Annotated in this window: 45 protein-coding genes and 1 riboswitch (2 of these 46 running past the window's edge); of the genes, 23 read left to right on the top strand and 22 right to left on the bottom strand. The window is 65.0% G+C overall.

Translation table 11 applies throughout. The annotated features are described in order from the left end of the window. The 3 genes from ACT53M_RS11345 to ACT53M_RS11335 all read right to left on the bottom strand — a co-directional run. Positions 1 to 1,269, bottom strand: partial view of an O-antigen ligase family protein gene (locus ACT53M_RS11345; RefSeq protein WP_476233457.1) — the 5' portion only. It extends 363 nt beyond the left edge of the window; 1,269 of the gene's 1,632 nt are visible here — the first part of the coding sequence; the start codon lies at positions 1,267 to 1,269; its stop codon lies off the left edge, out of view. Positions 1,270 to 1,279: 10 nt separating this feature from the next. Continuing rightward, complete coding sequence (locus ACT53M_RS11340; protein ID WP_476233455.1) at positions 1,280 to 2,518, bottom strand: lipopolysaccharide biosynthesis protein; 1,239 nt, start codon at positions 2,516 to 2,518, stop codon at positions 1,280 to 1,282. 122 nt (positions 2,519 to 2,640) lie between these two features. Next, entirely contained in the window at positions 2,641 to 4,659 is a 2,019-nt protein-coding gene (locus ACT53M_RS11335; RefSeq protein WP_476233453.1) for a right-handed parallel beta-helix repeat-containing protein, read from the bottom strand. A gap of 205 nt (positions 4,660 to 4,864) precedes the next feature. On the opposite strand from ACT53M_RS11335, the gene ACT53M_RS11330 reads away from it, so the two are divergent. Beyond that, positions 4,865 to 5,812 (top strand): glycosyltransferase family 2 protein, encoded by a 948-nt coding sequence (locus ACT53M_RS11330; protein WP_476233452.1) that lies wholly within the window; start codon positions 4,865 to 4,867, stop codon positions 5,810 to 5,812. A 49-nt stretch (positions 5,813 to 5,861) separates the two neighbouring features. Here the strand turns inward: ACT53M_RS11330 and ACT53M_RS11325 are convergent, their stop codons facing one another. Further along, the gene (locus tag ACT53M_RS11325) at positions 5,862 to 6,785 is read right to left on the bottom strand and encodes an EpsD family peptidyl-prolyl cis-trans isomerase (protein ID WP_476233450.1); all 924 of its coding nucleotides are present in this window, start codon (positions 6,783 to 6,785) and stop codon (positions 5,862 to 5,864) included. Between the two features lie 176 nt (positions 6,786 to 6,961). Here ACT53M_RS11325 and welK point away from each other — a divergent pair, with 176 nt between their 5' ends. Together welK and ACT53M_RS11315 are read left to right on the top strand one after the other, a co-directional pair. Beyond that, positions 6,962 to 7,969: a beta-1,4-glucuronosyltransferase WelK gene (welK, locus tag ACT53M_RS11320; RefSeq protein ID WP_476233448.1), complete on the top strand. Its 1,008-nt coding sequence runs from the start codon at positions 6,962 to 6,964 to the stop codon at positions 7,967 to 7,969. Beyond that, a complete protein-coding gene (locus ACT53M_RS11315) occupies positions 7,966 to 8,832 on the top strand; it encodes a glycosyltransferase family 2 protein (RefSeq protein WP_476233446.1) in 867 nt (288 codons plus the stop codon). Before welK ends, ACT53M_RS11315 begins: the two co-directional genes overlap by 4 nt. On the opposite strand, the gene ACT53M_RS11310 is transcribed toward ACT53M_RS11315, so the two are convergent. Both ACT53M_RS11310 and ACT53M_RS11305 read right to left on the bottom strand, forming a co-directional pair. Further along, complete coding sequence (locus ACT53M_RS11310) at positions 8,815 to 10,200, bottom strand: ATP-binding protein (protein ID WP_476233445.1); 1,386 nt, start codon at positions 10,198 to 10,200, stop codon at positions 8,815 to 8,817. The genes ACT53M_RS11315 and ACT53M_RS11310 overlap by 18 nt on opposite strands. A gap of 94 nt (positions 10,201 to 10,294) precedes the next feature. Then, the gene (locus ACT53M_RS11305; RefSeq protein ID WP_476233444.1) at positions 10,295 to 10,546 is read right to left on the bottom strand and encodes an XrtV sorting system accessory protein; all 252 of its coding nucleotides are present in this window, start codon (positions 10,544 to 10,546) and stop codon (positions 10,295 to 10,297) included. A gap of 284 nt (positions 10,547 to 10,830) precedes the next feature. On the opposite strand from ACT53M_RS11305, the gene ACT53M_RS11300 reads away from it, so the two are divergent. From ACT53M_RS11300 to ACT53M_RS11270, 7 genes are read left to right on the top strand one after another with little or no spacing between them, the layout of a single operon-like run. After that, the gene (locus ACT53M_RS11300) at positions 10,831 to 12,081 is read left to right on the top strand and encodes an outer membrane beta-barrel protein (protein ID WP_476233442.1); all 1,251 of its coding nucleotides are present in this window, start codon (positions 10,831 to 10,833) and stop codon (positions 12,079 to 12,081) included. Further along, positions 12,078 to 13,001, top strand: a complete 924-nt coding sequence (locus ACT53M_RS11295; protein ID WP_476233440.1) for a polysaccharide biosynthesis/export family protein — start codon at positions 12,078 to 12,080, stop codon at positions 12,999 to 13,001. The genes ACT53M_RS11300 and ACT53M_RS11295 overlap by 4 nt, the downstream gene beginning before the upstream one ends. Positions 13,002 to 13,027: 26 nt before the next feature. Continuing rightward, positions 13,028 to 14,380, top strand: a complete 1,353-nt coding sequence (locus tag ACT53M_RS11290; protein WP_476233439.1) for a Wzz/FepE/Etk N-terminal domain-containing protein — start codon at positions 13,028 to 13,030, stop codon at positions 14,378 to 14,380. After that, on the top strand, positions 14,380 to 15,090 hold the full coding sequence (locus tag ACT53M_RS11285; protein WP_476233437.1) for a CpsD/CapB family tyrosine-protein kinase: 711 nt from the start codon (positions 14,380 to 14,382) through the stop codon (positions 15,088 to 15,090). The genes ACT53M_RS11290 and ACT53M_RS11285 overlap by 1 nt, the downstream gene beginning before the upstream one ends. After that, complete coding sequence (gene xrtV / locus ACT53M_RS11280) at positions 15,080 to 15,982, top strand: exosortase V (RefSeq protein ID WP_476233436.1); 903 nt, start codon at positions 15,080 to 15,082, stop codon at positions 15,980 to 15,982. Before ACT53M_RS11285 ends, xrtV begins: the two co-directional genes overlap by 11 nt. Continuing rightward, positions 15,966 to 16,676 (top strand): exosortase-associated protein EpsI, V-type, encoded by a 711-nt coding sequence (epsI, locus tag ACT53M_RS11275; RefSeq protein ID WP_476233434.1) that lies wholly within the window; start codon positions 15,966 to 15,968, stop codon positions 16,674 to 16,676. Before xrtV ends, epsI begins: the two co-directional genes overlap by 17 nt. A 39-nt stretch (positions 16,677 to 16,715) precedes the next feature. Then, positions 16,716 to 17,420 carry an FkbM family methyltransferase gene (locus ACT53M_RS11270; protein ID WP_476233433.1) on the top strand — a complete coding sequence of 235 codons (705 nt, stop codon included), beginning with the start codon at positions 16,716 to 16,718 and terminating at the stop codon, positions 17,418 to 17,420. Positions 17,421 to 17,571: 151 nt separating this feature from the next. Here the strand turns inward: ACT53M_RS11270 and ACT53M_RS11265 are convergent, their stop codons facing one another. Next, entirely contained in the window at positions 17,572 to 18,966 is a 1,395-nt protein-coding gene (locus tag ACT53M_RS11265; protein WP_476233432.1) for an HlyD family type I secretion periplasmic adaptor subunit, read from the bottom strand. Further along, on the bottom strand, positions 18,963 to 21,149 hold the full coding sequence (locus tag ACT53M_RS11260; RefSeq protein ID WP_476233430.1) for a type I secretion system permease/ATPase: 2,187 nt from the start codon (positions 21,147 to 21,149) through the stop codon (positions 18,963 to 18,965). Before ACT53M_RS11260 ends, ACT53M_RS11265 begins: the two co-directional genes overlap by 4 nt. Before the next feature lie 655 nt (positions 21,150 to 21,804). On the opposite strand from ACT53M_RS11260, the gene ACT53M_RS11255 reads away from it, so the two are divergent. The 7 genes from ACT53M_RS11255 to ACT53M_RS11225 all read left to right on the top strand — a co-directional run bounded on the left by ACT53M_RS11255 (position 21,805) and on the right by ACT53M_RS11225 (position 29,313). Continuing rightward, on the top strand, positions 21,805 to 23,223 hold the full coding sequence (locus ACT53M_RS11255) for an exopolysaccharide biosynthesis polyprenyl glycosylphosphotransferase (RefSeq protein ID WP_476233428.1): 1,419 nt from the start codon (positions 21,805 to 21,807) through the stop codon (positions 23,221 to 23,223). A 60-nt stretch (positions 23,224 to 23,283) separates the two neighbouring features. Next, positions 23,284 to 24,162: a glucose-1-phosphate thymidylyltransferase RfbA gene (gene rfbA / locus ACT53M_RS11250; protein WP_476233426.1), complete on the top strand. Its 879-nt coding sequence runs from the start codon at positions 23,284 to 23,286 to the stop codon at positions 24,160 to 24,162. Continuing rightward, positions 24,159 to 24,725, top strand: coding sequence for a dTDP-4-dehydrorhamnose 3,5-epimerase (gene rfbC, locus ACT53M_RS11245; RefSeq protein ID WP_476233424.1), 567 nt, complete (start codon positions 24,159 to 24,161; stop codon positions 24,723 to 24,725). Before rfbA ends, rfbC begins: the two co-directional genes overlap by 4 nt. Before the next feature lie 3 nt (positions 24,726 to 24,728). Beyond that, entirely contained in the window at positions 24,729 to 25,787 is a 1,059-nt protein-coding gene (gene rfbB / locus ACT53M_RS11240; protein WP_476233422.1) for a dTDP-glucose 4,6-dehydratase, read from the top strand. Then, entirely contained in the window at positions 25,787 to 26,677 is an 891-nt protein-coding gene (rfbD, locus tag ACT53M_RS11235) for a dTDP-4-dehydrorhamnose reductase (protein WP_476233420.1), read from the top strand. The genes rfbB and rfbD overlap by 1 nt, the downstream gene beginning before the upstream one ends. Positions 26,678 to 26,768: 91 nt before the next feature. Then, positions 26,769 to 28,319, top strand: coding sequence for an alpha-N-arabinofuranosidase (locus ACT53M_RS11230; RefSeq protein ID WP_476233417.1), 1,551 nt, complete (start codon positions 26,769 to 26,771; stop codon positions 28,317 to 28,319). Positions 28,320 to 28,404: 85 nt separating this feature from the next. Beyond that, a complete protein-coding gene (locus ACT53M_RS11225; RefSeq protein WP_476233416.1) occupies positions 28,405 to 29,313 on the top strand; it encodes a DMT family transporter in 909 nt (302 codons plus the stop codon). Here ACT53M_RS11225 and ACT53M_RS11220 read toward each other — a convergent pair. The 7 genes from ACT53M_RS11220 to gcvT form a co-directional block, all read right to left on the bottom strand. Next, complete coding sequence (locus ACT53M_RS11220; RefSeq protein ID WP_476233414.1) at positions 29,288 to 29,917, bottom strand: DUF938 domain-containing protein; 630 nt, start codon at positions 29,915 to 29,917, stop codon at positions 29,288 to 29,290. The genes ACT53M_RS11225 and ACT53M_RS11220 overlap by 26 nt on opposite strands. Next, the gene (locus ACT53M_RS11215) at positions 29,914 to 30,417 is read right to left on the bottom strand and encodes a CcdC protein domain-containing protein (RefSeq protein ID WP_476233413.1); all 504 of its coding nucleotides are present in this window, start codon (positions 30,415 to 30,417) and stop codon (positions 29,914 to 29,916) included. The genes ACT53M_RS11220 and ACT53M_RS11215 overlap by 4 nt, the downstream gene beginning before the upstream one ends. Before the next feature lie 183 nt (positions 30,418 to 30,600). Next, on the bottom strand, positions 30,601 to 32,946 hold the full coding sequence (locus ACT53M_RS11210) for a S9 family peptidase (protein WP_476233412.1): 2,346 nt from the start codon (positions 32,944 to 32,946) through the stop codon (positions 30,601 to 30,603). Positions 32,947 to 33,261: 315 nt separating this feature from the next. Continuing rightward, positions 33,262 to 34,833: an aminomethyl-transferring glycine dehydrogenase subunit GcvPB gene (gene gcvPB / locus ACT53M_RS11205; protein WP_476233411.1), complete on the bottom strand. Its 1,572-nt coding sequence runs from the start codon at positions 34,831 to 34,833 to the stop codon at positions 33,262 to 33,264. Next, entirely contained in the window at positions 34,830 to 36,188 is a 1,359-nt protein-coding gene (gcvPA, locus tag ACT53M_RS11200; RefSeq protein WP_476233410.1) for an aminomethyl-transferring glycine dehydrogenase subunit GcvPA, read from the bottom strand. Before gcvPA ends, gcvPB begins: the two co-directional genes overlap by 4 nt. Before the next feature lie 136 nt (positions 36,189 to 36,324). Next, on the bottom strand, positions 36,325 to 36,696 hold the full coding sequence (gene gcvH, locus ACT53M_RS11195) for a glycine cleavage system protein GcvH (protein ID WP_476233408.1): 372 nt from the start codon (positions 36,694 to 36,696) through the stop codon (positions 36,325 to 36,327). A 1-nt stretch (position 36,697) separates the two neighbouring features. Then, positions 36,698 to 37,861 carry a glycine cleavage system aminomethyltransferase GcvT gene (gene gcvT / locus ACT53M_RS11190; protein ID WP_476233407.1) on the bottom strand — a complete coding sequence of 388 codons (1,164 nt, stop codon included), beginning with the start codon at positions 37,859 to 37,861 and terminating at the stop codon, positions 36,698 to 36,700. Between the two features lie 162 nt (positions 37,862 to 38,023). Continuing rightward, positions 38,024 to 38,114, bottom strand: a riboswitch (glycine riboswitch). A gap of 419 nt (positions 38,115 to 38,533) precedes the next feature. Between gcvT and rplJ the strand changes: the two genes are divergently transcribed. Further along, positions 38,534 to 39,049, top strand: a complete 516-nt coding sequence (rplJ, locus tag ACT53M_RS11185; RefSeq protein WP_476228875.1) for a 50S ribosomal protein L10 — start codon at positions 38,534 to 38,536, stop codon at positions 39,047 to 39,049. Positions 39,050 to 39,109: 60 nt separating this feature from the next. After that, a complete protein-coding gene (rplL, locus tag ACT53M_RS11180; protein WP_476228874.1) occupies positions 39,110 to 39,490 on the top strand; it encodes a 50S ribosomal protein L7/L12 in 381 nt (126 codons plus the stop codon). A gap of 73 nt (positions 39,491 to 39,563) precedes the next feature. Here the strand turns inward: rplL and ACT53M_RS11175 are convergent, their stop codons facing one another. The 7 genes from ACT53M_RS11175 to ACT53M_RS11145 all read right to left on the bottom strand — a co-directional run bounded on the left by ACT53M_RS11175 (position 39,564) and on the right by ACT53M_RS11145 (position 48,395). Beyond that, positions 39,564 to 40,571, bottom strand: coding sequence for a hypothetical protein (locus ACT53M_RS11175; RefSeq protein ID WP_476233406.1), 1,008 nt, complete (start codon positions 40,569 to 40,571; stop codon positions 39,564 to 39,566). Positions 40,572 to 40,724: 153 nt separating this feature from the next. Next, positions 40,725 to 41,225: a hypothetical protein gene (locus ACT53M_RS11170; RefSeq protein ID WP_476233404.1), complete on the bottom strand. Its 501-nt coding sequence runs from the start codon at positions 41,223 to 41,225 to the stop codon at positions 40,725 to 40,727. 141 nt (positions 41,226 to 41,366) lie between these two features. Further along, positions 41,367 to 41,930, bottom strand: coding sequence for a hypothetical protein (locus tag ACT53M_RS11165; protein WP_476233402.1), 564 nt, complete (start codon positions 41,928 to 41,930; stop codon positions 41,367 to 41,369). A 227-nt stretch (positions 41,931 to 42,157) separates the two neighbouring features. After that, the gene (locus tag ACT53M_RS11160; RefSeq protein ID WP_476233400.1) at positions 42,158 to 42,985 is read right to left on the bottom strand and encodes an energy transducer TonB family protein; all 828 of its coding nucleotides are present in this window, start codon (positions 42,983 to 42,985) and stop codon (positions 42,158 to 42,160) included. 135 nt (positions 42,986 to 43,120) lie between these two features. Continuing rightward, positions 43,121 to 43,984, bottom strand: a complete 864-nt coding sequence (locus ACT53M_RS11155) for an energy transducer TonB (RefSeq protein ID WP_476233399.1) — start codon at positions 43,982 to 43,984, stop codon at positions 43,121 to 43,123. A gap of 66 nt (positions 43,985 to 44,050) precedes the next feature. After that, complete coding sequence (locus ACT53M_RS11150) at positions 44,051 to 45,970, bottom strand: CocE/NonD family hydrolase (RefSeq protein ID WP_476233397.1); 1,920 nt, start codon at positions 45,968 to 45,970, stop codon at positions 44,051 to 44,053. Between the two features lie 127 nt (positions 45,971 to 46,097). After that, positions 46,098 to 48,395, bottom strand: a complete 2,298-nt coding sequence (locus tag ACT53M_RS11145; protein ID WP_476233395.1) for a TonB-dependent receptor — start codon at positions 48,393 to 48,395, stop codon at positions 46,098 to 46,100. A 201-nt stretch (positions 48,396 to 48,596) separates the two neighbouring features. Here ACT53M_RS11145 and ACT53M_RS11140 point away from each other — a divergent pair, with 201 nt between their 5' ends. The 4 genes from ACT53M_RS11140 to rpoC form a co-directional block, all read left to right on the top strand. Beyond that, a complete protein-coding gene (locus ACT53M_RS11140; protein ID WP_476233394.1) occupies positions 48,597 to 49,607 on the top strand; it encodes a hypothetical protein in 1,011 nt (336 codons plus the stop codon). Beyond that, positions 49,604 to 50,332, top strand: a complete 729-nt coding sequence (locus ACT53M_RS11135) for an ATP-binding cassette domain-containing protein (RefSeq protein ID WP_476233393.1) — start codon at positions 49,604 to 49,606, stop codon at positions 50,330 to 50,332. The genes ACT53M_RS11140 and ACT53M_RS11135 overlap by 4 nt, the downstream gene beginning before the upstream one ends. Before the next feature lie 265 nt (positions 50,333 to 50,597). Continuing rightward, positions 50,598 to 54,749, top strand: a complete 4,152-nt coding sequence (gene rpoB / locus ACT53M_RS11130) for a DNA-directed RNA polymerase subunit beta (RefSeq protein WP_476233392.1) — start codon at positions 50,598 to 50,600, stop codon at positions 54,747 to 54,749. 211 nt (positions 54,750 to 54,960) lie between these two features. After that, positions 54,961 to 57,671 carry the 5' portion of a DNA-directed RNA polymerase subunit beta' gene (gene rpoC, locus ACT53M_RS11125; RefSeq protein ID WP_476233391.1) on the top strand. 1,573 nt of this gene lie beyond the right edge of the window, so the window shows 2,711 of its 4,284 coding nt (coding positions 1-2,711); its start codon is at positions 54,961 to 54,963; the stop codon falls past the right edge of the window.

Genomic DNA, 57,671 nt, shown 5'->3' with positions numbered 1-57,671 from the left:
GCGGCGGGCGACGGCGGGCACCGCCATATGGAATTGCTGCGTCCGCGCTTCGTTGCTCTGCTGGGCGGCGCCGCCACCGAACACGCGCATCCGCAACCCGTCGACCGACATGATCAGGATGAAAAGCGCCGTGATGATCGCCGGGTACATCAGCGTGATCGCCGGACCGATCAGTCCGCCGGGCGCCGAGCGCCAGCGCCGGATGCCCCACAGCAGCAGATAAGCGATATGCGCGACGATGAAGCCGACCATGCTGAGCCGTGCGCCGCTGAAAAACGCAGAAACCAGCAGCACCAGATCGGCGACTGCCCACAGCCCGAGCCTCCAAACCGATCGGGCATTGGCCAGCTTGTGCAGGATCAGCGGCGCGACCAGTGCCAGGAACTCCCCATAGGAAAGCGGCGATGTGAAAGTCGTGACCACGCGGTAGCGGTCGCGGAAATGCGGGCGCAGGATCTGCTGCACCGTCTCGTCCTGGATCTGCAGGAAGCTGGGGATATGGTCGGCCCAGAGGACATGCTCGGCGCGATATTCGAACGCTCCGACGACCATCAGGATCGCTGCGATCCACAGCAACAGGTTCACCCAGCGCCCCGATCCGCGCGGATTTTTCGCGAAATGCCAGGTGCTGAGAAAGAACATGCCGATCCAGGTGATCAGGATGTCGACGAAGCGGTTAATCGTCTCGCCGAGCGACGTGGAGGTGAAGGTGGAGATGGCGATCACCGCCATGAAGCCGAGCACCATCCGCGCAAGCCAGGGCGAGCTGCGCAGGATTTCCGCCACCTCCTGCCGGAACTTGCGCGAAATCGACGTGCAGACCAGCAGCAGCAGGATCGTCGACGCGCCGATCAGCCGCCGCAGCGATATCCAGGGCAGTCCGCCGACGGAAAAGGCAAGGTAATTGGGCCAGAGCAGCATCACCGCGGTGAAGACGATGAACATCCGCCCCATCGTGCGGGTGGGCGCACGCGGCGCAGCGGGGAGTGCCCAGATAACAACCAGCACCAATATCGCCGGTGGCGCGGCAGCCGGCACCAGCAGCGAGGGCGGCAGTATCGCCAGCAACAGCCCATATGCCATCGCCACGAAGCAGACGATCGCCAGCAGCATCCCGCGCCGCAGCAGCACCCACCAGGTGCCGCGCTCGCGCTCGTACAGGGGGAGCACCGGCTGGCCGCGCCGAAGCACCCAGGCCCGGAAGCGTCGGGCGGCCATGCGCATCTGCAAGGAAAGCGCCGAACCCTGAAGATCGCTTGCTGCGGTCATCGTGCGCCCCTCACCAGAAACGGATTCCCAGCACGAGCCGCACCGAGGCCATGCTGACCAGTCGCAGGAACACATACGGCACCACGGTCGCGATCGCCGCGCCCAGCATGCCGTAGGGCGGGATCAGCAGCAGCGCGAGCGCGGCGGCCATCGCCGCGGAAACGATGGTGAAGCACAGCATCAGCCGCTCGCGATGCGCCATGATCAACACGCCGCCCGATGCGGCAAGCACCAGGCTGAGCACCTGCCCGAGTACCAGAATCTGCATGGCCAGCGATCCCGCGACGAACCCCTTGCCGAACAGCGCCATGATCCAGTGCGATGCCAGCAGCACCGCCACCACGACAGGCGTGGAGGCCACGACCAACCCCAGCACCGTCAGCCGAAGGATGCGGCCGATCCGTGCAAGGTCGCCCTGCTGGAAGCTCGCCGCGAACACCGGATGCAGAATGGTCTCGGAAGTCGCCGCCAGCAGCTTTAACGACGAAGCGATCTGATAGCCGATACGGAAGATGCCCGCTTCGGCCGGCCCATGGGTGGCTGCCAGCAGCACGGTCGCGAACCAGTCGATGAACAGGTTACTGGCATTGGAGACGAGCACCGAGAAACCGGGGCCCACCATCGGCCGGTCAAGGGGTGCCGGCGACTCCCAGCCGCGCATCGCCCGGGTGAGCCGCACCGCACCGAACAGGTCGCCCGCGCTCCACCCGACCAGATAGCAGATCGCCGGCAGCAGTGGCTCACGCGCGCCGAGCAGCAGCGCCGCCGCCAGGCACAGGCCGCCGACGATCGTGCCGATCGGCCCCTCGATCAGCTGCGAGGACCCGATCTGGCCCAGCCCCCGCAGCGCGTTCGACACCAGCCGGCTATAGACCATGCCGGGGATAACCAGCGCGAGCACGAGCAATTGCGGCGCAATCAGCGGCTCGCCCAGCATCCGGCTGGCGATAGGCTCACGAAACAGGATCAGCGCGACCGTGATAACCGCGCTGGCGCTAAGCGAAATCCGCAGGGCGCGGCGAATGGCGGTACGGGCGATGCCGCTGCGTCCGTCGCTCAGCGCAGTCGCAACCGTACGAACCAGAATGAAGTCGAGCCCGAGCAGCGCGAGCGTGACCGCCATGAATGCCGTGGTAAGCGCGGTGCCGAACGCGCCCACGCCGGCGGGGCCGAAACCCCGCGCAATCAACCAGGTGAAGGCGAAACTCGTTACCGCACCCAGCCCCTTCACCCCGAAGCCGAGGACCATCTGGCCACGCAATCCTCTGAGGTGGAACGAGCTTCGCTTCACGATCTTCCGGTACGCCCCCAGGAACTGCCTGCCGCCCTTATGGCAGGCAATTCCGTGGGGCAATAGTCGCTTTACCAAGATTAGACGTGATACAGGTCCATCGTGGAAAACTTCGCCAGGGCGAGGCTATTGCGCGACAAGGTGCCGGTGTTACCGAGCGCCGCCGTCGCGACCGGCAGATTGGTCTGCACGGTCGGATTGTTGGCGAGGTTGGCGACGGTGATCTGCGGCGCTGCGCTCGACGTGTCGGGCACCATGCTCGATGCCAGGGCGGTCTTGCTGCTGTCCGCCGTAGCCGACGCCACCATCGGCTGCGTTACCGCTGGCGAAGCGATATTGGTGGGCACAGCCGCCGCCGTGCCGGTGTTGAGCGCCAGCACCTGGGCCGCACTCAGTGCCTGATCGCGCATCTCGATGCTGCCGATGCTGCCGCTAAACGCCGTGCTGAATGGGCTGCCCACATACAGGCCCCAGCTTTCGATCGCACGGCTCGCGCCGCTCACCGCCGTCGATCCGCGCGCGACGCTGTCGACGTATATGGTAGCCTTGCCGCTCTTGCCGTCATAGGTCAGCGCGATCTTGTGCGTGGCGGTATCGGTGATCTTCGCGCCCGACGTGGCAAGAGTGAAGGTCTTGCCGGCGTCGTTCTTGATCGTGAACACCAGCTCCCCGTCCGACCGCAGCGACATCGACCAGCTCTGGTACACGCCGATGATCTGGCCTGCCGTTGCCGTGCGCGAATCCCGCTTCATATCGAACGACAGGGTGAACGCCGGCAGCGCATAGAGCTGGACCGAATTCGACCGGTTGAGCTCGAACCCCTTGCCCGTCTGGATATGGTACATCGCGCCACTGATCGCGCTGGTATCGACCGCCTTGGAGGTCGCAACCGAATCCCAGCGCGACTTGTCCGACATGCCGGTCGCACCGAACTCCAGATCGAGCAGCAGCCCGCTTGTGCCGGACTTCGCCGCCGATGCCGTGGCGGTGACAGTCGGAAGCTCGCTGGCGACCAGCCCGGCGGCGACGCTGCCGACCGGCGGATGATAGCCATAGCCATCGACGATAAGTTGCGACAGCTTGGTCGTGCTGACGCCATTCAGATTGGCGAACTTGCGCAGCGTTACCGAATCGGTCTGCAGCCAGCTATTGTTGCTGGCATTGAGGTTCGTCACCGTAGACGTGGTGACCAGCCGGTCGCCGACATTGCCGGAAACATTGGCACCGTCGACGCGGTCCAGCCGCACCCAGGCCGGGATAGCGTCGTCGGTCCGCGACACGATCGTGTTCGACTGGATTGAGACATTCTTGCCGCCGGTGATCGAGATGCCCTGATACTGCCCATTAACATAGATTAGGTTATTGCTGATCTGGACGTTGGTGTAGGGCAGGTTCCCTTCCTCGTCGTTCATGAAGATGCCCTGGATCGCATCGCCCGCGCCCTGCAGCACCACATTGTTCTTCACGACGATGTTCGTCGACGCGACGGTCGTTCCGCGCGTGAGGAACTGGATGGCATCCGGATGCTCGCCGTTGACGGGGAACATGTTGGTGAACATGTTGCCGTCGACCACCACATTGGTGAGCGCGCTGAGGTTCATGCCGTCGCGGCGGATGTCATGGAAGCTGTTGTCCTTCACCACGACATTGCTGGAAGCAGTGACGTTCAACCCCAGCCCGACATGGTCGAAGGACGAATTCTGGATCGTCACGTTCGCACTGTCGCGAACGAACAGGCCCCAGCCCACGGTCTTGGTAACGTCGCCGGAACCGCCCGAAATCGTCACATTGTCGAATACGATGTTCTTCGACTTGTTGACGTTGTGGAGCTGGGTCCAGTCCACCTCAGTCGATGCGACATCGCGCGAAAGGTTCAGATTCCGGAACGTGATGTTGCTGTCGCTGTTCAGCGCCACACGCTGCACCGTCGCAGGATTGTTCGCATAAAGCGACGTAATCGTTACGTTGCTGGCATAGTTGGTATTGTTCAAGGCGATGCTGGTGTAGGTGCCAGCCGCAAGCTTGATCGTTTCGCCCCCCTTCGCCGCCTTTAGAGCGGCGTCGAGCTGAGCCTGAGTACTGACGACGATATCCGGCATGTAAGCACCTTTTCCCTGCGACCCACGAAGGTCGACACACCCTTAACTAAGCCAGGCTTGTACCAGTCGCGCCTGAAGCTTTGTTTTCATGATAGGGTTAATTATCACATCATGAGTCTAAGGATTTTTCCCAATACGCACGCGTTCGGATAGGAGGAGTGCGGAGCCACTTTCCCTTTCATCAAAGGCACTTTACGAGGGTTTCATGCAAAATGGCAGCGAACGCCCGGCGGTTAGCATTTTGGTGGTCGCCTATCGATCCGGCGCTTTTATCGACCAGTGCCTGCGCGGCATAGCCAATGCAGCTCCGATTACCCCGCACGAAATACTACTCATCGATAACGGCGATGACGGGACTGCCGCGCTGGTACAGGAGCGCTTCCCGCATGTCCGAATCGTGCCGAGCGAAGGCAATATCGGATTCGGCGCCGGCAACAATCGCTGCGCCGCGCAGGCCCGCGCCCCGCGTCTGCTGCTCGTAAACCCGGATGCGGTGCCCGAACCGGGTTCGATCGACGCGCTGGTTGCATTTTCCCGCGCACATCCCGAGGCCGCGGCCTGGGGCGGCCGATCGCGCGGACCGGATGGCCGGCTGGACGCCGCCAATTTCCTGTCGCTGCCGCGCGTGCGCGATTTCGTGCGCGCGCCGCTCGATTCGATGCGCGGCATGGCCCGGGGCGGCCTGCCCGCCGATGCCCGCGAACCCGGCGCAGTCGATGTGCTGAGCGGCGGCTTCATGATGGTCCGCACCGACATCTGGCGCGAGCTGGGCGGCTTCGACGAAAGCTTTTTCCTCTATTCCGAAGAAATCGACCTGTTCCGGCGAATCAAGGATCGCGGCTACCGCGTGCTGGTGACGCCCGACGTCGCGGTCGTACACGATGCGGGGGGCGGCAATGCGCTTTCGCCAGCGCGTTTCCTGTACCGAACGACCGGACAGATGCATTACGCGCACAAGCATTTCGGGAGAACCGGCGCCTGGATAGCCGGTGCGGGGCTGTGGGTGCTGGCGGGAAAATACTGCTTCGCCGCGCCCGTAGCGGCGGTGCTGATGCCTGCCAAACGGGAGCGCCTGCGCGCGCTGGGCAAGGCCTGGGGCGGCATTTTCTGGCACCCCGGCCGCTGGTGGCACGGCTATCGCAAACGCGCGTGAAGCGACGGCGAGCGCAGGGGCAAGCCGGACGCCCGCCCCTCACCCGTCATCACTGTGCGGGGCTGGGGCTCGCGGCAGGCGACGGCGTTGCGGGGCTCGCCCCCGCAGGCGGGGCCGCCCGTGCCTGCAACTGCGGCGGCGCGCTGTACCCGGGCTGATAGGTCACGCTTGCGCGCGCCTTCTTGATCGTTTCTCCCAGTTGCGCCTCACTCGCCTTGGCAAAACGCTCGCTGCGCAGGGCGTTGATCGCTGCCGTCCGCGCCTCGGGACCGGTAAAGGGCTGGATCGTCTGCCCGGTGATAATGTTGGCGGTCAGCCCCTGCCCCGAAGGCAGGATGAACATTTCGCCCGCCGGCAGCGCGCCCATCTTCTGGACCACTTCGGCCGGAAGCTGGATCGTATCGATCTGCGACTGCGCACGCCGGAACTGCACCCCGTCGGCGGTCAGTTTGGCGGCAAGCTGGTCGAGCGTCTTCAGCGGCTCCAACTCCTTGAACTTCGCCTGGCTGGCGAGCGGCGGGAAGACGATTTGGTCGACGGTGTAAATCTTGCGCTGAGCGAAGAACTCGGGATGCGACTGCTGATATTGCGCGATTTCGGTATCAGTCGGCTGGGCGACGCCCGATGCGATCTTCTCGCGCAGCATCGTCGCCAGCAGCAATTCGCGCGCACGGCGCTCCTGCAACAGGAAGGCAGGCGTCTTGTCCAGCTTCTGATCGAGCGCGATCTTGGCGAGAATCTTGCGGTCGATCACCCGCTGCAGCGCCATCTGCTCGACCAGCTTGCGGTCGGTGCCCGGGGGAACAGGGCTGTTCTGTAGTTCGGCGTTCAGCTCGAAGATGGTGATCTCGTCGCCATCGACAGTGGCGACCACCTGTCCCTTATCAATTTTATCCTTTGCCTTACCACCTCCGCAGGCCGCCAGCGACAGTGAGGCGGCTGCGACGGCAGACACCAGCAACAACTTCTTCATGAAAGCCTCCCCGCCGCCCGTGGAAGTACAGGCGTCACAAACTTCTGCTTGAACCTATTCGGATACAAGGGCATCCGCAATAGCGCAGGCGCGCTGGCCGCTCCCGACAAGGGACATTGGAAACACCGAGGCGCATGAATCGAAACGCTGAAAACGCACCCGACGCGCGGCCCCGCATGACGATGATTCTCGCCGCTTCGGGCGGCGGTCATCTTAGACAGATTCTCGATCTGGAGGCGGTCTGGCGCGCGCATGACTATCATTTCGTCACTGAGGATACGGCGCTTGGCCGCAGTCTGGCCGAGCAGCATCCGGTGTCGATGGTGACGCATTATGCGCTGGGTCAGGCGAAGCTGGGGCACCCGCTGCGCATGCTGGCCGGCGCCTGGCGCAACCTCGCCCAGTCCTGGCGAATCGTCCGCCGCATCCGGCCGGATCTGGTGATTTCCACCGGTGCCGGCGCGGTGTTCTTCACCGCGCTGCTCGCGCGGTTCTCGGGCGCCCGCTTCGTGCATATCGAAAGCTTCGCCCGTTTCGATCACCCTTCGGCGTTCGGGCGAATGGTGAAGCGCTTCGCCACGGTCACAGTCGTGCAATCGCCTGCGCTGAAGGCGCATTGGCCTGATGCCGAACTGTTCGATCCATTCCGTCTGCTCGACGGCCAGCGCCCGCCCAAACAGGCGCTAACCTTTGCCACCGTGGGCGCCACCTTGCCCTTCCCCCGGCTGGTCGAAGCTGTCCTCGCGCTGCGCAGTGCAGGCGGAATCGAAGGACGACTGATTCTCCAGCACGGAGACCAGATCGTCGAAGATCCCGGCCTTCCCGGAGTGGAATTACGCCCGACGATCGGATTCGAGGAAGTGCAGGCGATCCTGCGCGATGCCGATCTGGTCATCTGCCATGGCGGGACCGGCTCTCTGGTGACTGCGCTCCGCGCCGGCTGCCGGGTCGTGGCATTTCCGCGCCGGTATGACCTGGGCGAGCATTATGACGATCACCAGGAAGAGATAGCACAGACCTTCGCCGATCGCGGGCTGCTTCAGGTGGTGCGCGACGAAGGCAAGCTGGGTGAGGCGATCGCCGCTGCCCGTGCCGCCACCCCAAGGATGGCGACAACGGATCATAGCGCGCTCGCGGCGCGGCTGAACCAGTGGATCGAAGCGTGGCAGGGAAACAAACGATGAGCACCGCCCGGATCAGTGTCGTCATTCCGCATTACAATGATCTGGACGGCCTGCGCCGCTGCCTTGCCGCGCTGGAGCGACAGACGATCGGCCGCGATGCGTTCGAGACTATCGTCGGCGACAACAATTCCCCCTGCGGCCTCGCCGCCGTGGAGGCGGCGGTGGCGGGCCGCGCGCGCGTGGTCGTCGTGACGGAAAAAGGCGCCGGGCCCGCCCGCAACGGGGCGGCGGCGGTGGCAAATGGCGAACTGCTCGCCTTTGTCGACAGCGATTGCGTGCCCGAGCCAGGCTGGCTCGCGAGCGGCGTGCAACGGGTGCGCCCTGGCCGTTTCGTCGGCGGCAAGGTGTTCGTGCTGCGCCCCGAGGGGCGGCTGAACGGAACGCAAGCGCTGGAGATGGTCGTGGCGTTCGACAATGAACGCTATGTCCGCAAGAAGAACTTTACCGGCTCCGGTAATCTGTTCGTGATGCGCGCCGATTTCGAACGGGTCGGCGGCTTTCGTACCGGCGTGTCGGAGGACATGGAGTGGTCGCATCGCGCCATCGCGACCGGCCTCACCATAGGCTATGCGCCCGACGCCGCCGTCGGCCACCCGCCCCGCGATGATTACAAGGCGCTGCTCGGCAAGACGCGCCGCATCGAACGTGAGCTGTTCCTTTTCCACAAGGAACGGCCCAACGGCCGGGCGCGCTGGCTCGTCCGCTCAATGTTGTTGCCCGGCATGATGGTCCTGGAAGCGCCCCGCATCCTGCGCGCGCCCGACATTGCCGGTTCGCGCGCCGCAGCGCTGGCCACCATGGTCCGCATCCGCCTGTGGCGGGCCAGCGCCGGCGTGCGCCAGTGCCTAGGGTTTGACCTTTGAGAGATCACTCAGCACCGGCTTCGTAGCCCGCAGCTCCGAGGCCGGCGGCGCATTGTCGAGCTTGCCGTTGTTGAGCCGTTCGCGGGCGATCACCAGCCACAGATAGATCGGCAGATTGTCGTCGGCGAAGCGATAGCGGGTTTCGCCATCCTCCACGTCGGTCTCCAGCCCCAGCGCGGTGATCAGACCGCGAAGCGACGTTTCAATCTGCGCGACGCTGCGGCCCGAGCCGAGCAGGTCGGCAATGGTCCGGGCGGTAAACCAGCCATCGGCCGAGCGCGATGCTTCGCCCAGGGCCGCGACGATCTGGGTGTCGTTCTGGGCAAGGAAGCGGCGCATTTCCGTTACGGTGCGCGGCGCCATCCGGCCTTCATTCTCGCTGATCACCAGATCGAGCGCCGACCGCAAATGCCCCAGATCGACGGTCAACCGCCCCTGATCGAGCGCCTCGAGCGCGGCGTGATGGCAGAGGAGCCGCGCCAGATAGGGCGACCCAAGCGCCAGCAGGCTGATGAGATGACCGAACTTCGGATCGAAGCGAACGCCCGACGCAGCCTCGCCCAGCGCGATCATTTCCTGCACTTCGACTTCCTGCAATCGGGGCATCGGCAGGCCGATGATGTTGCGCCGGATGGACGGGACATAGCCCACCAGTTCCTGCAGGTTCGATGCGACACCGGCGATCACAAGCTGCACGCGCGCCGCCCGGTCCGACAGATTCTTGATCAGCTCGGCGACCTGCTGGCGGAAAAACGGATCGGTGACGCGGTCATATTCGTCCAGCACGATCAGGACGCGGGTGCCAGTGATCTCGGCGCACAGATCGGCCAGTTCGCGCGATCCGAACGTGCCCGCCGGCAGTCGATCCGCCAGACTGGCGCCGCTTTCGGCCTCGCCTGTCGTGGGGGCGACGCCGCGATGGAACAGCATCGGCACGTCGTGCAGCACCGCGCGGAACATCTCCGCAAAGTCGGTCGTCGCGCCACAGGTTGCGTAGCTGACGATATAGCTCGATTCGCGCGCCACGTCGGTCAGCACATGCAGCAGCGAGGTCTTGCCGATGCCGCGCTCACCATAAAGCACGACATGGCTGCGCTGCGTCTCAATCGCGGAAATGAGCCGGCTGAGCATCCCGAGCCGCCCGGCGAAGCTGAACCGGTCGGTCACTGGCTGGGTAGGCGTCAGATAGCTGGCGATGGCGAAGCGGGCGCGCGTGATTTCGCGCCGTTCGTTGCGCTTGCGCTCCAGCGGGCGGTCGAGTGCCGTCGCACGAAAACCCGGAAATTCGGGGCGCATCCGCGCCGAAGCGCCGCCCTCGCGTGCCGCCGCCGCAGTGTAGCCGGGCGCCCCTGCGAATTCCTCTTCCACAGCCTCCCGGCGGGAAAAGGGCCACAGAAACCTCAGCGCAGAACGTCCCGCCACTCGCTCACCTCATACTCATTGGCAACGGATACGGCACCGCTCAGCGCCGCCAGAAAAACTCATAGGGTTTGATGATCAGGGCGACATAGGCGATCACCAGCGCGATCGTGAGGATCGCGAACACGTGATATTCCTCGTTGCCCAGGTAATTGGCGACCGCGCAGCCGAGGGCCGGCGGCAAATAGCTGAGCATCGTATCGCGCACTGCCGAGTCTTCCTGCGAACGCTGCAGGAAAATGACGATCAGCCCCGCGAAGATGGCGATCGTGACCCAGTCATAGGGCGTTTGCATGCATTCCCCTTCCCTAAGGCGACAACCGGCCAGCCCCAACTCTTTCGAGAGGCTGGAACGCCTAGCAGCGATCTGCGTTGCTCGCCAGATAGCTAATCTTCTATAACACAGAGTTAAAAGCAAATCCGCCGCAATTCAGCGCATTTCCATCGCCACAATTAGATTTCGGAGCGCGATGATACAAAACGGGACATGCGCGACAGACCGTGCGGCACCTTCGGTGCAGATTGGTTGCTTGCAAGTAATCCTGTTGTTAATGGTCATAAGATTCTTGGGGGATTTGCGTGCACGGTGATACCATTCCGACACGATCAGGAACGAACGCATGGCGCCGCGCAGCGTTCCTGACTGCGGCAGTCTGCCCGATCCTCGCCGCGCATCCAGCGGTGGCGCAGGTGCGGCAGCAACAGCAGCAGACCCGCCACATCGATCTCGATGCCGCGGTGAAGCTGCAATATGACAGCGACGTGCTGCTCAGCGACACGCGCACGAGCAACGGCCGCCCCCGCGACGACATCAGCGCCGCCCCCAGCCTGAACGTGGATGTCTACATTCCGCGCGCCGGCGGAGACGTCTATCTGACCGGCAGTGCCGGCTATAATTTCTACCGCCGCTATACCCGGCTGAACCGCGAGCGGATCAACCTCACAGCAGGTGCGGACCAGCGGCTGGCCGCGACCTGCATCGCCCATGTCGAAGGCAGCTATGCCCGCCAGCTCAGCGATGTCGGCAATGTGGTGATCGGCACGCCGGCCGAGAGCATCAACAATACCGAGGAAGACCGCAGCATCTCCGGCGACATCGGCTGCGGCGGCGCCATCGGCCTGCGCCCGTCGATCGCGGTGAGCCATGCCGAGACGCGCAACAGCACCGCGCTGCGGCGCTTCGCGGACGCGAACACCACCAGCCTCACCGGCCAGCTGGGTTATGGCGCACCGGCGATCGGCACGATCGCGCTGTTCGGCCGCTATTCGAACAGCAGCTATCTCCACCGTCCGACCCCGAGCGGCGAACGCGACGGCGTGAAAAGCTATGCCGCCGGCGTGCAGCTGGAGCGTACGGTCGGCACCCGGCTGAACTTCCGCGGATCGGTCAACTACACCAAGGTCGATCCCAAGCTGAGCGCCACCCGCAAGTTCAGCGGCATCGGCTATGATCTGTCGGCCACCTATAGCGGCGACTTCTTCCAGATCGCCCTGATCGGCAGCCGCGCCGCCCAGCCTTCGCAACTGATCGGTGTGAGCTATGACGTGCAGACGACGATCGGCGCCACCTTCACCAAGCAGCTGACGACGCAGTTCACCTGGAACGCCGGCGCCAATTACCGCCACCGCCAGTTCGTCGCGTCCCCCGCCTTCCCCGTGGCGGTTTCGGGCAGCGAGGATGTGCTGACGCTCAGCACCGGGCTGGCCTACCGCGCCACGCGCCGCCTGCGCTTCTCGCTCGACGGCAGCTACCAGAAGCGCACCTCGGACGTGCAGCTCTTCGGCTATGACGTGAAGCGCGTCAGCCTCACCACTTTCCTGGCTCTATGACCGAGGGTTTCGCCATGCACCTCAAGCTGACTTCCCTCCTCCTGCTCGCCTCGGCGGCTGCCACGCCGGCAGCCGCGCAGATTCCGACACGCACCGTGCCGAACGCGCCGAGTGCCCCGCGCGCGACGATGCAGCAACAGACTCCGCCGGCCACCACCACGACCGCACCACCGGCACCGATAGCGCAACCCGGTGCCATCGACGGCGTCGGCGTAGCCGCGCCCGCCGGCTATCGCATCGGCGCGGACGACGTGTTGGAAATCGACGTGCTCGGCCAGTCGGACTTCAAGACCCGCTCGCGCGTGCGCACCGACGGCACCGTAACCCTGCCCTATCTGGGCAGCGTGCCCGTGGCGGGCGAAACTGCGGTGTCGCTCGCCGACAAGCTGGGCGCACAGCTCAAGGCCGGCGGCTATTATGCCAAGCCGATCGTCAGCGTCGAAATTCTGAGCTTCGTCAGCAACTATGTCGTGGTGCTGGGCGAGGTCGGCAATGCCGGGCTGCAGCCGGTCGACCGCGGCTATCATGTCAGCGAAATCATCGCCCGCGCCGGCGGCCTGCGCCAGACGGCGGGCGAGTATGTCATGCTCACCCATCAGGACGGCACCAGCCAGAAGCTCGACTATCAGAAGCTCGCCCAGGGCGGAGCAGATGCCGATCCGGTGGTGAAGCCCGGCGACAAGATATTCGTGCCGGAGGCGGAGCAATTCTACATCTACGGCCAGGTCAATGCGCCCGGCGTGTACGGATTCCGGTCCGACATGACGCTGCGCCGGGCGCTGGCGCGCGGCGGCGGGCTGACGCCTTCGGGGTCAGCCAAGCGCGTCAAGGTCACGCGCGACGGCACCGAAATCAAGCTGAAGATGGACGATCCTCTGAAGCCCGGTGACGTCGTGGTGGTGGGCGAGCGCGCCTTCTGACCCTTCTCCAATCGCGAGGCGATACGGTGAGTATAGTTCAGTTTTTCCGGATCCTCTGGGCGCGACGCTGGATCATCCTGCCGTCGTTCCTGGTGTGCGTCGTCACCGCCGCCATCGTCATCCAGTTCCTGCCGGAACGGTACAAGGCGAGCACGCGGATCGTGCTCGACACGTTCAAGCCCGATCCCGTTACCGGGCAGGTGATGAGCTCGCAGTTCATGCGCGCCTATGTGCAGACGCAGATCGAGCTGATCGAGGATTATCGCACCGCCGGCCGCGTCGTCGACCAGCTCGGCTGGGCGAACGATCCGGCGAACATCGCCGCGTTCAATGCCTCGCCGGCAGCGGCCACCGGCGACATCCGCCGCTGGCTCGCCGACCAGATCATCCAGAACACCCAGGCCAATGTGATTGAGGGGAGCAACATCCTCGAAATCGCCTATTCGGCCAGCAGGCCCGATCAGGCCGAACAGATCGCCAACATGATCCGCTCGGCATTCCTGACCGAAAGCTTGACCTACAAGCGCGAAACCGCGGCAAAATCGGCCGAATGGTACAGCCAGCAGGCAGATGCCGCGCGCAAGGCGCTGGAAGGCGCCGTCAACGCCCGCACCGCCTATGCCAAACAGTCGGGCATCGTCCTGACCGGCACCGGCTCTGACCTCGATACGCAGAAGCTGGAACAGCTCGAGGGCCAGACCGCTGCCGCCGAAGGCGCCCCGGCCGCGGCACCCGTCAGCACCGGCATGGGCCCGGCGCAGATGCAACTTGCCGCAATCGACCAGCAAATCCAGCAGGCCGCCACCACGCTTGGCCCCAACCACCCGGCGTTCCAGGCGCTCCAGCGCCAGCGCCAGGTTTATGCCCAGGCCGCCGCCAAGGAACGCAGCCAGAGCGTTGCCGCCGGTACCGTCAACCGCGGCGCGATCGTCAGCGCCGCCAATGCCCAGCGGTCGCGCGTGCTGCAGAACCGCGAACAGGTGGACAAGCTCAACGAACTGCAGCGCGACGTGCAGCTGAAGCAGGACCAGTATCTGAAGGCCGCCCAGCGCGTCGCCGACCTGAAGCTGGAAGCGAGCAGCAACGATGCCGGCATGTCGACGCTGGGCGAAGCCGCCGCGCCGCAAAAGCCCTATTACCCCAACGTCCCGCTGATCCTGGGCGGCGCCGCCGGCTTCGGTCTGGGCATCGGCGTGCTGATCGCGCTGCTGGTCGAACTGCTCGGCCGCCGCGTGCGCAGCGCCGAGGATCTCGAAACCGCCGTCGAGGCGCCGGTGTTCGGTGTCGTCCAATCGAGCTTCACGCTGCCCAGCCGCCTGCGCCGCGGCTTCCAGTCGGCACAGGACATCGACGAACCCCAGGAAGTGGCAGCGGAATAATGGACAGCATCACCTCCCCCGCGAACCATCCCGACTATGATCGCTCGGGCTATACCCCGGCGGTGCCCGAGACGCTGAACGTGCTGGAATATCAGCTCGTCCTGGCCGATCCGAACGGCATCGAGGCAGAGGCGATCCGCGGCATCCGCACCCGCATCGTCGCCCAGCATCTGCGCGAGGGGCGCCGCGCGCTGGCAATCTGCGCGCCTTCGGCCGGCGTCGGCTGCACCTTTATCGCAGTCAACCTGGCGACCGCGCTGGCGCAGATCGGCATCAAGACCGCGCTGGTCGATGCCAATCTGCGCGATCCGTCGATCGGCACTGCGTTCGGCATCACTGCGCCACAGCTGGGTCTGGCCGACTATCTCTCGTCGGGCGATGTCTCGATCGATTCGATCCTGCACCAGACCGGGCTCGACCAGCTATCGGTGATCCCCGCCGGTCAGGTGCTGCACAGCCCGCAGGAACTGCTCTCCTCCGAGCGCTTCCGCGATCTGGTGGCGCAGTTGCTGCGCGAGTTCGACCTGACGATTTTCGACACCACCGCGTCGAACCGTTGCGCCGACGCCCAGCGCGTCGCCAACGTCGCCGGGTACAGCCTGATCGTCGCGCGCAAGGATTCGACCTATCTGCGCGATGTCACGACGCTCAGCCGCATGCTGCGCGCCGACCGTGCCCATGTCGTCGGTTGCGTGATGAATGGCTACTGACGTGTCGACGCTGGCCGCGCCGGAAGTGCGCGTGCCGGCGCGCCCGGCACCTGGCGGCGCATGGCTGGCCATAGCGGGGCTGCTGGCGCTGGCGGTGCCGACCTTCATCACGCTCGGCCGTCAGGTGTGGAGCGCCGAAGGCGGCGTGCACGGGCCGATCGTGCTCGCCACCGGCGTCTGGATGCTCGCGCGCCAGCGGGAGACGATCGAGGCGCTGCGTCGCCCCGGCCACCTGCTGGCCGGTGCGCTGATGCTGCTCGCCTCGCTTCTGCTATATGTTTGCGGCCGGGTGTTCGACTTCATCAGCGTGGAAACTGCCGGGATGGTCGCAGCGGTGGTCTCGGCCGGCTACCTGTATTTCGGCGGCCGGGCGATCCGGGCCTGCTGGTTTCCGGTGCTGTGGCTGTTCTTTCTGGTTCCGCCACCGGGCTGGGTGGTCGACCGGGTGACGGCGCCGCTCAAGGCCTTTGTCTCCTATGCCGCGACGGGCCTGCTGACCGCCTTTGACTATCCGATCCTGCGGCAGGGCGTCACGCTGTTCATCGGCCCCTATCAGTTGCTGGTGGAGGATGCCTGTTCCGGCCTGCGCTCGCTGTCGAGCCTGGTGGTCGTGACGCTCCTCTACATCTACATCAAGAACAAGCCGTCATGGCGCTATGCGCTGTTCATCGCGATGCTGGTGATTCCGGTGGCGGTGGTGGCCAACATCATCCGCATCGTCGCGCTGGTGCTGATCACCTATTACTGGGGCGACGCGGCGGCGCAGAGCTTTCTCCACAATACCACCGGCTTCGTGATGTTCGTCGTCGCGCTGCTGGGTATTTTCGCGATCGACTGGCTGGTCGAACGGATTTCCCTGATGCGCCGGAGGCCGCATGTTCAACCGGCGTGACCTGCTGATCGGCGCAGGCTGTTTCGTCGCAGCCGGCGGCGCAGCGGCGATGAAGCCGCGCAACCGCATGGACCTGCTGGGCGCGACCAAGCTCGACGCCGCGCTGCCCCGTGCGTTCGGCCCGTGGAAGGCGGAGGACAGTGCCGGGCTGATCGCCCCGCCGCGCGAAGGCAGCCTGGAAGACAAGCTGTATAACCAGGTGGTCAGCCGCGTCTTCTCGCGTGAGGACGGCGCCGTGGTGATGCTGCTCATCGCCTATGGCAATGCCCAGACCGACCTGCTGCAACTCCACCGGCCGGAAATCTGCTATCCCTTTTTCGGCTTCACCGTCACCGACAGCCATCCGCAGATGATTCCGGTCAGCGGCGGCGTGCAACTGCCGGGCCGGGCGATCACCGCCACCAGCTTCAACCGCACCGAACAGGTGCTCTACTGGGCGCGGGTGGGCGATTATCTGCCGCAGGACGGCAACCAGCAACTGATGGCCCGGCTGAAGAGCCAGGTGCAGGGGCTGATCGTCGATGGCGTGCTCGTCCGCATCTCCACCGTGATTCAGGACGCCGCCGCCGGGCTGGCGGTGAACCTCGATTTCGCGCGGCAGCTGGTCGACACGCTGCCGCGCCCGCTGCTCGATCCGCTGCTCGGCCGCCAGTTCGGGCGGGCCGTGGTCGCGCAAGGCAGCCACGCGGTCTGAATTCCGCCCGCCGGGCAATCCAACAAACAGGAGACGCAGTTGAACATCCGGGGAAATCTCCGCCGCCTGTACAACGGCCTCAACAAGCACGCCGCGCGCCACCTGATTCCGGCGCTGTATCGCACCGTGAAGACCGACCCGATCGTGACGATGGGCAAGAACCATGGCGCGTGGCGGGTGCCGGCCACGGCAATCCAACGCGACATGATCTGCTATTGCGTGGGCGTCGGCGTCGAGGCGTCGTTCGACCTGAAGTTGGCCGAGAGCGGTTGCCGGGTCTGGTCGTTCGATCCCACGCCCAATGCCGTCGCCTATATGGACATGCTCGATTATCCGCGCGACCGGCTGACCTTCCTGCCGATCGGCGTGTGGAGCGAGAATACCACGCTGGAATTCTTCATGCCGGCCGACGGGGTGATCAACCTCTCGGTCAAGAACGTCCACCTCACGGGTGAATCGGTGAAGGCCGAATGCATGACGCTGGCGACGATCATGGCCAAGCTGGGCCATGACCATATCGACCTGCTGAAGGTGGATGTGGAAGGCGCCTGGAAGGAAATCATCGACAGCATGGTGCGCGACAATATCCGCCCCACCCTGTTCTGCGTCGAATTCGACAGCCCCACCTCGACGCTGAAGGTCGCCCGGACGATCCGCGCGCTGCGCAGCATCGGCTATGCGCTGGCCGATATCGACCGCGACAATTACCTGTTCGTCCAGCGCGCGCTGGTGCGCGGGGGGTGAGGCCCCTCCCTGCAAGGGAGGGGTTGGGGTGGGTGCGCGCGTCTGCGCGCTTCAAAGAATCTACATCTTCGCCGACAGCGAGACCCGCCGCCTGCGGCGGCGGACCCACCCCCGGCCCCTCCCTTGCAGGGAGGGGAGGGAAAGAACCCGCTCACCGCTCGTGCAGCGCGTCGGTCCCCGTTTCCAGCACCGGACCGACCAGATAGCTGAGCAGCGTCCGCTTGCCGGTGACGATGTCCGCCGAGGCGAGCAGCCCCGGGCGCAGCGGAATCTTTGCGCCGTCGGCGGTGATATAGCTGCGGTCCAGCGCGATGCGCGCCTTGTAGGCGGGCGGCTGGCCTTCCTTCACCTGTACCGCCTCGGGCGCGATTGCCGTCACCGTGCCGCCGATCATGCCGTAGCGGGTATAGGGGAAGGCCTGGAGCTTCACCTTCACCGGCATGCCGGTGCGGACGAAGCCGATGTCGCGGTTCTGGATCATCACCTCGGCTTCGAGCCGGGCATTGTCGGGCACGATCGACAGGAGCGGCTTGGCGCCTTCGATCACGCCGCCTTCGGTATGGACGCTGAGCTGCGACACCGTGCCGGACACCGGCGCGCGCAGTTCGCGGAACGAGCTGCGCAGCGTCACCTTGGCGAGTTCCTCGCGCCGGGCGCGGACATCGTCCTCGGCCTTGACCAGATCCTGCAGGATCGCGGCGCGTGCCTCTTCGCGTGACTTGAGCGATCCGCTGGCGGTGCTGCGGGACTGCTGGGCCAGCCGCGACACGCTGGCGCGGGCGGCGGCGAGATCCTGGCGCTCGGATATGAGCTGGCGGCGCATTTCGACGACGCGCAGCTTGGAGACATAGCCCTTGGCGGCCAGCGTCTCGTTCGCGGCGATCTGCTGTTCGAGCAGCGGCAGCGACTGTTCGAGCTTGCGGACCTGTGCCTGCGCCTCGGCCGAAGCGGAGGCGGCAGCGCCGCTGTCCGAACGGCCGCTCGCCGCCATCGCCTCGATCTGGCTCAGCCGGGCGCGGGCGAGGCCGCGATTGGTTTCGACATCGGCCGGCGTCGCACCGTCGGGCGCGACGAAGCGGAAGCCCTTGCCGTCGAGCGCGTCGATCACCGCGGTGTTGCGCGCGACTTCCAGTTCGGCGCTTAGCAGGGCGACGCGCGCCTGTTCGGCCTCGGCAGTGGAGACGGTGGGATCGAGCGCGATCAGCACCTGGCCCTTCTGCACCTTCTGCCCCTCGCCCACCAGGATGCGGCGGACGATGCCGCTTTCGGGCGACTGGACGATCTTGGTCTCGCCCACCGGGGCGATCCGGCCTTCGGTGGGGGCGACGACCTCGACCTTGCCGAAGGTGAGCCACAGCCCGGTCGCGGCCAGGCCGACCAGCATCACCCGGCCAGTGATGCGCGCGGTCGGCGACACCGGCCGCTCGACGATCTCGAGCGCGGCGGGCAGGAATTCGGTGTCGTAGTCGCGCTCGCGATGCCCGATCAGCGGGCGCAGCAAGCCACGGCCGCGCTGGGCGGCGTCGAACGGAACGACCGCGTTCATGCGGCAATCTCCCCAAGGCCGCTCTGGCGGCGATACAGGTCGGCATAGCGGCCGCCCAGGCGCAGCAAGTCCTCATGCCGCCCGCTTTCGACGATCCGGCCCTGTTCCAGCGTGATGATCCGGTCGCAGGCACGCACCGCCGACAGGCGATGGGCGATGATGACCATGGTGCGCCCGGCCGAAATGGCGCGCAGGTTGGTCTGGATCAGCTCCTCGCTCTCGGCATCGAGCGCGGAGGTCGCCTCGTCGAACACGAGGATGCGGGGGTTGCTCACCAGCGCGCGGGCAATGGCGAGCCGCTGGCGCTGGCCGCCCGACAGGTTGACGCCGCGCTCGACGATCTCGGTGTCATACCCGCGCGGCTGACGCAGGATGAAGTCGTGCGCACCCGCCAGCGTCGCCGCGCCGACGATCCGCTCGAACGGCATGGCGGGGTTGGACAGCGCGATATTCTCGCGGATCGTGCGGCTGAACAGCAGATTCTCCTGCAGCACCACGCCGATCTGGCGGCGCAGCCAGGCGGGATCGAGCTGGGCGACATCCACTTCGTCAACCAGCACCCGTCCGATGTCCGGCGTATTCAGCCGCTGGAGCAGCTTGGCCAGCGTCGATTTGCCCGAGCCGGAGGAACCGACGATCCCCAGCGAAGACCCCGCCGGAATATCGATGGTGATGTCGCTCAGCACCGGCGGCGTGTCTTCATTGTAGCGGAAGCTGACATTCTCGAACCGGATCGCCCCGCGCAGCACCGGCAGGGTGGCGGCCGAGGCGGGACGCGGTTCAACGGGATGGTTCATCACGTCGCCCAGCCGTTCGATCGCGATGCGGACCTGCTGGAAGTCCTGCCACAGCTGCGCCATGCGGACCACCGGCCCGGCGACGCGCTGGGCGAACATGTTGAACGCGACCAGCGCACCGACCGTCATCGCCCCGCCGATCACCGCCTGCGCGCCGAAGAACAGGATCGCGGCGAAGCTCAGCTTCGAGATCAGCTCGATCGCCTGGCTGCCCGTGTTGGCGACGTTGATCAGCCGCTGCGACGAGGCGGTATAGGCGGCGAGCTGGTGCTCCCAGCGGTTCTGCCAGTGCGGCTCGACCGCGGTTGCCTTGATGGTGTGAATGCCGGCGACGCTTTCGACGAGCAGCGCGTTGCTGGCCGAGCTCTTCTCGAACTTGTCGTTCACCCGCGCCCGCAGCGGACCAGCCACGGCAAACGATACCGCCGCATAGGCAACCAGCGACACGAGCACGATGCCGAACAGCATCGGCGAATAGAACAGCATCGCCGCGAGGAACACGACCGTGAACAGCGGGTCGATCATTACGCTGAGCGAGGCGTTGGTCAGGAACTCGCGGATCGTCTCCAGCTGGCGGACGCGAGTGACGGTGTCGCCGACGCGGCGCTTCTCGAAATAGTCGAGCGGCAACGCGAGCAGATGGCGGAACAGGCGGGCGCCCAGTTCCACGTCGATCTTCTGCGCCGTCTCGGTGAAGATGCGGGTGCGGATCCAGCCCAGCGCCACTTCCCAGATCGACACCGCGAGGAAGGCGAAGGCAAGCACGCTCAGCGTGCTCATGCTGTTGTGGATCAGCACCTTGTCGATTACGCTCTGAAATAGGAGTGGCGCGGCAAGGCCCAGCAGGTTGAGCGCGAAGGTGATGCCCAGCACTTCCAGCAGAAGGCGGCGATAGCGCTGCATCTGCTGCACGAACCAGCCAAAGCCGAACCGCGCGCCCGGCGCGGCAACCGCACGGGTGGTGAGCAGGATCAACGTGCCTGACCACAGCGCATCCAGTCCCTCGCGGTCAACCTGTTCGGGGACCTGTCCGGCACGCTGGATGATGACGCCATGTTCGGTCAGACCGCCGATCAGGAACCAGCCCTCCGGCCCCTCCGCCATCGCCGGCAACGGCTGCCGGGCAAGCGCGCCGCGCGGCACCTCGACCGCCTTGGCCCGCACGCCGTGATGGCGCTTGGCGAGCCGGATAAGATCGTCGGCGGTGGCCGGTCCGGCATGACCGAGTTCATGGCGCAACTGCTCGGGCGTTACCCCGATGCGGTGGACCGCCAGCAGCGCCGAAAGTGCCTGCACCCCCGATTCGCGCAGGGCGCTTTCGCGCTCGGCCGTGGCTCCGGCCGCAAGGGCGCTTCGCAGGCGCGCCTGCAGATCATCGCGTATCATGATGGGACACAGCCTCCGACAGGGTCATTCGCAGGCGATCTTGTCGTAGTTTGGTAAACTACGAGTTAATGGTTAACACCCGCGCTACTACCTAGCTAAATTGCTGTTTCAGGAGCATTTCCAGAACACGCAGATCGGCGCCGAATTCACATAGCCCGTCGCATTGGCCATGGAACATAATCTCGGTATGTTCGCTGTTAACGCAAGGTGGCGTAGCTTCGCATCGCGACGACGCGCCTGTGTTCCGGGAGGACGTCATGTTCGCGCCAGCATCATAGATCCGCGTACATCAGCGGCGCGGCACTGTAGTGGCAAGGCCGGCTCTTGGCCGACGGCCACCATGGCTATTGTGCGCCATCGTCCACAGACAGCCACGTGCGCCAATTAACTTATCTTTGTTATTCACAGTTTAATTTAATTTCCCTAGAGAACCGACTTCGGCGCGAAGGAGTTCCGGGCGCGGCAAACGGGTGTGGATTGCCGCAAAAATCCGGATCAAAGCACTGTTTTAATTAACCCTTCTTCGTCCCGAAATCAGACCCGCTGGTCGCGCTGGCAGGTATTATGGCTGTGGGGGGAGGGCTATGGTGCGATGCAACGAACCGACTCGGCCGCTGAAAATGCGTTTATTCCGTTGAGGGAATCCGGCAAGGCTATGAACGCTTTTGAAGCACAAAGCGCGTTCGAGGCGCAGCGAAGGGCGGATGTTCACGCCACGGTTCCTAACCCGCCGCGCACCTTGTGGCGCAAGTCACTGCTGCGGCTGATGCTCTATATCGAGCTGGTAGTGCTGGACGGTATTGCCGTGCTGCTGGGATTCTGCCTCGCCGCCTCGGTACGCGAGGGGCATTGGCTTTCGCTGGCGGGTGTCAATGTCGGCTTTTTCGTGCTGCCGATCACGCTGGGCATCGCGATCGCCAGCGGCACTTACTCCATCCACGCGCTGCGCTATCCGCTGAGCGGCATCAAAGGCATTCTTTCCGCCTTTTTCTTTGCGATCCTGGTCATATTGCTGGGCAGCTATCTCCTGACCACCGAACTGCCGCTGTCGCGCGCGCAACTCGTCGCCGGTGCGTTCTGCGCGCTCCTGCTGATTGCGGCCGAAAGACTGGTGTTCCGCAGCCATGTGCGCCGGATGACCGGCGGCAGATTGCTCGACGAGCTGGTGATCGTCGACGGCGTGGCGATGGACGTGGCGGAAGGCGCGGTCGCGCTCGACGCGCGGATCGTCAACCTTTCCCCCAACCCGCGCGATCCGCAGATGCTGCAGCGGCTGGGCAACACGGTGATGGGGTTCGACCGCGTCGTCGTCGCCTGTACCGAAGAGCGCCGCGCCGTCTGGGCGCTGTTGCTCAAGGGGATGAACATCAAGGGCGAGATACTGGTGCCGCAGTTCCGCGCGCTGGGGGCGATCGGCGTCGACAGCTATGGCGGGCGCGATACGCTGATCGTGTCGCAAGGCCCGCTCAGCATGCCGAACCGCGCGAAGAAGCGTGCGCTGGACCTGGCGATCACCCTGCCCGCGCTGATGGTGCTGGCACCGCTGATGGTTCTGGTGGCGATCGCGATCCGGCTGGAATCGCCGGGACCGGTATTGTTCGCGCAAGACCGCGTCGGCCGCGGCAACCGGCTGTTCAAGATTTTGAAGTTCCGCTCGATGCGCGTCGCGCAGTGCGACGCCAACGGCACCGTATCGGCCAGCCGCGACGACCAGCGCATCACGCGGGTCGGCCGGTTCATTCGCCGCACCAGCATCGACGAACTGCCGCAGCTCATCAACGTATTGCGCGGCGACATGAGCGTGGTAGGGCCGCGCCCCCACGCGCTCGGCTCGCGCGCTGCCGACCACTATTTCTGGGAAATCGATGAGCGCTATTGGCATCGCCATTCGCTGAAGCCGGGCATGACCGGCCTTGCCCAGATTCGCGGCTTTCGCGGCGCCACCGACAAGCGCGCCGATCTGGTCAACCGGCTGCAGGCGGATATGGAATATATCGACGGCTGGGACATCTGGCGCGACGTGACGATCCTGGTGAAGACGCTGCGGGTGATCGTACATTCCAACGCATTCTGATAGGCGGTGGCGAACCTGCCGCATGGCGGGCCCGCGCCGGGGTTGAGCGAAGGGGGTTTGATGAAGGGGATTATTCTGGCGGGCGGCAGCGGCACCCGCCTGTATCCGGCGACGTTGTCGATCTCGAAGCAGTTGCTGCCGGTCTATGACAAGCCGATGATCTTCTATCCCCTGTCGGTGCTGATGCTGACGGGTATCCGCGACATTCTGGTCATTTCCACGCCGCGCGACCTGCCCCTGTTCCAGGCGCTGCTGGGCGACGGGTCGGCCTTCGGGATCAATCTCAGCTATGCCGAGCAGGCAGCGCCCAACGGACTGGCCGAGAGTTTTATCATCGGCGCGGACTTCGTGCGCGGCGGCCCTAGTGCGCTGATCCTGGGGGATAATATCTACCATGGCGAAAAGATGGGCGAGCGCTGCCAGGCGGCCGCGGCAGAGGCGGCAAAGGGCGGTGCGAATGTGTTCGCCTATCATGTCGACGATCCGCAGCGCTACGGCGTCGTCGGCTTCGATCCCGACACGGGTATCGCCACCAGCATCGAGGAAAAGCCCGCCCAGCCCAAATCCAGCTGGGCAGTAACCGGCCTCTATTTCTATGATCAGGACGTGGTCGACATCGCCCGCTCGATCCGCCCTTCGGCGCGGGGTGAACTGGAAATCACCGACGTCAACCGCACCTATCTGGAGCGCGGCGACCTGAAGATCACGCGGCTCGGGCGCGGCTATGCCTGGCTAGATACTGGCACGCATGACAGCCTGCACGAGGCCGGCGCCTTCGTCCGCACGCTCGAACACCGCACGGGCGTGAAGATCGCCTGCCCGGAAGAGATCGCCTATGAAATGGGCTGGCTGAGCGCGGAAGACCTGCTGCGCCGGGCCGCCGGCCTGGGCAAGACCGGCTATGCCGACTATCTGCGCAAGCGGGTGCAGGCGGCATGACCGAGGTGCGCCACCTCCCGCTCAAGGGGCTGATGGAACTGACGCCACCCAAGCATGGCGACCATCGCGGCTTCTTTTCCGAAGTGTTCAAACAGTCGGTGCTTGACGCCGAGGGTGTCGACGTCCGCTGGGTGCAGGACAATCAGAGCTTCTCCGCCCAGCCGGGCACGGTACGCGGGCTGCACCTGCAGGCGCCGCCCTTTGCCCAGGCAAAACTGGTGCGGGTGCTGCGTGGCGCAATCTTTGATGTCGCGGTCGATATCCGGCGCGGCTCGCCCACCTATGGCCAGTGGGCGGGGCTGGAGGTCTCGGCCGAAAAATGGAATCAAGTGTTGATCCCCAAGGGCTTTGCCCATGGCTTCATGACGCTCGCGCCGGACACGGAGATTCTCTACAAGGTCAGCGCCCGCTATGCGCCGGACGACGAAATGGCGATCCACTGGAACGACCCCGACCTCGCCATCGCATGGCCGGACATTGGCGTAGAGCCGGTCCTTTCGGCGAAGGACGCGGAGGCGCCACCCTTCGCCAGCTTCAACACTCCCTTCTTCTACCAGGGCTGAGCGATGCAGACCTTTCTCGTCACCGGGGGCGCCGGCTTCATCGGCTCGGCCGTGGTGCGCCACCTCGTTCGCCAGGGCGCGCGCGTCATCAATCTCGACAAGCTGACTTATGCCGGAAATCTCGCGTCGCTGACTGCGATCGAGAATGCGCCCAACTACCGCTTCTTTCAGGCCGATATCGGCGACATCGCCACGGTGTTGCCGCTGCTGCGCGAAGAGCAGGTCGATGTGGTGATGCACCTCGCCGCCGAAAGCCATGTCGATCGCTCGATCGACGGCCCCGGCGCGTTCATCGAGACCAATGTCGTCGGCACCTTCCGGCTGCTTCAGGCATCGCTTGACTATTGGCGTGGGCTGGAAGGCGAGAAGCGCGACAGCTTCCGCGTCCACCATATCTCGACCGACGAAGTGTTCGGCGATCTGCCGTTCGACAGCGGCATCTTCACCGAGGAAACGCCCTACGCCCCCTCCTCCCCCTATTCGGCATCGAAGGCGGCGAGCGACCATCTGGTCCGCGCCTGGGGCCATACCTATGGCCTGCCGGTCGTGCTGTCCAACTGCTCGAACAACTACGGGCCGTTCCACTTCCCGGAAAAGCTCATCCCGCTAACCATCCTCAACGCGCTCGAAGGCAAGCCGCTGCCCGTCTATGGCAAGGGCGAGAATGTCCGCGACTGGCTGTATGTCGATGACCACGCCAAGGCGCTGGCGACCATCGCCGCCAAGGGACGGATCGGCGAGAGCTATAATGTCGGCGGCCGCAATGAGCGGACCAACCTGCAAGTGGTGGAGACGATCTGCGACCTGCTCGACCAGCGCGTGCCGCTGGCCGACGGCAAGAAGCGCCGCGAACTGATCACCTTCGTCGCCGATCGACCCGGCCATGACCGCCGCTATGCGATCGACGCAACCAAGCTGGAAACCGAACTCGGCTGGAAGGCCGAGGAGAATTTCGAAACCGGCATCACGCGCACGATCGACTGGTATCTCGACAATGCATGGTGGTGGGAGCCGATTCGATCCGGCAAATATGCCGGGGAGCGGCTGGGCCAGACGGCCTGATGCGCATCCTGATCACCGGACGCGACGGCCAGGTCGCGCGGAGCCTTGCCGAAGTCGCGCAGGGCCATGAACTGGTCTTCGCCGCGCGGCCGGGACTGGATCTCGCCAGGCCAGAGACGATCGAGGCGACGGTGGCGCGTGTCCATCCCGATCTGGTCGTATCCGCCGCAGCCTATACGGCGGTGGACAAGGCGGAAAGTGAACCCGACCTCGCCATGGCCGTGAATGGCGAGGCCCCCGGCGTGCTGGCCCGCGCTGCGGCACGGATCGGCGCCCCGGTGGTGCATCTTTCGACCGATTATGTGTTCGACGGCAGCCTCGATCGCCACTGGCGCGAAGACGATCCGACCGGCCCGCTCGGCGTCTATGGCGCCACCAAATTGGCGGGCGAGGAAGCGGTGCGGGCTTCGGGTGCCGACCACGCCATTGTCCGCCTCGCCTGGGTGTATAGTCCGTTCGGCCATAATTTCGTGAAGACCATGCTGCGGCTGGCGGAGACACGCGACAGTCTCAGCGTGGTCGAAGACCAGCGTGGTTGCCCCAGTTCCGCGCTCGACATTGCCGGCGCGATCCTCGCCGTCATCGCCCATTGGCAGCAGCATGGCGCGTCGCGCGGTACCTGGCATTTCGCCGGTGCAGGCGAGACCGACTGGGCCGATTTCGCGCGCGCTATCTTCACCGAGAGCGAGAAGCATGGCGGCCCGACTGCCAGCGTCTCCGGCATTCCTACCAGCGCCTACCCCACCCCCGCCCGGCGCCCGGCCAATTCGCGGCTCGACTGCAGCCGCTTCGCGCACGACTTCGGCTATCGGGCACAGCCCTGGCGCAGCGCGCTGGCGCCGGTGGTGGCCCGCATCCTCGCGGAGACACGCACGTCCGCGCAACAATAAGTCTGAGTAATTTTTCTTGCCGCCCGCGCGCCGCTCGGTTTACCAACAACGCGCGGGGCGCTTCCTGCCCGCCACAAGTTCGGGGCCAAGAATGAAAACTCGTCCGCTACTCCACGCCTTGCTGCCTGTCCTTGCCGGGCTCGGTCTTGCTTCCGGCGTGCGCGCCCAGGAAACGGTGATCGTCCATGGCAACCGGCCGGCGCCGAAGTTCGACCGGCACCTGTTCGGCCAGTTTGCCGAGCATCTCGGCCACGGCATCTATGGCGGCATCTGGGTCGGTACCGACAGCAAGATTCCGAACATCAAGGGCTATCGCAAGGATGTCGTCGATGCGCTGCGCGAATTGCGCGTGCCGGTGGTCCGCTGGCCCGGCGGCTGCTTCGCTGACGAATATCACTGGCGCGAAGGCATCGGCCCGCGCGCCAAGCGCAAGGTGAAGATCAACACCAACTGGGGTGGCGTGACCGAGGACAATGCCTTCGGCACCCATGAATTCATGGACTATAGCGAACTGATCGGCGCCGAACCCTATGTTTCGGGCAATGTCGGCTCCGCCCCGCCGTTCGAAATGGCCGAATGGGTCGAGTATATGACCTCGCCCACCGGCTCCAGCCTGGCCAAGGAGCGCGCCGCCAACGGTCGCGCCAAGCCATGGAACCTCACCATGTTCGGCCTGGGCAACGAACTGTGGGGCTGCGGCGGCAATATGGAGCCGGAATATGCGGCCGACGTGACGCGCCGCTATTCCACCTTCGTCAAGGTGCCCGAAGGCCAGAAGCTGATGAAGATCGCCAGCGGCGCCAATGCGGCCGACTATAACTGGACCGACGTGATGATGCGCAAGGCCAGCGGCTCCTTCGACGGCATCGGCGTGCATTACTACACCATTCCATACGACTGGTCGAAGAAGGGCGCCGCCACCGGTTTCGACGAGGATGCCTGGGCACGTACGCTCGCCAAGACACTGAAGATGGACGAATATGTCACGCGCCATGCGGCGATCATGGACAAATATGATCCCGCCAAGCGCGTCGCACTGCTCGTCGACGAATGGGGCACCTGGTACGATGTCGAACCCGGCACCAACCCCGGCTTCCTCTATCAGCAGAACTCGCTGCGCGACGCGCTGGTCGCCAGCCTGAACTTCGACATCTTCGCCCGCCACACCGATCGCCTGCGCGGCGCCAACATCGCCCAGATGGTCAATGTGCTGCAGTCGATGCTGCTGACCGACGGCGCCAAGATGGTCCGCACCCCAACCTATTGGGCGTTCGACCTGTACAAGGCCTATCAGGACGGCACTGTGCTCCCGGTCGAAGTGAAGTCGCGCTGGTACAACAAGAACCAGTGGACGCTGCCGGCCGTGAGCGCCAGTGCCGTCCGCGGCACCGACGGCGTCATCCATATCGGCATGACCAATGTCGATCCGAATGCGCCCGCTACGGTGACGGTAAAGCTGGAAGGCGTTGCCGGTAGCCAGGTGAGCGGCCGCATCCTGACCGCCCCGGCGATGGATGCACACAACACGTTCGACGCACCCGATGCCGTGAAACCGGCCGCCTTTACCGGCGCCAGCCTTTCCGGCGATACGCTGACGGTGACGCTGCCGTCCAAGTCGGTGGTGATGCTCGACCTGCGCTGATGCGCATGGGGAGGCGCCGGCAATGCCCGGCGTCTCCCCATCAAACGGGTTGCTGCCCGGCGCGAGCATCCCTAACCCGGTCCTCGTGGCGAACGAGCGATCCGACCGTGTGATGAAGGGGCTTGCGCTGCGGCTGTTTGCCATCGCCTGCCTGTCAACCATGTCGGCACTGGTGAAGCTGGCCGAAGCACACGGCGCCACGCTGGTGGAAAGCATGTTCCACCGCCAGTTCTGGGCGGTGCCGCTGGTCACGCTGTGGGTAGCGATGGGCCCCGGTCTGGCTTCGCTCCGCACGCAGCGCTTCAGCGCCCATGTCTGGCGCACGGCCATCGGCCTGACGGGCATGATCTTCACCTTCGGCGCGGTCATCCTGCTGCCGCTGGCCGAGGCGCAGACCTTCCAGTTCACGGTGCCGATTTTCGCCACGCTGCTGGGCGCCCTGGTGCTGGGCGAGCCGACCGGCTGGCACCGTTGGGGCGCCGTCATCCTGGGCTTTGCCGGCGTGCTGATCGTCGTCCATCCGGGCGGCGAGGCGATACCGCTGTTCGGGGCCGTGGTCGGGCTGCTCGCGGCGCTGTTCGTCGCCATCGTGGCGATTACGCTGCGCCAGATCGGCCGCACCGAAAGCTCCGGCACCACCGTCTTCTGGTTCTCGCTGCTGTCGGTGCCGGTACTCGGCGTCTTCTATCTCTTCCATTTGCGCACGCACGACGCGGTTACATGGGCATTGCTGATCGCGACCGGGCTGGTCGGCGGCGTCGGGCAACTCGCGCTTACGGGCGCCATGCGCTACGCGCCGGTCTCTACCGTGGTGCCGATGGATTATTCGGGACTGATCTGGGCGACACTCTATGGCTGGCTGCTGTTCGGCGCGCTGCCGACGACGGCGACCTGGCTGGGCGCCCCGGTCATCATCGCCAGCGGCCTCTACATTGTGTGGCGCGAGCACAAGCTGGCGCGCGAGCACATCAGCTACGACGAAACACCACTATAAGATTATTCGCCGGCATCTCGACCAGCCGGTCGAACGCCAGCCCTTCGGCTGCCGCGGCCGCTTCCACCGCCTCCAGGTCGCGCAGCCCCCATGCGGGATTACGCGACTTGAGCGACCGGTCGAACGCCTCGTTCGACGCTGCGGTAGGCACGCCAGCGCGACGATAAGGACCATACAGGATCAGCGGCGCGCCCGGCGGCAACAATCGCCCCGCCCCGGCCATCAGGCCGAGCGTCGCTTCCCAGGGGCTGATATGCACCATGTTGATGCAGAGCAGCGCATCCGCAGCAGACACGGGCCATTCTGCAGCCGCGGCATCGAGGGCAAGCGGCGGGCGGACATTCCCCAGCCCCTCGCACCATGCCGCGATCGAGACGAGCGCCTCGGGGTCGGGATCGCTCGGCTGCCAGTCGAGTGTGGGGAAACGCTCGGCGAAGGCCGCGCAATGCTCGCCGCTGCCGCTGGCCACTTCCAGCACCTGACCTGCCCCGGGAAGAACCTCCGCCAGCACTGCCGCGATCGGTTCGCGATTGCGCAGTGTGGCCGGCGCGTGCCGCCGCGCGCCCTCCGGCGGCGCGAGCCACGCCCGGTCGCGATCGCTCACGCCAGTCCGCGGGCGGCGGCGATCAGGCGTCTGCCCCGCAGATACATTTCCACCCGCATCGCCGTGAACAGCCCCAGCGCCATCACCCCGAAAGCCTGGGTCAGCAGCGCGAGGTTCAGGTGCAGCGCCGGACCTTCCGCCTGCCCCGCCATCTTGAGGGCAAACAGCACCACGATGAACAGCAGGCCGCCGACCGACGCCTTCTGGTTGAGCTGGTGCGTTTCCGGATCGACGGTGAGGTGCATCATCTTGCCGCGCTGCCAGCCCAGCGCCGCACCGACCACCAGCGCGCCCCCGCACAGCCCCCAACCGGCAAGGCTCGGTGTGCCGCGGAGGAACAGCAGGACGACGACGACACTGTACAGCGCAGGCACGATCCACAGTCTCTCCAGCGTGAGCGGGCGCAGCTTCGACATGCGGCGCAGACGGAGCGCGAGCACCACGCCCACGATCAATGCGGTGATGCCGTAACGGATCAGGTGCGGCGTATCGAAATGCATGCGAATCCCCGGAGGCGACGCGGCGCAACATAGGGCGAACTGCGGTGGGGTCAAAATCCTGCAGGACCGACGCCAACGTCATCCACTCGCCGCCCCGAAAATCCGCCGATCGAAATCCGCAGTGCGCTTCCGCGGACCGCGCTGTTTAACGCGGCACTCCGCCTGCCCTCGGCCTGCGCGACTTCACTCGCCGGCGCCCGGCCTCCCGATCTTGAACTCCTTCGGCGGCGTCGCTCCCATCAGATTCTCGACGAAATAATCCCAGCGGCGCCGCATCATGTAATTGGATTGATCGCCGTAGCCGTGATGTGCGCGCGGAAACAGGACCAGATCGAAATCCTTGTTTGCCTTCTCCAGCGCATCGACCACCAGCAGCGTCGAGGAAACGGGCACATTGTCATCGAGCATGCCGTGCGCGAGCAGCAGCTTGCCCTTCAGGTTCCGGGCAATGTCCTGATTGGCCTGCAGGTCGTAGTTCGTCTTGCTCCCGTTGGTCTCCAGCAAGCCGAGATACTTTTCGTAGAAATCGTCCTCATAATTGCGGTTGTCGTGGTTTCCACTCTCGGCGATCCCGACCTTGAAGAAGTCGGGGTAGAGGAACATCGCGGCCGCGGTCGCATTGCCGCCGCCCGAATGCCCCCAGATGCCCACGCGGTCGATGTCCATCCAGGGATTCCGCTTGGCCAGATCCTTGATACCGCTGACCTGGTCGGGAACGGCCTGCTTACCCATGTCGTGATAGTAGAAGTCCTGGAAGGTCTTCGACCGACGCGGCGTTCCCAGCGCGTCAATCTCCACCACGGCAAAGCCCAGCTGCGCCAGCGCACCCGCATCCCCCATCGACGGGGAGAATTGCCGCGAGGCGATCGTCCCCATGAACGGGCCCGGATAGATATAGTCGATCACCGGATATTTGCGCTGCGGATCGAGCCCCGCCGGCTTGAACAGCAGGCCGTAGCACAAAGTCTTGCCGTCGCTGCACTGAACGGCAATGCTCTCCGGCGCCTGCCAGCCCGCTGCCCGCAGTCGCGTCACATCGCCTTTCGCCAGCGCCTCGACAACCGATCCGTCCGCACGGCGCAGCACCGCGGTCTGCGGCTCTTGCGGCGTCGAGTAGATGTCCACGAAGTAGCGCCCATCGCTCGACGGGATGGCGATATGGTCCTGCTGCTCGGGCGTCAGCAGCTTGGGTTTGCCGCCCTTGAGGTTGAGGGCATAGATGCTGCGGTAATAGGGATCGACGCCCGGCTCCCGCCCGACACCGGCGACCAGCATCTTGCCCGAACGCTCGTCGAGATAGACCAGGTGGTCGACGTTCCACTGCCCCTGCGTAACTTGCCGCACGAGCTTCCCGGTGCTTGCGTTGTACAGATAATAATGGCCCCAGTCGTCGCGTTGCGACCACCAGAGGATCTCACCGCGCTCCGACAGGTAGCGCCAGTTGATTTCTTCGTCGTTGTAGCCGCTGTCGAACCAGGTCGGCACGGTTTCGGTGAAAACGTCGCGCACTGCACCGCTGCTCGCGTCGGCGATGCGTACCGTCTCCACCTTGTGGTCGCGCGAAGTCGACACGAAGGCGAGCGTCTTGCCGTCCTTCGACCATTGCATGTCCTGCGGACCGTCACCGCACACCACATCGTCGCACAGCGAAGACCGGTGCAGATCCGGCTGCATTTTCAAACGGATCACCTGCGCATTGTCCACATCGACAATGACGCGTTGAATGCGAATGATCTCCTTGTCGCCCACAAACGGGTACTTCCACGTATCCGTCTTCGAGTGGCCAACCTGCGTCGTCGTGGTGGTGAAGTCGGCCACCGCACGCTGATCCTGCTGGAAAGTCGCCAGCTTCCTCGAGTCAGGCGACCAGATCACGATCGCCTGATCCGAATGCTTCCAGCCCGCATTGTCCGTCGCGTAGCCGAAATCCTTTACGCCATCGGTCGTCAGCTGCCGCTCCGCCCCGGTGCGCATGTCCCGGACCCACAGATTCCAGTCGCGCACGAAAGCCGCGCGCTTGCCGTCCGGGGAGAGCACCGCCTCGGCAGGACCGCGCCGGGCCAGATAGCCTGCAATCTGCCCTGCGTTCGGCGCAGTCGATTCCCTGCAACCATAGGGCTGCGCCATGGCGCAAACATACCGCTTGCCACCAACGCTCAGGACTGCCGTGTTCTTCTCGAGATCCGGTTCAAACCCCTCGATATACAGTTTCGTGGGGTCCGGTGCCTTGAGCCCGGCCGCATGCAGCGATTCCCGCAGCGCATTCGCCTCGAAGGCCGGTGCCTTGGTGCCCTTGGTCGCGTCGACCAGCATGATCGTCGGCACACCATGGTCCATGTCCACATACCAGAAGTGCCGCGCGTCTATCCAATGCGCCGAGCGCACCGCATGGTCGACCAGCGGCGCCGTCCACGGGCTCAACTGGTGCATGGCGCGCGTATAGTCGGCGGCCGTCACCGCCGGCTTTTGTTGCGCGGTCGCCGTGCTGGCGGTGATGGAAGCCAAGAGGCAGCAGGCGATCAAACGCATCGAGAGACTTTCCGAAGGAGAGGTTCCGGCAACACGCGGGAGGATCGACGACGGCTCGTCACTCCCGTCGCTCACCCACGCGCGGCCCGACTGCAGCGCAACGGGCGAAGACTTTTATGCAGGCCCGTGGCGGCGATCGCAATAGCCCGGGCCAGGCGAATGGTGGGTATGAACAGCTCCCTGCAGGCGTCACCCAAGGTCGCAGCGGCGCGTGGAGCTTTGCCTGACCACAACGCAAAACGCCGGTCGAACGCTTCCACGTCCGACCGGCGTCTGCGACCCGGGAGTTTCCCCCGCCCGGTTATACCTCTTCGTTTATTCCGCTGCTTCGGCCGGCGCAGCGTCCTTGTACGCCAGCACCGGCTTGCGCGCGGCCAGCGTCTCGTCGAGCCGGCGACGCGGCGCGAAGTGCGGCGCGGCCTTCAGCGCCGGCTCGCCGTTGCGGGCGCGCGCGGCGACCGAGCGGAACGCGCCGATGAACTGGTCGAGCGCCGCCTTGCTCTCGGTCTCGGTCGGCTCGACCAGCATCGCGCCGTGGACGACCAGCGGGAAATACACCGTCATCGGGTGATAGCCCTCGTCGATCAGCCCCTTGGCGATGTCGATGGTCGAGAAGCCCTCGGGCAGGCCCTTGTCGCTGAAGATCGCCTCATGCATGCACGGGCCGGTCTTGGCGAAGGGCGCGTCGAGCACATCCTCCATCGAACGCAGCACATAGTTCGCGTTGAGCACCGAATCCTCGGCGACCTGGCGCAGGCCGTCGGCACCGTGGCTGAGGATATAGGTCAGCGCGCGGGTGAACATGCCCATCTGGCCGTGGAAGGCGGTCATCCGGCCGAAGGTGCCGGCATGATGCTCCTCGGCATTCTCTTCCTCGACGATGCGATAGCCGCTCTCGGTCTTCTCGACGAACGGCAGCGGCGCATAGGGCGCCAGCGCCGCCGACAGCACCACCGGACCCGAACCCGGGCCGCCGCCGCCATGCGGGGTGGAGAAGGTCTTGTGCAGGTTGATGTGCATCGCATCGACGCCGAGGTCGCCCGGGCGCACCCGGCCGACGATCGCGTTGAAGTTGGCACCGTCGCAATAGACATAGCCGCCCGCGGCATGGACCGCGTCGGAGATTTCCTTCAGGTCCGGCTCGAACAGCCCGCAGGTGTTCGGGTTGGTGATCATCACGCCGGCAATGTCCGGCCCCAGCCGCGCCTTGAGCGCCGCCACGTCGACCCGGCCTTCCGGAGTCGCGGGGATGTCCTCCACCGCGAAGCCTGCAAAGGCCGCCGTCGCCGGGTTGGTGCCGTGCGCGCTCTCCGGCACCAGCATGATGCGGCGCGCGGTCTCGCCCTTGGCGTCGAGCGCAGCGCGGATCGCCAGCACGCCGCACAGCTCGCCGTGGGCGCCGGCCTTGGGGCTCATCGCCACCGCCTGCATGCCGGTGAGCGTGATCAGCCAGTGCGCGAGCTGGTCGATCGCCTCCAGCGCGCCCTGCACCGTATCGACCGGCTGGAGCGGGTGGATGTCGGCGAAGCCCGGCAGGCGCGCCATCCGCTCGTTGAGGCGCGGATTGTGCTTCATCGTGCAGCTGCCCAGCGGGAACAGGCCAAGGTCGATGGCATAGTTCTGGCGGCTGAGGCGGGTATAGTGGCGCACTGCTTCCGGCTCTGACAGGCCCGGCAGGCCGATCGCCTTGCTGCGCTCCATGCCGCCCAGGCGCGATTTGCCCGCGGGGGCTTCCGCGAAATCGACGCCGGTGGTGTCGGCCGAACCAATCTCGAAGATCAGCGCCTCTTCCAGCATCAGCGCGCGGTTGCCGGTGAAGGTCGCCTCGGCGCTCTCGCCGCCCTCCGGCGTGGTGGGGCGCCAGCCCGACGGATTGATCGTGCTCATGCCAGCACCTCCTCGAGTGCGGAGGCAAGCGTCTCGACGTCCTCCTCCGTGGTGGTTTCGGTGACCGCGACGACGAGGCCGTTCTGCAGTTCCCCGACGCCCGGGTACAGCCGGCCGAGCGACACGCCGGCCAGGATGCCCTTGTCGGCCAGCTGGCGGACGACGGGGCGCGCTTCCTTCGACAGCTTCAGGGTGAATTCGTTGAAGAACCGGTCGGTGACCAGCTCGACCCCATTCACTTCCGCCAGACGATCGGCGGCGGCGCTGGCGCCGACATGGTTCAATTCGGCGAGCTGGCGCAGGCCCTTCTCGCCCAGCAGCGTCATGTGTACCGACATGGCGAGCGCGCACAGCACCGAGCTGGTGCAGATGTTCGACGTCGCCTTTTCGCGGCGGATATGCTGCTCGCGGGTGGAGAGCGTCAGCACGAAGCCGCGCTTGCCGCTGGCGTCGACGGTTTCGCCACAGAGGCGGCCCGGCATCTGGCGGACCAGCTTTTCCGAGCAGGCGAACAGGCCCACATAGGGCCCGCCGAACTGCAGGCCGACGCCGAGCGACTGGCCCTCGCCGACGACGATGTCCGCGCCCATCTCCCCCGGCGCCTTGATCGCCCCCAGCGCCACCGGCTCGGTGACCACGGCGATCAGCAGCGCCTTCTTGGCGTGGCAGGCGTCCGCAAGTGCCGACATGTCCTCGATGCGGCCGAGAATGTCGGGATACTGGACGACGACGCAGGAAGTGTCGGCGTCGATCGCGTTGATGAGGTCGAGCGTGTCGGGCTCGGGGCTGAACGTCGGCAGCGAGGTCACCAGCTGGTCGCCGGTGAAGCGCGCCATCGTCTTGGCGACCGAGACATAATGCGGGTGCAGGCCGCCCGAGAGGATCGCCTTGCCGCGCTTGGTGACGCGACGAGCCATGGTGATCGCTTCCCAGCACGCAGTCGAGCCGTCGTACATCGAGGCGTTGGCGACGTCGCAACCCAGCAGCCGGGCGATCTGGCTCTGGAACTCGAACATCATCTGCAGCGTGCCCTGCGCGATTTCCGGCTGGTAGGGCGTGTAGGCGGTGAGGAACTCGCCGCGCTGGATGAGGTGGTCGACCGAGGCCGGCACATGGTGGCGATAGGCCCCTGCCCCCAGGAAGAACGGCGCCTCGCCGGCCGCCAGGTTCTTGCGCGCGAGCGCGGTCATGTGGCGTTCGACCGCGAGCTCCGATGCGTGCATCGGCAGGCCGGCGATCGGCCCGCTGAGGCGGGCGCTTTCGGGCACGTCGACGAACAGATCGTCGATCGACTGGGCGCCGATCGTGCCAAGCATCGCCTGACGGTCGGCCGGGGTAAGGGGCAGGTAGCGCATCGTTGTTCCTTCTTCCCTCTTCTCCCCTTCCGCTTGCGGGAGGGGTCGGGGGAGGGGCTGAAAGTTCTGCGGGAAGGACTGGCGGCTGCCACCCCCTCCCCTAACCCCTCCCGCAAGCGGGAGGGGGAGAGTCAGATCACAGCTTCGCGACGAAGGCCTGGTACTTGGTCTCGTCCATCAGTTCTTCCAGTTCGCTGGTGTCGGCCAGCGTCATCTTGAAGAACCAGCCGTCGCCTTCGGGATCCTCGTTCACCAGCGCAGGGTTATCGGCGAGGTCGGCATTGCCTTCGATCACCGTACCCGCAACCGGTGCGTACACGTCGGATGCCGCCTTCACGCTCTCCACGACCGCGGCATCGTCGCCCTTGGCGAATTCCTTGCCCTCGTCGGGCACTTCGACGAACACGATGTCGCCGAGCTGGCTCTGGGCATATTCGGTGATGCCGACCGTCGCGATGTCGCCGTCGACATCAATCCATTCATGATCTTCGGTAAAATAACGGCTCATGTCACGCTCCCTTTCGGACATAGCGGTGGGGTACGAAGGGCATCGCAACGACCTCCGCGGAATGCTGCTTGCCCCGCTGGACAAGCGTAATCTTGGTGCCGGCCGCTGCAAGGGCCGACGGCACATAGGCCATGGCGATCGGCTTCTGCACGCTCGGCGCGAAGCCGCCCGACGTGACCTTGCCGACTTCCGCGCCCGCGGCATCGACAACGGCCGCCCCTTCGCGCACCGGCTGGCGGCCCTCGACGATCAGGCCGACGCGCTTCATGGCGCTGCCCTGCTCACGCTCGGCGAGAATGCGCCCGGCGCCGGCGAACCCGCCCTCCTCGCGGCGGCGCTTGGACAGCGCGAAGCCGAGATCGGCAGCGACCGGCGTGGTCTCCAGGTCGAGGTCATGGCCATAGAGCGGCAGACCGGCCTCCAGGCGCAGCGAGTCGCGCGCACCCAGGCCGATCGGCTTCACTTCGGGCTGTGCAGTCAGCAGGTCGGCAAGCGCCTCGGCGGCCTCGCCCGGCAGCGAGATTTCGAACCCGTCCTCGCCGGTATAGCCCGACCGGCTCACCCAGAGCGGGTTGCCGTTCCACTCGAACGCACCCGCGGTCATGAACACCAGCTTCTCGACGCCCGGCAGCACGCGGGCGAGCGCGGTCACCGCCTCCGGCCCCTGCAGCGCCAGCAGCGCCTGGTCTTCCAGATGGTTGATCGTCACTTCGTCGGGCAGGAATTCGCGGAACACGCCCAGATCGTCCCACTTGGTCGCACCGTTGACGACCATGTAGATCGTGCCGCCCTCAATCTCGAAAGCGTTGTCGGCCGGCAGGCGAGTCATCATCAGATCGTCATGGATGCCGCCTTCTTCGCTGAGCAGCAGCGAATAGCGCATCCGGCCCTCGCCCAGGCCCTTCACATCGCCCGGCAGCAGCTTCTCCAGCCCTGCGTCGAAATCTACGCCCGAAAAGAGCAGCTGGCCCATATGGCTGACGTCGAACAGCCCGGCATGCTCGCGCGTCCACAGATGCTCGGCCATGATGCCTTCATATTGGACGGGCATCGCATAGCCGGCGAACGGCACCATGCGGCCACCGCGCGCGCGGTGCCAGGCGTCGAGCGGCAGCGTCTCGATCGGGGTATCGCCGGCAAGGGCTTCTTCGACGGTATCGGACATCAGGCACTCCGCGCATCAGGGGTTCAATGGCACGCCCGGGCGCGCTCGCCCGACCTGCACCATCGCCCCCTCTGTCACGGAACCTGAGAGCTTTCGCCGGCGCGCCGGCTTACCCCTTCGGTGGAACCTGGCCACAGGGGCCGGCTCGCTTTCCAGAGTGTCGTGGCCTGCGCGGTCCTCGGTGCCTGAGAGATTCCGGGGCGGTTGCTCCTTCGGCGATCCGGCGAACCGGATTCTCTCCCGCGCATGCCCATGCCGGTCGCCCGGCATCGACGCGCCAAGCCTTGGCCGGTGGGCCGGGCGGAGTCAATCGGGATATGCGGTAAAGATGCCGCACCGCGACAAGCGCCCTGAATGAACCTCGTACACGCCGCATTGACTCGCGCACGAAATCGTCTATGAGCGCGCTTCCTCTTTCGGGAGGAAACCGTCCGAGACAGCGAGTGACCGGAATATGCCGGTCTTAATCCCTCGCCTAGACGGGGACAGAATTTTCCGGCGGCTTCACCTGCGCGTCTGCGTTTGGTCCGAAGCGTTCCGGGTCACGCCCAGGGATATATCCCCGGCCTCGTGACGATCCTTCCCCTCGGACAATTGAGCCTGGCCCATTTCGATGGGTCGTAACCGGGGCATCCCCTTTGCGGGGGCTGCCTCATGTATGAGGAGACCGGCATGGATCGTTCCCAGAAGGCCGACGCCGTTGCCGAGCTGAACCGCACCTTTGGCGAGGTTGGCGTGGTGGTTATCACCCGCAACCTCGGGATGACCGTCAAGCAGTCGACGGACCTCCGCAACAAGATGCGCGAAGCCGGTGCGAGCTACAAGGTCGCGAAGAACCGCCTTGCCAAGATCGCCGCTCAGGGCACCGACTATGCGGTGCTCGCGGACCTGCTGACGGGTCCGACGGCGCTCGCCACTTCCGTCGACCCCGTGGCTGCTGCCAAGGTGGTCTCGGACTTCGCCAAGACGACCGACAAGATCGAGATCGTCGGTGGTGCGATGGGCGGGCTGCTGCTGGATGCGGCGGGCGTGCAGGCACTGGCTTCGCTGCCGTCGCTGGACGAACTGCGTGGCAAGCTCGTGGGGCTCATCGCAGCGCCCGCGACCAAGCTCGCAACCATCGCCCAGGCACCGGCCGCGCAGATCGCGCGCGTGCTTTCGGCCTACGCCGAGAAGCAGGCTGCCTGAGCTTCGGCATCAAGCGACGTTTATTTTATTCCGAAACTTTTGAATTGATTGGAGTTTAACATGGCTGACCTCAACGCAATCGTCGACCAGCTTTCCGCGCTGACCGTTCTCGAAGCCGCCGAGCTCTCGAAGCTCCTCGAAGAAAAGTGGGGCGTTTCGGCCGCCGCTGCCGTGGCCGTTGCGGCTCCGGGTGCGGGCGGTGGCGCCGCTGCTCCGGCCGCTGAAGAGAAGACCGAATTCGACGTCATCCTGACCGGCGACGGCGGCAAGAAGATCAACGTCATTAAGGAAGTCCGCGCGATCACCTCGCTCGGCCTGACCGAAGCCAAGGCGCTGGTCGAAGGCGCGCCGAAGCCCGTCAAGGAAGGCGTGTCGAAGGACGAAGCCGAGAAGATCAAGAAGCAGCTTGAAGAAGCCGGCGCGACCGTCGAAATCAAGTAAGCTTCCTGGCCTTTACAGGCACGGAAACACGAAGGGGGCGGTCCGGCGACGGGCCGCCCCTTTTCATTTGCGGCTATGCCCTTGCTTGCGCGCGATAGCGGCTGGCGGCGAGCGCAGCGGGAGGCGGCCGGTCGAGCCAGATCGGGCCCGGTTTCGTCCCCTGCCCCGCACTTCCCAGCAGGAAGTCGACGCCAAAACGGCGAATGCTGAGCCCCGAGCGCCAGCGCAGATCAAGCATCAGCATTGCCACGAACATCGGCCGATTGCCGAGCTGGACCACATGGAGCTGATCGCGCCGCAGCGTGAGCCGCGCCGGCAGACGGATGCGCATGCCCGGGCCCAGATCGATCGGGCCGGCCTCGCTCTGCGGCGGCGGCCCGGCATGGAAAGCCGCGCACCAGCGATCCTGATCCGGACTGGCGCTGACGAGCGCGAGCGCCGGGCGAATCCCCTCAGCCGCCTGCGTCTGTGGGTTGGTGAGTTCCAGTTCCAGATCGATCGCCACGACATCGGCCGCGAACTGGATGCGCGCACTGGCCAAGGAAATGGCGAGGGGATCGCCCTGCGCAGCAGCCGGCGGCGGTGCGATAGCGACAGGCTCGACAGGCGCCGCCGGTTCGTCCTCCTCCTCCTCCTCGCCCGTGCCACTGCGACGGCGCACCAGCAGCCATCCTGCCGCGAACACCACCAGCAAAGACGCAGCGCCGGCGAGCCAGGGCCAGATTTCCGGCGACGAAGCCGGAGCCGGCACTGGGGCGACAGGTGAAGGCGTTGGCGTTGGTGTGGGCAAGACCGGCGCCACCTGCACCGGCGAAGATGTCGGCGCGGGTGTCGGCGACTCGGTCGGACGCGGTGTTGCCGTACTGCGCGGTTTGGGCGCCGCTGTCGGACTCGGACGGGGCGACTGCGTCGGCACCGTCACCGGCGTTACGAGCGGACCGGGTGTTGCGGTGGTCGTTGGAGTCGGCGTCGGCTCGGGCGTGCCCGGCAGACGAAAGCGCTCGGGCAGCACGCCGGGGATCGCCTGCACTGTGGGCGCTGGCGTCGGCTGCACCTGCGCATGGGCGATCGGCGCAGCCATCGCCACGGCAAGGGCCCATGGCCATATTCCCCGGTGTCGCCCCGTTCTCACCGCCTCCGCGTGACCGGGCGCAGGTGAACAAGGGCTGCACCGTCCAGCGCGTCAGCAGTCAGCGCGATGACCCGTGACAAAGGGGCGGCAGAAGGCACGCCGTCAGCGGCTACGCTGCAGCGTCTCTGCCTTGATTCGCAGAATGCGCGCGCGCTCAATCCGGGCGCGGTCCAGTTCTTCGCGTTCGGCGCGCTCGAACTCCTCGCGCTCGCGATCCTCACGGGCCATGCGCTCGGCGATGCGCAGCCGGATCGCCTGCAGCTCCGGGGAGACATCCTCCACCCCCAGCCGGGCGCGCAGCGTCTCACGGGCGCGGACGGTTTCCGCTGCGGCGATACGGTCGGACCAGTGGCGCGGACGCTCCATCGCCTTGCGCTCCGCAGCACGGCGGCGGAACACGCGGTAGCGGCGGAACATGCGAAAGGCGTGCCCCCCGCACAACAGGCCGGTGCCAAGGCTGAGCGCGATATAGGCAACGGCATTCGCCTGCGGCTTCACCGCGACGATCATCACCATCAGCCAGCCGATGCCGAACATCAGCAGCATATAGCCGAGAAACTCCAGTGCCAGATTGCGATACTGGCGGATCCCCGCAGACAACATGATGCGACTCCCCGGCCGTCCCCTCTCCTGCCGCACGAGGCGGCGACAGGCCGGTGATCCGACGGCGATTATTCCTTCGCACTTACAGCATGGCCGTCGTTAACGGAGTATGATGCAGCAATCCTTGCCGGCTCGGTAATCCTACGGAGCCTCGGCCTCCTGCGGCACGCCCTGGAGCCGCTCGGCAATCTTGGCGCGGATCGCATCGACGTCGAGATTGTGCACCTTGGCGAGTTCCGCCGCGATCGCCTCCAGCTTGGCCTCGTCGTCTTCGCTCTCTGCCGCCCCGGCCCCCTCGGTCGCCTCACGTGCCTTCTCGGGATCGATGCCGAAAAAGTCGGCCAGCGCCAGCAGCTTGGGAACATTGTTGCCGGCCGCTTCGATGCGTTCCTGGGCCACGCGCTCTGCCCATGCGCGGGTATCATGGCGCGGCTTCGCCGACACCAGCGGCGCATCGGCGGGCTGGGCGATCAGGCGTTCCCCGAACCGCCGCAGCGCCTTGCGATAGCGCATATACATATAAGTGGCATAGGCGCCGGTGCTGAAAGCGACCAGAATGCTGGTGTTGATATAGACCTGCGAATGCGCCTGCGGCCGCAGCAGGACCAGCACGTACATCGCCGCGCCGACCAGCGTCATATAGGCAAAATAGACCAGAAACTCGATGGCCTCGCGCAGATAGGCACGACCGGACCCGCCCGACATGATTTCACTCCCCGCATCCCCGTACCTGCCTCCCGCCGCAAGTCCGGACCCGACGATCCCTTCACATCCACATAGACATGAAGAGGGTTAAGGAATGCTGGGAATTTGCCTCGTCAGACCTCCGTATTTTTACCAGAGCTTTTCAATTTTTATATGCAAGATCGAGTGCAACTGGGCACGATTTGTCCAGCTATCACGCATCTTCCGGTCGTCGGAAAAACGCTGCGTTATTCGGTGCGCCAGTTCGTGCCCAAAAAGTAGAACGCCCGAACGGGCTTGCCCGCAGCATCCAAGGCGGGTTTGAACTTAGCCCTCTTCCGGATCAGGAAACAGGTCAAATCCGCGAATTTGTCGGGGTTGGTCCGGAACAAGACACGGCAGCCGAAAACTGTGCCATCGGTGTCGACATCAATCCGAACGCGAACTTTGCCATTGGCGCCGACAGCATCATTCGGGAAATCAGACTCGCTGAACCAGTTAGCAGGATTGTCGATCGGTATCGGCTTACGTGTCAGGTTCGCCAAAACTTCCGGATCATACCCCCAGTGCCGTGTAAGATTATCGACACATGCGCGCATTGCTACCATCGGCGCACGCAACGAACCTGACTGGAGGATCAACGGGTGCCGCCCCACCACATCAAACCGCACGCTGGATATGCCCGCTTCATAGTCCAGTGAGACAACTGGCGAAGGCTCATGGTCGCTGTCGTTGGAATGCCATCCGTCAAACCGCACCGACGACATGAGCATGGTGGGCAATGTACCGGTCCGGGCGTATTCGGCCGTTGAGGAGTCTGTTCCTCCACCCGCAAAAGACACTTTTGTCTCGCGACGGCCCTCGAGACCCTCAAATCGCTTTCCGAACAGCCCAAGATCGAACCATCCGCCTTTGGAGTAGCTGGTAAGCCGAAAATAAGTCAGGCTTTTCCCCTCACCGAAAGCGCCATAAAGCTGACAGGCATCCTCGTCATACGAGACTTGCCACTTGCCGACGAGGGGGAGCGTTTCCGGTTCCGGCGCTGCCGTCGCAGCGCCGGCCATGATGGTAGCCATGCAGGCCAGGCCTGCCGACATACCGCGTATCATCAACCCTTCCCTTTCGAATCCCCCGCCTTACTTCGCCCTTTGTCACCGACTGGTCAACTGGAGCCACTCTCGGATTCTCGGGCGGAAAACGTCATCGCGTCGCTATTGGGCGTGCCAACTGGTCTTGAACGTCACGAACGACCGCACCGGCTTTCCCGCCGCATCCTGCGCGGGCTCGAACCTCCCGTGCTTGCGGATCACGGAACAAGTCACGTCGGAGAATGCGTCCGGGCTAGCCTGAAACATGACATGGCAGGCAGAGACGGAACCATCGGCCTCGACATCGATACGGACCGTGACGTCACGATCCGGGTGTGACCGTTGCCATTCGGGCGGATAATCGTCCGGGCTAAACCATCTGGCCGCCGCGGGCTTGGCTTCGCGAGAAAGACTGGTCTGGACGGCAGGATCGAAACCCCAATCCCGCATCAGATTATTGAAGCAGGTTCGTAATGCGGCCATCGGCGCCCCCATCGAGCCGAACTGCAGAAGAAGCGGCCGTTTATCGCCGATCGTAATTCGCGCCGCAGAAACCCCCTGTTCAAAATCAGGAGAGATGGCAGGGACTTTATCTGCCGGACTGGTGCCAAGCCAACCGTCGAAGCGAACGCCGTGCACCATCAAGATGGGCAAGTTCCCCATGGTGCCTGCCACCGCCGTTCGCGAAACATCGCCACCACCGGTAAACGTAATCGCAACAGCCGCTCGAGGCGCCTCGGCTTTGAAGCGATTGCCGAACAACGCCAGATCGAAGCCGTCGCCCTTGTTGTAGCGGGTAATCCTTACATAGGCAGGATCGCTGGCGTCACCGAACTGGCCGGAGAGCTGGCAGGCGTCGTCATCATAGGAAATCTCCCACTTGCCGACGCGCGGAAGCACCTCCGGATCCGGGCCTGCCGCTGCCGCGCTCGCCACCTGCAGGAACAGCCCGGCATAGGCGGCCAAGGCACCGATAATCCTGATCATTGCGCCACCCCAAGCTGCGGTACCGGCGACACCCACCCCCGATGGGCGCCGCCGGACCAGTCCTGATTACTTCACCCGTGCCGCCCCCTGGTCGACCGGCACCACCGGCAACAGCACCGAACTGGACTGGTTTCCGCCATAGACGATCGTCACGGTCGCCTTCTGGTAATCGCCCGGTTTGGCGAAGAAGATATTGTCGACATATTTCTGCGGGTTGCGGTCGTAGACCGGGAACAGGCTCGACTGGACCTGCACCATGATCCGGTGGCCCGGCAGGAACACATGGTTCACCGTCGGCAGGCGGAACTTGTATTCTTGGACCTTGCCGGCCGGGATCGGCGAGGGATGCTCGAACGAGTTGCGATAGCGGCCGCGGAAGATGTCGAGCGCGATCGGCAGCTGGAAGCCGCCCATTTCCTTGTTCGAGGCGATTTCGTCCGGATAGACGTCGATCACCTTGACGACGAAGTCGCCGTCGGTGCCGGTCGTCTTCGCGAAAATATCGGCCAGCGGCGCGCCCGAGACGCGCACCGGCTTGTCGAGCACCGGCGTCGCATAGGTCAGCACGTCGGGCCGGCCATCGACGAAACGCTGGTCGGTGACGAGATAGGTGCCCCAGCGCCCGTCATTGAAATTGATCGGACGCGGCAGGTACGGCACCGGCTTGGCGGGATCGGAGACATAGCTGTCCTCCCCTGCCGCCGGCTTGGCGAAGCCCGCGCGCTCGCCGGCCGTCAAGTATAGCGGGGTCAGCTCCGCCGCTAGCGGCCATTTATTGAGGAAATCCCAATGGTTCTCGCCGGTATTGTAGATGCTGGCGACCGGCGGGGTATAGGCCGGGGCGCCATTCTTCAGATGCGCGTTGAAGAAGGGCAGCAGGATGTCGCGGCGCGCCTGGAGCGCGGTATCGCCCTCGAAATTGAGCGCCCCCAGCTTGGAGCCGTTATAATTGAACTGCGAATGGCGCCACGGCCCCATCAGCAGGTAGTTGTTGCTGGCCTGCGGCGTCTTCTGCAGCTCTTCCCAGCTGTGGATCGCGCCGTACATGTCCTCGTGATCCCACAGACCCTGCTCCCACAGCGTGGGCACGTTCGAGGGATTGGCGGCAAGCAGCTTGTCGAGCGCCTGGCCCTGCCAGAACGCGTCATAGGCAGCGTGCTGGCCCAGCTTTTGCCAGAAGGGCAATTGGTCATAGCCGAACTGCTTCGCCCAGTCGCCGGCCGAGCCGATCTTGCGGAACGTGTCGTAATCGTCCCAGCCGCCATCGGGCGGAGTCGGACCGCCGGCCTTGTAGCCGGTGATACCGGCAATCCAGCCGATGTTCGGCAGGCGGAACGCGCCGTGGTGGAACCAGTCGTCGCCCATCCAGCCGTCGATCATCGGGCTCTCGGGCGCGGCCACCTTCAGCGCCGGATGCGGGTGAAGCAGCGCCATCACCACGGTCCAGCCTTCATAGGAAGAACCGAGCATGCCGACCTTGCCGTTCGATTCCGGCAGGTTCTTCGCCAGCCAGTCGATCGTGTCCCAGGCATCGGTGGTGTCGTCGACCTTGGTGGGGTTGAGCGGCCCGACCGGCGGACGGGTGACGACGAAGTCGCCTTCCGAACGGTATTTGCCGCGGATGTCCTGGAACACGCGGATATAGCCGGCCTTGACGAACACCTCGTCGCCTTCGGGCAGTACCGACAGCATCTTGTTGCTGTCCATCCGGCGTACGCGGTTGAACGCATCATAGGGGGTGCGGGTAAGCAGGATCGGCGCGCCGGTCGCGCCCTTGGGGATCACGATGGTGGTGAACAGCTTGGTGCCATCGCGCATCGGCACCATCACTTCGCGGCGGATATAGTCCTTGCTGCCTTCGGGCAGGACGAACTTGGCAGGGATGTCGTTAAAGGCGCCCGGTGCGGCCTGCTGGGCATAGACGGCAGGCGCGGTCAGCAGCGCGGCGCCGGCGAGACCGGCCAGTGCAAAAGTACGAAAGGACATGTGGTTCCCCATGGCGATGATCGGCATGGGATAAAGTCACATCCGCCACTTGGGAAGCACCCCCGCGAAAATTGCGAAGGGGCCGCGCAGCCTGTGCGCAGCCCCCTGCCCTTCGATATCGGAACGCTCAGAACTTCACGGTAAACTGCGCGCCGTAGAAGCGCGGCTCGCCCGGAATATAGGTGGGGTCACCGAACGCGCCGCCGGTGTTGCCGGCGTCGAGCAGATAATGCTCTTTGGTCGCGTTGCGCAGATAGCCGGCCAGTTCATAGCGGCCATTGGCGAAGCTGACCCCCGCCTTCAGGTTGACCAGCGTCACGCCGACCTGCGAGATGGCTTCCTTGTTAGGCAGCTCGAAAAAGATCTTGCTGCGATAGGTCACGCTGGGCGTGGCGAACAGGCGCACGCCGTCGCGTACCGGCACGTCGACGGTGAACCCGGCGGCCGCCTGCACTTCGGGCTGCAGGCGGAAGCGGTTGCCGGCATAGATTCCGTTCGACTTCTTGTTGTCCATGCCGCCGCGGATATAGCCGATATTGCCGAACAGGCTGAGCCACGAAGTCGGCCGCAACTGGCCTTCCGCCTCAACGCCGAGATTATGCGCGCTGCCGGCGCTTTCGGTGATGCTGGTGCCGACGGCCTGGCCCGATGGATCGTTGGGATCGCTGATGATACGGCTGACCTGAAAGTTGTTATACGCCTGATAATAGACGCCCAGCGAGCCCGAGAAGACGCGGCCGGCGACCTTCACGCCGCCTTCGTAATCCCACACCGTTTCCTCCGGGATCACCGTCGCGATCGGCGCGGCACCCTGGTTCACCGTCGGCGAATGGCGGCCCTTGGAAATCGTCGCGTACAGGTTGACGCGGTCGCTAAGGCGATAAAGCGCATTGAAACGCGGAAGGAACGACTGGAAGCTGTGCTGACTCCACAAGGTGCCGTTGGTGGTCGTCTGGCCGGGGATCAGCGGCGCCTTGGTCAGCACCGATTTGGGCGCCACCGAATAGAAGCCTGCCTTGCGCTGCTCGATCAGCGCGCGGATGCCGGCAGTGAGTTCCAGCTTCCGCACCGGGATCCAGGTGACATCGCCGAACATCGAATACTGGTCGTTGATACCCTTGTTCACGAACAGCGACTGATAGGGGATCTGCGTTGCCGCCCCCCTGGTCAGCAGCGCCGTCGCCTGCGCCGCGGTCACCACGCCGGTCGGCGAGATGCAGCCAAGCTGCGGGATCACATTGGCCGCGCACTGGATATAGGTACCTTCTTCGGTGGAGAAGGGTACTTCCTGCCGGTTGTTCTCGTGGAACACGTTCCAGCCGAAGCTCGCGCGGACATGGTCGTCGCTATAGTTGAAGCGCGACTCATGGTTGATCTGCGAACCATAGGCGCCCTCGGAAAATTCGAGGTACCAGGCAGCCGAACCGTCGGCATCGAACACTTCGAGCGAGTTGAACGCGCGATAGCCATTCACCGTGGTGAAGGTCCAGCCATCGGCGAATTCGTAGCGGGCAGTGAGGTTCACGTCATAAACGTCACGGGTCAGGCCCAGATTTTTGCCCCCCAGCACCTGCGCGGCATAGGGCGAGCTGGACAGATTGGCGGCGCCGAACGGGTTGCCCGGCCCCTGCGACGTGGCATAGCGCTTCGATACGAACGGCGTGCCGCTGTTGCGCTGGCGGTCATAGGTGCCGATCAGGTCGACGGTCAGCGCGTCGGTGGGCGTGTAGCGCAGCGAGGCACGCAGCCCGAGCTGGTTCTGGGCATAGAGATCGCCCTGCGTCGTCGAGAGATTGTGGACATAGCCATCGCGCTTCTTCCACTCGCCGGCGATGCGCGCTGCGATCACGTCGTTGCCGACGTTCAGGTGGCCGCCCAGCAGATAGGCATTGTAATTGCCGTACCCCGCAGTGGCTTCCGCCGACACGCCCGGCTCGGGCCGCGCCGAGACGATGCTGACGGCACCCACGGTCGAAGCGGTGCCGAACAAGGTGGCCTGCGGGCCCTTCACCACTTCGATCCGGTCTACGTCATAGACGGCCTGGTACACGCCGCGCGAACGCGAGATGTCGACGCCGTTATAATAGACAGTGACGCGCGCCGCCTGTTGCGCCGATCCGCTGTCCGAAGTGATGCCGCGGATGACGATGCCGGGGTTGTTCGCGCTCTGCTCCTGAATGTTTAGGCCCGGGACATAGGCCGCAACCTCGTCGAGATCGTCGACGCCGATCCGCTTCATCTGCGCCTGCGTAACTGCCGTGATGGTGATCGGCACGTCGACCGCGCGCTGCTCGATCTTCTGGGCGGTGACGATGACATCGCTGCTGTCATCTTGCGGCACAGCATTGCCCTCCTGCGCGCGAACGGCAGTGGCGGAAACGCTGGCAAGCAGCACGGCGACAATGGCGAGGTTGCGACGGAGCATATTGTTTTGTCCCCCTTTTTGCGGAAGAGAAGGCACTCGCCCGGCTTTGTTAAATTCCCGCTGCAATGCAGCGGCAATATTGTTGCAATTGCGAAAATTTCGCGAGCCCGCGCGATCGGAAGCCGAGGTGGTTGATGCTCGCCCCCGGCCCGCCCTATGTCGGGGACGGGCCTGAGCGGCAGAGAAGGGGCGAAAACGGGAATGCAACAGGCGCGACCGCCATCCCCCGACCGGTTGTGGCGGCATGACAGGCTGATCCTCGGCAATGAAGTACGCCGCGCGCTCTGGCGGTGGAGCGACCGGTTGATCGCGCTGGCGGCGATCGGCATTCTGGCGGTCGGGGCAAATGTCGCGCTCGCGGATCGCCCGACGCCGGTTATCGCAGCAGTCCTTGCTGCGGCGGCTGCTTCGATCGGCCTCGGGGCTGCCCGACTATATGGTCGCCGCATCGCCTTCCATGGCAGCGACGGGATTTGCTCACAGGACAGCCTCCAGCCGGCCGCGCGTCTGGGTTATGCCCGAAAGCTCCACAGCGTCGCAGGCAGCGGTGCGGTCCTCCTCGCGGTGATCGTGCGCGCCGAGATGGCGTTGCTCGCCCTGCCTACATATGCCGTCGGCGCGCTGGTCGGCCATGGCTGGAACCGGATCGTCTTCCGGCCGGGCGCAGCAACGGTCTACGCGCCTCGAATGGGCGCGATGCGCAGCCTGTTGCAAAAGCCGTGGGCTGGCGCGGTAATGGGCGCGCTGGCGCTTCCGCTACTGCTCGCCACCAACGGCCTCAAGGCGCCCACCCAGCCCGTGTTGACCGCGATCATCGCCGGTGCGGCGCTGTTGCCGCTGACGGCGGTCGACGACGCGCTGGTCCGCTTTCTCGCCCTTTCCGGCTACGGCCCATGGGCGACACTGCGCCTGCTCGGCCGTGCAGGCGCGATCTATCTGGTGCTGCTTGCCCCCTTCTGTTTCGCGCTGATGCCTTTGCCGGCAGCGCTGGCCGGCGTGATGGTCACTCTTGCAGGCCTGGCGCTGATGGCGCTGCGTATCCTGTCGTATCGGCTCTACCCCAGGCGAATGGCGGAAACGGCAGTTACGCTGCATCTGTTGGCGCTCGGCCTGCTTACGCTTGCCCTGCCGGTTGCGCTGCCACTGATTCTGGCGGCGATGGGCTATCGCCTGTATCGCCGCGCTTCGGCGCAGACCTGGCTGCTCGCATGAGCCCCGCCATTTCGCTGTCCTCGGCTGTCGTCGACCGCGCCGGTACGCACGTGGTGCGCGGCGTGGACCTGTCGGTCGCGCGAGGAACGTGGTTCGGCCTGATCGGTGCGAACGGGTCCGGCAAGACCAGCCTGTTGCGCGCGATTGCGGGTCGGCTGCCCTTTGCTGGCGGCACCTGCCTGCTCGATGGCGTCGATCGCACCGCCGACCGCCTTGCCCGCGCCGCCAGCATCGGCTTCGCCCCGCCCGCCGACAAGCTGCCCGAGGCGATGCGCGCGGGCGAATTGCTGGCGCTGGCGGCAGGCAATCGGGCAACGGCGGAGTCCCGGCTCGGCGTACTGGGCGCCGCACTCGGCATCGTCGGGCTCCGCGACCGCTGGATTGGCGATTGTTCGGCCGGTATGCGTCAGCGTATCGCCATAGCCCTCGCCTTTGCCGGCGGCCAGTCGCTGGTGATACTGGACGAGCCGTTCAACTGGCTCGACCCCGTGGCGGCGTTCGACCTGCGCGCCGCTCTGGCCGCACGGGTGCGCGAGGGATTGACGCTGGTCACCGCCCTGCATGACCTCGCAACGCTGGCGCTCGCCTGCGACGCGGGCGCCATGCTGGCGGAGGGCCGGGTCGCCCTGACGATCGACAGTGGCATGCTGGCCGAAGCCGGGCGCGACCTGCCCGGCTTCGAGCAGCGCGCGATAGCGCTGCTGCGCGGAGCCCTTCCGGATTAACGCCTTGCTTCGCCCCTCCCCCGCAAAATCCCCTACACCCCCTTTGACACGCCCTGCGCCACCCCCTATATCTCCGCTCTGGCCTTTGAATCGAGAAATGGGGCGCCGTCGCGCAGTGCCCCGGACGGATGGATCAAGGGCCTGTCAGACGCCTGAGAAGCTGCCGAAACCCAATCGGGAATCGAGCGGCCTTTTGGCGTCTGCTCGCACGTCCCGGCCCCGGACAGGGGCAGCGCATTACGGCTGACGAGGCAAAAACACACCTATGGCTACCAAGGCAATCGAGGGCGCGGGCGGCACCGCCAAGCGCCGTATCCGCAAGGTGTTCGGCGACATCCACGAAGTGGTGCAGATGCCGAACCTGATCGAGGTTCAGCGCGAATCCTACGAACAGTTCCTGCGGTCGGATCCCTCGATCGGCTATGTCTCGGGCCTGGAAAAGACGCTGCGCAGCGTGTTCCCGATCCGCGACTTCGCCGGCACCGCCGAGCTGGACTTCGTCAACTACGAGCTCGAACCGCCGAAGTTCGACGTCGAGGAATGCCGCCAGCGTGGCATCACCTATGCGGCGCCGATGCGCGTCACCCTGCGCCTCATCGTGTTCGAGGTCGATCCCGATACGGAAGCCCGCTCCGTCCTCGATATCAAGGAGCAGGACGTGTACATGGGCGACATGCCGCTCATGACCGAGAACGGCACCTTCTTCATCAACGGCACCGAGCGCGTCATCGTCAGCCAGATGCACCGTTCGCCGGGTGTGCTGTTCGACCATGACCGCGGCAAGACGCATGCCAGCGGCAAGTATCTCTTCGCTGCGCGCGTAATCCCGTATCGCGGCTCGTGGCTGGATTTCGAGTTCGACGCCAAGGATATCGTCAATGTCCGTATTGACCGCAAGCGCAAGCTGCCGGTCACCAGCCTGCTCTATGCGCTGGGGCTGAACTCGGAAGAGATCCTCAACTATTTCTACAACCGCGTCACCTTCCTGCGCGGTCCGAACGGCTGGCAGATTCCGTTCCAGCCGGAGAACTGGCGCGGCTCGAAGCCGGCGTTCGACATCGTCGATGCCAAGTCGGGCGAGGTGGTGTTCCCGGCCGGCCAGAAGATCAGCCCCCGCGCGGCCAACAAGGCGGCGAAGGACGGTCTCGAGACGCTGCTGATCCCGACCGAGGAAATCTTCGGCCGCTACAGCGCCTATGACCTGATCAACGAAGCCACCGGCGAAATCTATATCGAGGCCGGCGACGAAGTGTCCGCCGAGAATCTCGAAAAGCTCGACAAGGCAGGCATCGACCGGATCGAGCTGCTCGACATCGACCACATCGCCACCGGCCCGTGGATCCGCAACACGCTCAAGGTCGACAAGGCCGAGGAGCGTCAGCAGGCGTTGTCGGACATCTATCGCGTGATGCGCCCCGGCGAACCGCCGACGCTGGAAACCGCAGAGGCGCTGTTCGCCGGCCTGTTCTTCGATCCCGAGCGCTATGACCTGTCGGCCGTCGGCCGCGTCAAGCTCAACATGCGCCTGGGTCTCGACACGCCGGATACGGTTACCACGCTGCGTACCGAGGACATTCTCGAGGTCGTCAAGACGCTCGTGAACCTGAAGGATGGCAAGGGCGAAGTCGACGATATCGACAATCTCGGCAACCGCCGCGTCCGTTCGGTGGGCGAGTTGCTCGAGAACCAGTATCGCGTCGGCCTGCTCCGCATGGAGCGCGCCGTGAAGGAGCGCATGTCGTCGGTCGACGTGTCGACGGTGATGCCGAACGACCTGATCAACGCCAAGCCGGCGGTCGCCGCGGTGCGCGAATTCTTCGGCTCGTCGCAGCTCAGCCAGTTCATGGACCAGACCAACCCGCTCTCCGAAGTGACGCACAAGCGCCGCGTATCGGCGCTCGGGCCGGGCGGTCTGACCCGTGAGCGCGCGGGCTTCGAAGTCCGCGACGTTCACCCGACGCACTATGGCCGTATCTGCCCGATCGAAACGCCGGAAGGCCCGAACATCGGTCTGATCAACTCGCTCGCGACCTTCAGCCGCGTCAACAAGTACGGCTTCATCGAGACGCCGTACCGCCGCGTGATCGACGGCAAGGTGACCAGCGAGGTCGTCTATCTGTCGGCGATGGAAGAGCAGAAGCACACCATCGCGCAGGCATCGGCCGAGCTGGACGAAACCGGCGGCTTCGTGGAGGAGCTCGTCTCCGCCCGCCAGGCCGGCGAATTCCTGATGGCGCTGCGCGATCAGGTGACGCTGATGGACGTGTCGCCGAAGCAGCTCGTGTCGGTCGCCGCCTCGCTGATCCCCTTCCTCGAGAAGGACGACGCGAACCGCGCGCTGATGGGCTCGAACATGCAGCGTCAGGCCGTGCCGCTCGTGAAGGCGGAAGCGCCCTTCGTCGGCACCGGCATGGAAGAAACCGTGGCCCGCGATTCGGGCGCCGCGATCGCCGCCAAGCGTTCGGGCGTGGTCGACCAGGTCGACGCCACCCGTATCGTGATCCGCGCGACCGGCGATGTGGATGCCAGCGAAAGCGGCGTCGACATCTACACGCTGATGAAGTTCCAGCGCTCGAACCAGTCGACCTGCATCAACCAGCGTCCGCTGGTGAAGGTGGGCGACGTGGTCAAGGCCGGCGACGTGATCGCCGACGGTCCGTCGACCGAGTTCGGTGAACTGGCGCTGGGCCGCAACGTGCTCGTCGCGTTCATGCCCTGGAACGGCTACAACTACGAAGACTCGATCCTGATCAACGAGCGCATCGTGAAGGACGACGTGTTCACGTCGATCCATATCGATGAGTTCGAAGTGATGGCGCGCGACACCAAGCTCGGGCCGGAAGACATCACCCGCGACATTCCAAATGTCGGCGAGGAAGCGCTGCGCAACCTCGACGAAGCGGGCATCGTCTATATCGGCGCCGAAGTGGAGCCGGGCGACATCCTGGTCGGCAAGATTACGCCGAAGGGCGAAAGCCCGATGACGCCGGAAGAAAAGCTGCTCCGCGCGATCTTCGGCGAAAAGGCCAGCGACGTGCGCGACACCTCGCTGCGTCTGCCGCCGGGCGTGTCGGGCACGATCGTCGACGTCCGCGTGTTCAACCGCCACGGCATCGACAAGGACGAGCGTGCCCTGGCGATCGAGCGCGAGGAAATCGAGCGCCTGCGCAAGGACGCCGATGACGAACGCACCATTCTCAACCGCGCGACCTGGTCGCGTCTGCGCGAGATGCTGCTGGGTCAGGTCGCCACCGGCGCGCCGAAGGGCGTGAAGAAGGGCGTGACCATCGACGAGGAAGTGCTGGACAGCGTCGACCGCCACGAATGGTGGAAGTTCGCGGTGCAGGACGATGCCATGCAGGCGAACCTGGAAGCGGTGAAGGGCCAGTATGACGAGGCCGTGAAGCGCATCAAGGACAAGTTCGAGGACCGCCGCGAGAAGCTGGAGCGCGGTGACGAGCTGCCGCCGGGCGTGCTGAAGATGGTCAAGGTGTTCGTCGCGGTGAAGCGCAAGCTGCAGCCGGGCGACAAGATGGCCGGCCGTCACGGCAACAAGGGCATCATCAGCCGCATCCTGCCGCAGGAAGACATGCCCTTCCTGGAAGACGGGACGCCGGTCGACTTCGTGCTCAACCCGCTGGGCGTGCCGTCGCGCATGAACGTCGGGCAGATATTCGAAACCCATCTGGGCTGGGCCGCGCGCGGCCTGGGCCGGAAGATCGGCGAGGCGCTGGACGCATGGCGTGCGGCGAACCCCGATCCGCAGGCCGGCGAGCCGCCGGAAGCGGTGAAGGAGATCCTGCAGACGGTCTATGGCGACAGCTATGCCGAGGAACTGAACGGCCGCTCGACCGAGCAGTTGCTGGAACTCGCGCAGAATGTCCGCTCGGGCGTTCCGATGGGCACCCCGGTGTTCGACGGCGCGGTCGAAAAGGACGTCGCCGACATGCTGAAGCTGGCGGGGCTCGACGAGTCCGGTCAGGTCACGCTGTTCGACGGCCGCACCGGCGATCCGTTCGACCGCAAGGTCACCGTGGGCTACAAGTATGTGCTCAAGCTGCACCACCTGGTCGACGACAAGATCCACGCGCGTTCGATCGGGCCGTACAGCCTCGTCACCCAGCAGCCGCTGGGCGGTAAGGCGCAGTTCGGTGGCCAGCGCTTCGGTGAAATGGAAGTGTGGGCGCTCCAGGCCTATGGCGCGGCGTATACGCTCCAGGAAATGCTGACGGTGAAGTCGGACGACGTGGTCGGCCGCACCAAGGTCTACGAAGCGATCGTCAAGGGCGACGACACCTTCGAGGCCGGCATTCCGGAGAGCTTCAACGTGCTCGTCAAGGAAATGCGCTCGCTGGGCCTCAACGTCGAGCTGAAGAGCCAGGAAGACGACGACGATCTGGCCGAGGCGGCGGAGTAAGGCGATAAATGAGCAGGCACCGGATACTTGACTGGATGTTGCGTATCACGGGCCTGCTCGTAGCGGCTTTCAACTTGGCGTTTCTGATGGACGTGAGCCTCCCGGCGTCCGTCCGCAGCCTAGGAAACTCGCTGACCATCGCCTTCGCGCTCGCAATCTGCCTCCTGGCCTTTGCTGGTCGATGGATTTTACCCTCTAGAGGGACTGAAAAATGAACGAACTTACCAACTTCGCGAACCCGCTCGCCAAGCCGGAAACCTTCGACCAGATCCAGATCGGGATCGCGTCGCCGGACCGTATCCGCAGCTGGTCGTTCGGCGAGATCAAGAAGCCCGAGACGATCAACTATCGCACGTTCAAGCCCGAGCGTGACGGCCTGTTCTGCGCGCGCATCTTCGGTCCGATCAAGGACTATGAATGCCTGTGCGGCAAGTACAAGCGCATGAAGTACAAGGGCATCGTCTGCGAAAAGTGCGGCGTGGAAGTGACCGTGTCGAAGGTCCGCCGCGAGCGCATGGGCCATATCGAACTGGCCGCCCCGGTCGCGCACATCTGGTTCCTGAAGTCGCTGCCGAGCCGCATCGGCCTGCTGCTCGACATGCAGCTCAAGCAGCTGGAGCGCGTGCTCTACTTCGAGAGCTACATCGTCACCGAGCCGGGCCTCACCCCGCTCGAGAAGTTCCAGCTCCTCACCGAGGACGAGCTGCTCGATGCGCAGGATGAATATGGCGAAGACGCCTTCTCCGCCGGTATCGGCGCGGAAGCGGTCAAGATCATGCTGATGGATCTCGACCTCGAGGGCGAGCGCCAGGAGCTGCTCAAGGAACTGGCCGAGACCAAGTCCGAGCTGAAGCCCAAGAAGATCATCAAGCGCCTCAAGGTCGTCGAGAGCTTCATCGAATCCGGCAACCGCCCGGAATGGATGATCCTCGACGTCGTCCCGGTCATTCCGCCCGAACTGCGCCCGCTGGTGCCGCTGGACGGCGGCCGCTTCGCGACGTCGGACCTGAACGACCTTTACCGCCGCGTCATCAACCGTAATAACCGCCTGAAGCGGCTGATGGAGCTGCGCGCGCCGGACATCATCGTCCGCAACGAAAAGCGCATGCTGCAGGAAGCCGTCGACGCGCTGTTCGACAATGGCCGCCGCGGCCGCACCATCACCGGTGCGAACAAGCGTCCGCTGAAGTCGCTGTCCGACATGCTGAAGGGCAAGCAGGGCCGCTTCCGTCAGAACCTGCTCGGCAAGCGCGTCGACTATTCGGGCCGCTCGGTCATCGTGACCGGTCCGGAACTCAAGCTGCACCAGTGCGGCCTGCCGAAGAAGATGGCGCTCGAGCTGTTCAAGCCGTTCATCTATGCCCGTCTCGACGCCAAGGGTCTGTCTATGACCCTGAAGCAGGCGAAGAAGTGGGTCGAGAAGGAACGCAAGGAAGTCTGGGACATCCTGGACGAAGTGATCCGCGAGCACCCGGTGCTGCTGAACCGCGCGCCGACGCTCCACCGTCTGGGCATCCAGGCGTTCGAGCCGGTGCTGATCGAAGGCAAGGCGATCCAGCTGCACCCGCTGGTCTGCTCGGCGTTCAACGCTGACTTCGACGGTGACCAGATGGCCGTCCACGTTCCGCTGAGCCTCGAGGCGCAGCTGGAAGCGCGCGTCCTGATGATGTCGACCAACAACATCCTGTCGCCTGCGAACGGCAAGCCGATCATCGTGCCGTCGCAGGACATGGTGCTGGGTCTCTATTACATCACCATGGAGAAGGAAGGCGAGCCGGGCGAAGGCATGGTGCTGGCCGACATGGCCGAAGTGCACCAGGCACTGAACGCCGGCGCAGTGACGCTGCACAGCAAGATCACCAGCCGCGTTCCGCAGACCGACGAGGACGGCAAGCAGTACCTCAAGCGCTATCAGACCACCCCGGGCCGCATGCTGCTCGGCGAGTGCCTGCCCAAGTCGCACAAGGTGCCGTTCGACGTCGTCAATCGCCTGCTCACCAAGAAGGACGTGGGTGACGTGATCGACGAGGTCTATCGTCACACCGGCCAGAAGGAGACGGTGCTGTTCGCCGATGCGATCATGTCGCTGGGCTTCCGCCACGCCTTCAAGGCCGGCATCTCGTTCGGCAAGGACGACATGATCATTCCGGACGCCAAGGAAGCGCTGGTCGAAGAGACCCGCACCCTGGTGAAGGATTATGAGCAGCAGTATCAGGACGGCCTGATCACCCAGCAGGAAAAGTACAACAAGGTGATCGACGCCTGGAGCCGTTGCGGCGACCAGGTGGCCGCGGCGATGATGGACGAGATCAAGGCGGTCAAGAAGGACCCCGCGACCGGCCGTCAGATGCCCGACAACGCCATCTACATGATGGCGCACTCGGGTGCCCGTGGTTCAGCTGCGCAGATCAAGCAGCTCGCCGGCATGCGCGGCCTGATGGCCAAGCCGTCGGGCGAGATCATCGAAACGCCGATCATCTCGAACTTCAAAGAAGGTCTGACCGTCCTTGAATACTTCAACTCGACCCACGGCGCCCGTAAGGGCCTCGCGGATACCGCGTTGAAGACCGCCAACTCGGGTTACCTCACCCGCCGCCTTGTCGACGTGTCGCAGGACTGCGTCGTCATGGAGGAGGATTGCGGCACCGAGCGCGCGCTGGAGATGAAGGCGATCGTGCAGGGCGGCTCGGTCATCGCGTCGCTCGGCGAACGTATCCTGGGCCGCACCACGGCCGAGGACATCGTCGACGCCAAGACGGGCGAAGTGGCGATCCCGGTCGGCACGCTGCTCGACGAAGCCATGATCGCGCAGATCGAGGCGCTCAGCATTCCGTCGGTGAAGATTCGTTCGCCGCTGGTCTGCGAAGCCAAGCTCGGCGTGTGCGGCAAGTGCTATGGCCGTGACCTCGCCCGCGGTACGCC

The sequence above is a fragment of the Sphingomonas sp. DMC6 genome, assembly GCF_056314225.1.
Note: the sequence above shows the minus strand (reverse complement) of the source record. Positions and strands in the feature narration are given on the sequence as shown.

Excerpts from the sequence above, each read along its gene's own strand:
- ACT53M_RS11340 (WP_476233455.1), bottom strand. The coding sequence starts at position 2,518 with ATGGTCCTCGGCTTCGGGGTGAAGGGGCTGGGTGCGGTAACGAGTTTC.
- ACT53M_RS11335 (WP_476233453.1), bottom strand. The coding sequence starts at position 4,659 with ATGCCGGATATCGTCGTCAGTACTCAGGCTCAGCTCGACGCCGCTCTA.
- ACT53M_RS11330 (WP_476233452.1), top strand. The coding sequence starts at position 4,865 with ATGCAAAATGGCAGCGAACGCCCGGCGGTTAGCATTTTGGTGGTCGCC.
- ACT53M_RS11325 (WP_476233450.1), bottom strand. The coding sequence starts at position 6,785 with ATGAAGAAGTTGTTGCTGGTGTCTGCCGTCGCAGCCGCCTCACTGTCG.
- welK (WP_476233448.1), top strand. The coding sequence starts at position 6,962 with ATGACGATGATTCTCGCCGCTTCGGGCGGCGGTCATCTTAGACAGATT.
- ACT53M_RS11315 (WP_476233446.1), top strand. The coding sequence starts at position 7,966 with ATGAGCACCGCCCGGATCAGTGTCGTCATTCCGCATTACAATGATCTG.
- ACT53M_RS11305 (WP_476233444.1), bottom strand. The coding sequence starts at position 10,546 with ATGCAAACGCCCTATGACTGGGTCACGATCGCCATCTTCGCGGGGCTG.
- ACT53M_RS11295 (WP_476233440.1), top strand. The coding sequence starts at position 12,078 with ATGACCGAGGGTTTCGCCATGCACCTCAAGCTGACTTCCCTCCTCCTG.
- ACT53M_RS11285 (WP_476233437.1), top strand. The coding sequence starts at position 14,380 with ATGGACAGCATCACCTCCCCCGCGAACCATCCCGACTATGATCGCTCG.
- xrtV (WP_476233436.1), top strand. The coding sequence starts at position 15,080 with ATGGCTACTGACGTGTCGACGCTGGCCGCGCCGGAAGTGCGCGTGCCG.
- epsI (WP_476233434.1), top strand. The coding sequence starts at position 15,966 with ATGTTCAACCGGCGTGACCTGCTGATCGGCGCAGGCTGTTTCGTCGCA.
- ACT53M_RS11265 (WP_476233432.1), bottom strand. The coding sequence starts at position 18,966 with ATGAACGCGGTCGTTCCGTTCGACGCCGCCCAGCGCGGCCGTGGCTTG.
- ACT53M_RS11260 (WP_476233430.1), bottom strand. The coding sequence starts at position 21,149 with ATGATACGCGATGATCTGCAGGCGCGCCTGCGAAGCGCCCTTGCGGCC.
- ACT53M_RS11255 (WP_476233428.1), top strand. The coding sequence starts at position 21,805 with ATGAACGCTTTTGAAGCACAAAGCGCGTTCGAGGCGCAGCGAAGGGCG.
- rfbA (WP_476233426.1), top strand. The coding sequence starts at position 23,284 with ATGAAGGGGATTATTCTGGCGGGCGGCAGCGGCACCCGCCTGTATCCG.
- rfbC (WP_476233424.1), top strand. The coding sequence starts at position 24,159 with ATGACCGAGGTGCGCCACCTCCCGCTCAAGGGGCTGATGGAACTGACG.
- rfbB (WP_476233422.1), top strand. The coding sequence starts at position 24,729 with ATGCAGACCTTTCTCGTCACCGGGGGCGCCGGCTTCATCGGCTCGGCC.
- rfbD (WP_476233420.1), top strand. The coding sequence starts at position 25,787 with ATGCGCATCCTGATCACCGGACGCGACGGCCAGGTCGCGCGGAGCCTT.
- ACT53M_RS11230 (WP_476233417.1), top strand. The coding sequence starts at position 26,769 with ATGAAAACTCGTCCGCTACTCCACGCCTTGCTGCCTGTCCTTGCCGGG.
- ACT53M_RS11215 (WP_476233413.1), bottom strand. The coding sequence starts at position 30,417 with ATGCATTTCGATACGCCGCACCTGATCCGTTACGGCATCACCGCATTG.
- ACT53M_RS11210 (WP_476233412.1), bottom strand. The coding sequence starts at position 32,946 with ATGCGTTTGATCGCCTGCTGCCTCTTGGCTTCCATCACCGCCAGCACG.
- gcvPB (WP_476233411.1), bottom strand. The coding sequence starts at position 34,833 with ATGAGCACGATCAATCCGTCGGGCTGGCGCCCCACCACGCCGGAGGGC.
- gcvPA (WP_476233410.1), bottom strand. The coding sequence starts at position 36,188 with ATGCGCTACCTGCCCCTTACCCCGGCCGACCGTCAGGCGATGCTTGGC.
- gcvH (WP_476233408.1), bottom strand. The coding sequence starts at position 36,696 with ATGAGCCGTTATTTTACCGAAGATCATGAATGGATTGATGTCGACGGC.
- gcvT (WP_476233407.1), bottom strand. The coding sequence starts at position 37,861 with ATGTCCGATACCGTCGAAGAAGCCCTTGCCGGCGATACCCCGATCGAG.
- rplJ (WP_476228875.1), top strand. The coding sequence starts at position 38,534 with ATGGATCGTTCCCAGAAGGCCGACGCCGTTGCCGAGCTGAACCGCACC.
- rplL (WP_476228874.1), top strand. The coding sequence starts at position 39,110 with ATGGCTGACCTCAACGCAATCGTCGACCAGCTTTCCGCGCTGACCGTT.
- ACT53M_RS11175 (WP_476233406.1), bottom strand. The coding sequence starts at position 40,571 with ATGGCTGCGCCGATCGCCCATGCGCAGGTGCAGCCGACGCCAGCGCCC.
- ACT53M_RS11170 (WP_476233404.1), bottom strand. The coding sequence starts at position 41,225 with ATGTTGTCTGCGGGGATCCGCCAGTATCGCAATCTGGCACTGGAGTTT.
- ACT53M_RS11165 (WP_476233402.1), bottom strand. The coding sequence starts at position 41,930 with ATGTCGGGCGGGTCCGGTCGTGCCTATCTGCGCGAGGCCATCGAGTTT.
- ACT53M_RS11160 (WP_476233400.1), bottom strand. The coding sequence starts at position 42,985 with ATGGCTACCATCATGGCCGGCGCTGCGACGGCAGCGCCGGAACCGGAA.
- ACT53M_RS11155 (WP_476233399.1), bottom strand. The coding sequence starts at position 43,984 with ATGATCAGGATTATCGGTGCCTTGGCCGCCTATGCCGGGCTGTTCCTG.
- ACT53M_RS11150 (WP_476233397.1), bottom strand. The coding sequence starts at position 45,970 with ATGTCCTTTCGTACTTTTGCACTGGCCGGTCTCGCCGGCGCCGCGCTG.
- ACT53M_RS11145 (WP_476233395.1), bottom strand. The coding sequence starts at position 48,395 with ATGCTCCGTCGCAACCTCGCCATTGTCGCCGTGCTGCTTGCCAGCGTT.
- ACT53M_RS11140 (WP_476233394.1), top strand. The coding sequence starts at position 48,597 with ATGCAACAGGCGCGACCGCCATCCCCCGACCGGTTGTGGCGGCATGAC.
- ACT53M_RS11135 (WP_476233393.1), top strand. The coding sequence starts at position 49,604 with ATGAGCCCCGCCATTTCGCTGTCCTCGGCTGTCGTCGACCGCGCCGGT.
- rpoB (WP_476233392.1), top strand. The coding sequence starts at position 50,598 with ATGGCTACCAAGGCAATCGAGGGCGCGGGCGGCACCGCCAAGCGCCGT.